The sequence below is a fragment of the Streptococcus sp. Marseille-Q3604 genome, from assembly GCF_916619785.1.
Classification (GTDB): domain Bacteria; phylum Bacillota; class Bacilli; order Lactobacillales; family Streptococcaceae; genus Streptococcus.
Genome location: NZ_CAKAKM010000003.1, coordinates 1 through 57,671 on the forward strand (window position 1 = coordinate 1; position 57,671 = coordinate 57,671).

52 protein-coding genes, 4 pseudogenes and 1 riboswitch (1 of these 57 running past the window's edge) are annotated in these 57,671 nt (G+C 41.5%); of the genes and pseudogenes, 48 read left to right on the top strand and 8 right to left on the bottom strand.

Annotated features, from left to right (window positions below):
* Nucleotides 1–213 precede the first annotated feature (213 nt).
* The 6 genes and pseudogenes from LG375_RS09420 to LG375_RS09445 all read left to right on the top strand — a co-directional run.
* Nucleotides 214–429: pseudogene (locus LG375_RS09420) on the top strand (CHAP domain-containing protein); the annotation flags it as partial.
* Between the two features lie 27 nt (nucleotides 430–456).
* Nucleotides 457–1,068: a type IV toxin-antitoxin system AbiEi family antitoxin domain-containing protein gene (locus tag LG375_RS09425; protein WP_037602032.1), complete on the top strand. Its 612-nt coding sequence runs from the start codon at nucleotides 457–459 to the stop codon at nucleotides 1,066–1,068.
* A 227-nt stretch (nucleotides 1,069–1,295) separates the two neighbouring features.
* Nucleotides 1,296–2,849, top strand: a complete 1,554-nt coding sequence (locus LG375_RS09430) for a BCCT family transporter (protein ID WP_225745705.1) — start codon at nucleotides 1,296–1,298, stop codon at nucleotides 2,847–2,849.
* A 9-nt stretch (nucleotides 2,850–2,858) separates the two neighbouring features.
* Nucleotides 2,859–3,014 (top strand): annotated as a pseudogene (locus LG375_RS09435) (LysR family transcriptional regulator); the annotation flags it as partial.
* A 197-nt stretch (nucleotides 3,015–3,211) separates the two neighbouring features.
* Entirely contained in the window at nucleotides 3,212–4,948 is a 1,737-nt protein-coding gene (locus LG375_RS09440) for an ABC transporter ATP-binding protein (protein ID WP_037599682.1), read from the top strand.
* Nucleotides 4,949–4,960: 12 nt separating this feature from the next.
* Nucleotides 4,961–6,748, top strand: a complete 1,788-nt coding sequence (locus tag LG375_RS09445; RefSeq protein ID WP_225745706.1) for an ABC transporter ATP-binding protein — start codon at nucleotides 4,961–4,963, stop codon at nucleotides 6,746–6,748.
* A gap of 97 nt (nucleotides 6,749–6,845) precedes the next feature.
* Here the strand turns inward: LG375_RS09445 and queA are convergent, their stop codons facing one another.
* Nucleotides 6,846–7,889 (bottom strand): tRNA preQ1(34) S-adenosylmethionine ribosyltransferase-isomerase QueA, encoded by a 1,044-nt coding sequence (gene queA, locus LG375_RS09450; RefSeq protein WP_060973333.1) that lies wholly within the window; start codon nucleotides 7,887–7,889, stop codon nucleotides 6,846–6,848.
* Nucleotides 7,890–8,040: 151 nt separating this feature from the next.
* On the opposite strand from queA, the gene LG375_RS09455 reads away from it, so the two are divergent.
* The 13 genes and pseudogenes from LG375_RS09455 to LG375_RS09515 all read left to right on the top strand — a co-directional run bounded on the left by LG375_RS09455 (nucleotide 8,041) and on the right by LG375_RS09515 (nucleotide 19,461).
* Nucleotides 8,041–8,742, top strand: a complete 702-nt coding sequence (locus LG375_RS09455; RefSeq protein WP_060973334.1) for a glucosamine-6-phosphate deaminase — start codon at nucleotides 8,041–8,043, stop codon at nucleotides 8,740–8,742.
* Between the two features lie 8 nt (nucleotides 8,743–8,750).
* Nucleotides 8,751–9,098: pseudogene (locus LG375_RS09460) on the top strand (DUF2200 domain-containing protein).
* Between the two features lie 169 nt (nucleotides 9,099–9,267).
* Nucleotides 9,268–10,251 carry a rhodanese-related sulfurtransferase gene (locus LG375_RS09465; protein ID WP_064524867.1) on the top strand — a complete coding sequence of 328 codons (984 nt, stop codon included), beginning with the start codon at nucleotides 9,268–9,270 and terminating at the stop codon, nucleotides 10,249–10,251.
* Nucleotides 10,252–10,428: 177 nt separating this feature from the next.
* Nucleotides 10,429–10,626 carry a helix-turn-helix transcriptional regulator gene (locus LG375_RS09470; protein WP_045772022.1) on the top strand — a complete coding sequence of 66 codons (198 nt, stop codon included), beginning with the start codon at nucleotides 10,429–10,431 and terminating at the stop codon, nucleotides 10,624–10,626.
* Nucleotides 10,627–10,639: 13 nt separating this feature from the next.
* Nucleotides 10,640–11,134: a DUF6773 family protein gene (locus tag LG375_RS09475; RefSeq protein ID WP_064524869.1), complete on the top strand. Its 495-nt coding sequence runs from the start codon at nucleotides 10,640–10,642 to the stop codon at nucleotides 11,132–11,134.
* 77 nt (nucleotides 11,135–11,211) lie between these two features.
* Nucleotides 11,212–11,982, top strand: coding sequence for a nucleoside phosphorylase (locus tag LG375_RS09480; RefSeq protein WP_002885931.1), 771 nt, complete (start codon nucleotides 11,212–11,214; stop codon nucleotides 11,980–11,982).
* Between the two features lie 90 nt (nucleotides 11,983–12,072).
* Complete coding sequence (locus LG375_RS09485; RefSeq protein ID WP_002890291.1) at nucleotides 12,073–12,756, top strand: VIT family protein; 684 nt, start codon at nucleotides 12,073–12,075, stop codon at nucleotides 12,754–12,756.
* A gap of 129 nt (nucleotides 12,757–12,885) precedes the next feature.
* On the top strand, nucleotides 12,886–13,605 hold the full coding sequence (locus tag LG375_RS09490) for a 16S rRNA pseudouridine(516) synthase (RefSeq protein WP_064524871.1): 720 nt from the start codon (nucleotides 12,886–12,888) through the stop codon (nucleotides 13,603–13,605).
* A gap of 246 nt (nucleotides 13,606–13,851) precedes the next feature.
* A complete protein-coding gene (locus LG375_RS09495) occupies nucleotides 13,852–14,991 on the top strand; it encodes an amidohydrolase (RefSeq protein WP_064524873.1) in 1,140 nt (379 codons plus the stop codon).
* 466 nt (nucleotides 14,992–15,457) lie between these two features.
* Nucleotides 15,458–16,570: an alanine dehydrogenase gene (gene ald / locus LG375_RS09500; protein ID WP_064521258.1), complete on the top strand. Its 1,113-nt coding sequence runs from the start codon at nucleotides 15,458–15,460 to the stop codon at nucleotides 16,568–16,570.
* Nucleotides 16,571–16,804: 234 nt separating this feature from the next.
* The gene (locus LG375_RS09505; RefSeq protein WP_064524875.1) at nucleotides 16,805–17,167 is read left to right on the top strand and encodes a hypothetical protein; all 363 of its coding nucleotides are present in this window, start codon (nucleotides 16,805–16,807) and stop codon (nucleotides 17,165–17,167) included.
* Between the two features lie 35 nt (nucleotides 17,168–17,202).
* Nucleotides 17,203–18,015 (top strand): alpha/beta fold hydrolase, encoded by an 813-nt coding sequence (locus LG375_RS09510; protein WP_064524876.1) that lies wholly within the window; start codon nucleotides 17,203–17,205, stop codon nucleotides 18,013–18,015.
* 129 nt (nucleotides 18,016–18,144) lie between these two features.
* Entirely contained in the window at nucleotides 18,145–19,461 is a 1,317-nt protein-coding gene (locus LG375_RS09515) for an FAD-containing oxidoreductase (protein ID WP_013990967.1), read from the top strand.
* Nucleotides 19,462–19,680: 219 nt separating this feature from the next.
* Here LG375_RS09515 and LG375_RS09520 read toward each other — a convergent pair whose 3' ends face one another.
* Nucleotides 19,681–20,244, bottom strand: coding sequence for a nucleotidyltransferase family protein (locus tag LG375_RS09520; protein WP_013990966.1), 564 nt, complete (start codon nucleotides 20,242–20,244; stop codon nucleotides 19,681–19,683).
* 262 nt (nucleotides 20,245–20,506) lie between these two features.
* On the opposite strand from LG375_RS09520, the gene mvk reads away from it, so the two are divergent.
* The 16 genes from mvk (at nucleotide 20,507) to LG375_RS09600 (ending at nucleotide 41,951) form a co-directional block, all read left to right on the top strand.
* Nucleotides 20,507–21,385: a mevalonate kinase gene (mvk, locus tag LG375_RS09525; protein WP_225745707.1), complete on the top strand. Its 879-nt coding sequence runs from the start codon at nucleotides 20,507–20,509 to the stop codon at nucleotides 21,383–21,385.
* A complete protein-coding gene (mvaD, locus tag LG375_RS09530) occupies nucleotides 21,367–22,311 on the top strand; it encodes a diphosphomevalonate decarboxylase (protein WP_225745708.1) in 945 nt (314 codons plus the stop codon). Before mvk ends, mvaD begins: the two co-directional genes overlap by 19 nt.
* Nucleotides 22,304–23,299: a phosphomevalonate kinase gene (locus LG375_RS09535; RefSeq protein ID WP_013990963.1), complete on the top strand. Its 996-nt coding sequence runs from the start codon at nucleotides 22,304–22,306 to the stop codon at nucleotides 23,297–23,299. The genes mvaD and LG375_RS09535 overlap by 8 nt, the downstream gene beginning before the upstream one ends.
* A gap of 48 nt (nucleotides 23,300–23,347) precedes the next feature.
* Complete coding sequence (fni, locus tag LG375_RS09540) at nucleotides 23,348–24,352, top strand: type 2 isopentenyl-diphosphate Delta-isomerase (protein ID WP_225745709.1); 1,005 nt, start codon at nucleotides 23,348–23,350, stop codon at nucleotides 24,350–24,352.
* 454 nt (nucleotides 24,353–24,806) lie between these two features.
* A riboswitch (M-box (ykoK) riboswitch) is annotated at nucleotides 24,807–24,962 on the top strand.
* Nucleotides 24,963–25,186: 224 nt separating this feature from the next.
* The gene (mgtA, locus tag LG375_RS09545) at nucleotides 25,187–27,847 is read left to right on the top strand and encodes a magnesium-translocating P-type ATPase (protein WP_225745710.1); all 2,661 of its coding nucleotides are present in this window, start codon (nucleotides 25,187–25,189) and stop codon (nucleotides 27,845–27,847) included.
* 283 nt (nucleotides 27,848–28,130) lie between these two features.
* Nucleotides 28,131–29,513: a bifunctional UDP-N-acetylglucosamine diphosphorylase/glucosamine-1-phosphate N-acetyltransferase GlmU gene (gene glmU, locus LG375_RS09550; RefSeq protein ID WP_064524882.1), complete on the top strand. Its 1,383-nt coding sequence runs from the start codon at nucleotides 28,131–28,133 to the stop codon at nucleotides 29,511–29,513.
* A gap of 75 nt (nucleotides 29,514–29,588) precedes the next feature.
* Nucleotides 29,589–30,137: an NUDIX domain-containing protein gene (locus tag LG375_RS09555; RefSeq protein WP_064524884.1), complete on the top strand. Its 549-nt coding sequence runs from the start codon at nucleotides 29,589–29,591 to the stop codon at nucleotides 30,135–30,137.
* A 3-nt stretch (nucleotides 30,138–30,140) separates the two neighbouring features.
* Nucleotides 30,141–30,401 carry a cell wall synthase accessory phosphoprotein MacP gene (macP, locus tag LG375_RS09560; protein WP_037601533.1) on the top strand — a complete coding sequence of 87 codons (261 nt, stop codon included), beginning with the start codon at nucleotides 30,141–30,143 and terminating at the stop codon, nucleotides 30,399–30,401.
* A 66-nt stretch (nucleotides 30,402–30,467) separates the two neighbouring features.
* Nucleotides 30,468–31,160, top strand: a complete 693-nt coding sequence (locus tag LG375_RS09565; RefSeq protein ID WP_064524886.1) for a 5'-methylthioadenosine/adenosylhomocysteine nucleosidase — start codon at nucleotides 30,468–30,470, stop codon at nucleotides 31,158–31,160.
* Nucleotides 31,161–31,552: 392 nt separating this feature from the next.
* Nucleotides 31,553–34,579 carry a Spy0128 family protein gene (locus tag LG375_RS09570; protein WP_225745711.1) on the top strand — a complete coding sequence of 1,009 codons (3,027 nt, stop codon included), beginning with the start codon at nucleotides 31,553–31,555 and terminating at the stop codon, nucleotides 34,577–34,579.
* Between the two features lie 130 nt (nucleotides 34,580–34,709).
* The gene (locus tag LG375_RS09575) at nucleotides 34,710–35,708 is read left to right on the top strand and encodes a glycosyltransferase family 4 protein (RefSeq protein WP_225745712.1); all 999 of its coding nucleotides are present in this window, start codon (nucleotides 34,710–34,712) and stop codon (nucleotides 35,706–35,708) included.
* On the top strand, nucleotides 35,709–37,031 hold the full coding sequence (locus LG375_RS09580) for a glycosyltransferase family 4 protein (RefSeq protein WP_225745713.1): 1,323 nt from the start codon (nucleotides 35,709–35,711) through the stop codon (nucleotides 37,029–37,031).
* A gap of 458 nt (nucleotides 37,032–37,489) precedes the next feature.
* Nucleotides 37,490–37,885, top strand: a complete 396-nt coding sequence (locus LG375_RS09585) for a hypothetical protein (protein WP_060971315.1) — start codon at nucleotides 37,490–37,492, stop codon at nucleotides 37,883–37,885.
* Nucleotides 37,886–37,929: 44 nt separating this feature from the next.
* Nucleotides 37,930–39,876 (top strand): threonine--tRNA ligase, encoded by a 1,947-nt coding sequence (gene thrS, locus LG375_RS09590; protein WP_225745714.1) that lies wholly within the window; start codon nucleotides 37,930–37,932, stop codon nucleotides 39,874–39,876.
* A 48-nt stretch (nucleotides 39,877–39,924) separates the two neighbouring features.
* A complete protein-coding gene (locus LG375_RS09595; protein WP_225745715.1) occupies nucleotides 39,925–40,863 on the top strand; it encodes an alpha/beta fold hydrolase in 939 nt (312 codons plus the stop codon).
* Nucleotides 40,864–40,892: 29 nt separating this feature from the next.
* A complete protein-coding gene (locus LG375_RS09600) occupies nucleotides 40,893–41,951 on the top strand; it encodes a DUF3114 domain-containing protein (protein ID WP_225745716.1) in 1,059 nt (352 codons plus the stop codon).
* A 73-nt stretch (nucleotides 41,952–42,024) separates the two neighbouring features.
* Here LG375_RS09600 and LG375_RS09605 read toward each other — a convergent pair whose 3' ends face one another.
* From LG375_RS09605 to LG375_RS09625, 5 genes are all read right to left on the bottom strand, one after another.
* Nucleotides 42,025–42,216, bottom strand: a complete 192-nt coding sequence (locus tag LG375_RS09605; protein WP_080611489.1) for a PspC domain-containing protein — start codon at nucleotides 42,214–42,216, stop codon at nucleotides 42,025–42,027.
* 54 nt (nucleotides 42,217–42,270) lie between these two features.
* On the bottom strand, nucleotides 42,271–42,948 hold the full coding sequence (trhA, locus tag LG375_RS09610) for a PAQR family membrane homeostasis protein TrhA (RefSeq protein WP_060972438.1): 678 nt from the start codon (nucleotides 42,946–42,948) through the stop codon (nucleotides 42,271–42,273).
* Nucleotides 42,941–43,390 carry a DUF1836 domain-containing protein gene (locus tag LG375_RS09615; RefSeq protein WP_002885964.1) on the bottom strand — a complete coding sequence of 150 codons (450 nt, stop codon included), beginning with the start codon at nucleotides 43,388–43,390 and terminating at the stop codon, nucleotides 42,941–42,943. The genes trhA and LG375_RS09615 overlap by 8 nt, the downstream gene beginning before the upstream one ends.
* A 172-nt stretch (nucleotides 43,391–43,562) precedes the next feature.
* A complete protein-coding gene (locus tag LG375_RS09620) occupies nucleotides 43,563–44,834 on the bottom strand; it encodes a hydroxymethylglutaryl-CoA reductase, degradative (RefSeq protein ID WP_225745717.1) in 1,272 nt (423 codons plus the stop codon).
* Nucleotide 44,835: 1 nt separating this feature from the next.
* Complete coding sequence (locus tag LG375_RS09625) at nucleotides 44,836–46,002, bottom strand: hydroxymethylglutaryl-CoA synthase (protein WP_225745718.1); 1,167 nt, start codon at nucleotides 46,000–46,002, stop codon at nucleotides 44,836–44,838.
* A gap of 472 nt (nucleotides 46,003–46,474) precedes the next feature.
* On the opposite strand from LG375_RS09625, the gene LG375_RS09630 reads away from it, so the two are divergent.
* The 9 genes and pseudogenes from LG375_RS09630 (at nucleotide 46,475) to LG375_RS09670 (ending at nucleotide 53,261) form a co-directional block, all read left to right on the top strand.
* Entirely contained in the window at nucleotides 46,475–47,335 is an 861-nt protein-coding gene (locus LG375_RS09630) for a thymidylate synthase (RefSeq protein WP_195435945.1), read from the top strand.
* A gap of 108 nt (nucleotides 47,336–47,443) precedes the next feature.
* A complete protein-coding gene (locus tag LG375_RS09635) occupies nucleotides 47,444–47,947 on the top strand; it encodes a dihydrofolate reductase (RefSeq protein WP_225745719.1) in 504 nt (167 codons plus the stop codon).
* Between the two features lie 4 nt (nucleotides 47,948–47,951).
* Nucleotides 47,952–48,122, top strand: coding sequence for a hypothetical protein (locus LG375_RS09640; protein WP_002886174.1), 171 nt, complete (start codon nucleotides 47,952–47,954; stop codon nucleotides 48,120–48,122).
* A gap of 17 nt (nucleotides 48,123–48,139) precedes the next feature.
* Nucleotides 48,140–49,366, top strand: a complete 1,227-nt coding sequence (gene clpX / locus LG375_RS09645; protein ID WP_002890340.1) for an ATP-dependent Clp protease ATP-binding subunit ClpX — start codon at nucleotides 48,140–48,142, stop codon at nucleotides 49,364–49,366.
* A 9-nt stretch (nucleotides 49,367–49,375) separates the two neighbouring features.
* Nucleotides 49,376–49,975 (top strand): ribosome biogenesis GTP-binding protein YihA/YsxC, encoded by a 600-nt coding sequence (gene yihA / locus LG375_RS09650; protein ID WP_002885996.1) that lies wholly within the window; start codon nucleotides 49,376–49,378, stop codon nucleotides 49,973–49,975.
* 129 nt (nucleotides 49,976–50,104) lie between these two features.
* Nucleotides 50,105–51,480: pseudogene (locus LG375_RS09655) on the top strand (amino acid permease).
* Between the two features lie 11 nt (nucleotides 51,481–51,491).
* Nucleotides 51,492–52,442 carry a homocysteine S-methyltransferase gene (mmuM, locus tag LG375_RS09660; protein WP_225745720.1) on the top strand — a complete coding sequence of 317 codons (951 nt, stop codon included), beginning with the start codon at nucleotides 51,492–51,494 and terminating at the stop codon, nucleotides 52,440–52,442.
* Nucleotides 52,443–52,554: 112 nt separating this feature from the next.
* Complete coding sequence (locus LG375_RS09665; protein ID WP_002886199.1) at nucleotides 52,555–52,809, top strand: DUF1912 family protein; 255 nt, start codon at nucleotides 52,555–52,557, stop codon at nucleotides 52,807–52,809.
* Nucleotides 52,810–52,883: 74 nt separating this feature from the next.
* Nucleotides 52,884–53,261, top strand: a complete 378-nt coding sequence (locus LG375_RS09670; RefSeq protein WP_060972433.1) for a helix-hairpin-helix domain-containing protein — start codon at nucleotides 52,884–52,886, stop codon at nucleotides 53,259–53,261.
* Between the two features lie 116 nt (nucleotides 53,262–53,377).
* On the opposite strand, the gene plsY is transcribed toward LG375_RS09670, so the two are convergent.
* Nucleotides 53,378–54,019: a glycerol-3-phosphate 1-O-acyltransferase PlsY gene (gene plsY / locus LG375_RS09675; protein ID WP_145516351.1), complete on the bottom strand. Its 642-nt coding sequence runs from the start codon at nucleotides 54,017–54,019 to the stop codon at nucleotides 53,378–53,380.
* A 137-nt stretch (nucleotides 54,020–54,156) separates the two neighbouring features.
* On the opposite strand from plsY, the gene parE reads away from it, so the two are divergent.
* The 4 genes from parE to parC all read left to right on the top strand — a co-directional run.
* Nucleotides 54,157–56,106 (top strand): DNA topoisomerase IV subunit B, encoded by a 1,950-nt coding sequence (gene parE, locus LG375_RS09680; protein ID WP_060971329.1) that lies wholly within the window; start codon nucleotides 54,157–54,159, stop codon nucleotides 56,104–56,106.
* A 154-nt stretch (nucleotides 56,107–56,260) separates the two neighbouring features.
* The gene (locus LG375_RS09685) at nucleotides 56,261–56,809 is read left to right on the top strand and encodes a hypothetical protein (RefSeq protein ID WP_107372754.1); all 549 of its coding nucleotides are present in this window, start codon (nucleotides 56,261–56,263) and stop codon (nucleotides 56,807–56,809) included.
* Nucleotides 56,810–56,813: 4 nt separating this feature from the next.
* Complete coding sequence (locus tag LG375_RS09690) at nucleotides 56,814–57,341, top strand: hypothetical protein (protein ID WP_107372761.1); 528 nt, start codon at nucleotides 56,814–56,816, stop codon at nucleotides 57,339–57,341.
* A gap of 91 nt (nucleotides 57,342–57,432) precedes the next feature.
* Nucleotides 57,433–57,671, top strand: the start of a protein-coding gene (parC, locus tag LG375_RS09695) for a DNA topoisomerase IV subunit A (RefSeq protein ID WP_225745721.1). Its footprint extends 2,218 nt past the window's final position; only the first 239 of its 2,457 coding nucleotides appear in the window; it begins with the start codon at nucleotides 57,433–57,435; its stop codon lies beyond the right edge, outside the window.

Sequence of the window (57,671 nt, forward strand, 5' to 3'; positions counted from 1 at the left end):
GTGGTTGTAAATAACTATAAAAATCTTAAAGGCATGGTAAATGCTAAAAAGAAAAGGAGAAATTTATGGCTTATATTTGGTCTTATCTCAGACGTTATCCTAAGTGGCTAGCAATGAATTTTACGGCGGCCATTTTATTTGTTATTGCTAACTTGGGTTTGCCGACGGTTCTTGCCAGAATGATTGATGAGGGTTTCCAGTGTCTTTTTGATTTTGGCGACAAGTCCACAAGCAGGAGCTATTATTTCCTTTGCGGGAGGAGGACATGGCACACCAGCAGAATACGGACATGTGGCTTTCGTCGAAAAACTCTACCCAAATGGCTCATTCCTTATCTCCGAAACCAATTACAATGGCAATCCAAACTATACCTTCTGTAAATTATCTGGAGTGGATAGTAACTTGAGTTTTGCGTATACGACGAAATAAAAAAGGATATGCTAACAATGACTTGATTTGTTAGCATATTGTTTTGGAGGTGGTGATACGGATTTGTTAGAGAAACCCGTTTATAATTATATTAAAAATAATCATGGAGTAATAACTTTTCGTGATATGGAAGAGCTTAACTTTTCTTATCAACAACTGAATCAATTAGTCTCAAAAGGGAAAGTGGAATCAATTGAAAGAGGTATCTATCATCTGCCAGATACCTATATCGATGACTATTTTAGTTTACAGTACCGTTTTCCATCCTTAGAAACAGCACTTTGGTTACATGGTCTGTCCCTTACCATTCCATTTGAGCCTGTGATGACTTTTCCTTTCGGGACAAATACGAGGCCAATGAAAGAAGCTGGTGTCAAGCCAATTGTCGCTAGAAAGTATCATGAAATCGGTATTATTAGACTGGAGCGACAGGCTGGACAGTTTATCTCAGTATATGATATGGAACGAACATTAGTGGAGTGTTTGAGAACAGCTTATCATGTCGATATTCAAGTTATTGCTCCAGCTTTTCAAGCTTACTTTAAAAAAGGAGCTGTTGATTATGCCAAGTTGTATCACTATGCACAACTATTTAAAGTAACCGAAAAACTACAATCATATGTGGAGGTCTTGTCGTGAAATTTTCAAATGCTAATAGTTTCAAAGCTAAAATCAAGAATATTGCAAAAGAAAAAGGGATCTCTTTCTCAAAAGATTAGTCAAATATTTGAAGAATACGGTGCGAATATGTTGGATGTATTCGGTTGTTATACGTATAAATTAAACAATTGTGTTACAATGAAACCATATAGAATTTTAAGTTTTCTCAAAAACTTTCTATAACTAAGAACACATAAGGAGGTAAAATGGTGAAGTATTCTAAAATAACAAAAGTTTTTCAGCTTTCACTCGTCATCATATTTATTTTAGTCTTGTTAGGGCTCTTTGTTCCCCAGCAGTTTCAAAATATTAGTTTTTACTTAAAAAATCTCTTAACAACTAGTGTTGGCTGGTTTTACTTGTTATTGGTTACGGGGATTTTAATTTTTTGTGTCTTTTTAATTGTAAGTCCGATAGGGCAGATTCGCTTGGGTAATCCCACGAGTCGGCCAGAGCATTCGACGACGTCATGGATTGCTATGATGTTTTCTGCTGGAATGGGGATTGGTCTGGTCTTTTATGGGGCAGCAGAGCCTTTGAGTCACTTTGCTATCTCGACGCCCAATGCAGAAATAGGCAGTGCGGATGCTCTCGCAGATGCTTTTCGTTTTACTTTTTTTCACTGGGGATTTCATGCTTGGGCGGTCTATGCCCTGGTGGGATTGTCTTTGGCTTATTTTGGCTTTCGTAAACGGGAGAAATATCAGCTCTCAGTCGTCTTTAAGCCTCTTTTTGGAAAATATGCGGACGGACCAATAGCAACCATTATCGATACCATCACCATTATTGCGACAGTGATTGGGGTAGCGACAACGCTCGGCTTTGGTGCCTCACAAATCAATGGTGGTCTCTCCTATGTCTTTGGTATTCCTAATAATAGTCTTGTGCAAGTCATCATTATCATCATTGCGACAATTCTTTTTCTTATTTCTGCCTTATCAGGTTTAGGAAAGGGTGTTAAAATCCTATCTAATACAAACTTGATTTTAGCTATTGTCTTGCTTGCTGGAGTCATAGTTTTGGGGCCAACGGTTAAGATATTTGACACCATGACAGACTCTATCGGCCTTTATTTTCAAAACTTCTTCCGTATGAGTTTTCGGGCGGCGGCTTTTGATGAGACCAAGCGGGCTTGGATTAACCAATGGACCATTTTTTACTGGGCATGGTGGATTTCCTGGTCACCTTTTGTGGGCGTCTTTATTGCCCGTATCTCAAAAGGTCGGACTATTCGCGAATTTTTGACAGTAGTGCTTTTGGCACCAACAGTCCTTAGTTTTATCTGGTTTTCTGCTTTTGGTACCTTATCTACTTCACTACAAGATTCGGGGGTTAATTTGATACGTTTTGCCACAGAAGAAATTCTTTTTGCCTCTTTTAATGAATATCCTCTGGGAAGTGTCCTTTCAGTCCTGGCGATTACTTTAGTTTTAACCTTCTTTGTGACCTCGGCGGATTCTGCCACCTATGTTTTGGCCATGTTGTCTGAAGATGGCAATCTAAATCCAAGTAATCGTAAAAAGGTGATTTGGGGTGTCATGCTGGCCTTGATTGCTATTGCACTCATGTTTTCTGGTGGATTGACAGCTTTACAAAACACGCTCATTATTGTGGCTTTTCCATTTTCCATAGTACTAGTGTTGATGATGTGGTCGCTTATGAAAGAGTTATATCACGAAAAAGAGCAAATGGGACTCGCCATTACACCAGACCGATATCCTGAGAAGAATCAACCGTTTAAATCTTATGAGGAAAATTAGGAGGATGGCATGGAGTTAAGAGTGCTTCGTTATTTTATTACTATTGCTGAGGAGGGGAGTATCTCCAAGGCAGCTGAGAAGCTGATGATTACTTAGCCGACACTCAGTCGTCAGTTAAAAGATTTGGAGCAGGAACTTGGTGAACCTCTTTTTATCCGTGAACATATCAAGTCGCTTAATAAAGAAAACCAGGGCATCAGCTCTGGTTTTTTCTATTGCTTTTAATATTTTCATTTGTTAGAATGTAGGTGATGTGCGTGCTTGTCACGCCCTTTTTCTGTGTCTTTTACGGCTTTAGTGGTTGTAAATAACTATAAAAATCTTAAAGGCATGGTAAATGCTAAAAAGAAAAGGAGAAATTTATGGCTTATATTTGGTCTTATCTCAGACGTTATCCTAAGTGGCTAGCAATGAATTTTACGGCAGCCATTTTATTTGTTATTGCTAACTTGGGTTTGCCGACGGTTCTTGCCAGAATGATTGATGAGGGAATAAACCGTGGTGATGTTGATAAGCTTTACGCTTATGCTTGGGTCATGTTTGGTGTAGTTTTGACTGGGATTGTTGGTCGTATACTTCTGTCCTATGCAGTTGGTAAGTTGACCACTACTATGGTGCAAGTCATGCGTAATGACATTTATGCTAAGCTTCAGGAGTATTCCCACCACGAGTATGAGCAGATTGGGGTATCCTCTTTGGTGACTCGTATCACATCAGATGCTTTTGTGCTTATGCAGTTTGCGGATCAGGTTCTTAAGCTAGGGGTTATCACTCCTTTGATGATGGTTTCCAGTGTCTTCTTGATTTTGACGACAAGTCCATCTTTGGCTTGGATTGTGGCAATCTCCTTACCTTTCCTAGCCGTAGTTGTCTGGTATGTGGCGGTAAAAACGCGTCCGCTTTCTGAAAAGCAACAGGCAACTCTCGACAAGATTAACCAGTATGCTCGTGAAAATCTGACTGGACTTCGTGTCATACGTGCTTTCGCTAGAGAAGATTTTCAAGAGAAGAAGTTCGCTTCTGAAAATGCTGTCTATGCGGATAATTCAAACAAACTTTTCAAATTGACTGGTTTGACCGAGCCACTTTTTGTGCAAATCATCATCGCTATGATTGTGGCTATTGTTTGGTTTGCCCTTGAGCCATTAGGCTCTGGAAGTTTGGCTATCGGTGACTTGGTTGCCTTTATTGAGTACAGCTTCCATGCACTATTGTCTTTCCTTTTCCTAGCCAATCTCTTTACCATGTATCCTCGTACAGCGGTGTCTAGTGAACGTCTGCAGGAAATTATGGACATGCCGATTTCTATCAATCCAAATGAAGATGGCGTGACAGAAACCGAGACTAAGGGATATTTGGAATTTGACAATGTGACCTTTGCCTATCCCGGTGAAACTGAAAGTCCTGTCCTACACAACATTTCTTTCAAGGCAAAACCTGGTGAAACCATTGCCTTTATTGGGTCTACGGGTTCAGGAAAATCATCACTTGTACAGTTAATTCCACGCTTTTATGATGTAACACTTGGACGCATTCTTGTTGATGGTGTAGATGTCCGTGACTACAATCTTAAGGCTCTTCGTCGTAAGATTGGCTTTATTCCACAAAAAGCCCTACTCTTTACAGGGACTATCGGTGAAAATATCCGTTATGGTAAGGAAAATGCCAGTCATGAAGAATTGAATCAAGCTACTGATGTGGCTCAAGCCAAGGAATTTATCGAAAGTAAGGAAGAACGCTATGATTCTCACTTGGCTGAGGGTGGTAGCAACCTTTCTGGTGGACAGAAGCAGCGTTTGTCAATTGCACGTGCGGTGGTTAAACGTCCTGATCTTTATATCTTTGATGATTCCTTCTCTGCCTTGGACTACAAGACTGATGCGACCTTGCGCCGTCGTCTAAAAGAAGTGACTCAAGATGCGACAGTCCTGATTGTAGCCCAACGTGTGGGAACTATCATGGATGCTGATCAAATCATTGTTTTGGATGAAGGTGAAATCGTTGGTCGTGGCCGTCATGAAGAGCTTATGGAAAGCAATGACATTTACCGTGAAATTGCTAATTCACAATTGAATCAAAAGAGTCTTACGGAGGACTAGAAGGAGGTCAAAATGAAGAATAATAAAAAGAAAACAAATCATTCCTCAAGTTTTGGCCGTCTTTGGTCATACTTGCAGGCTTATCGTTTCCCACTTTACCTAGCCATTTTCTTGAAAATTGTTAGTGTCATCATGAGTGTCATTGAACCCGTAGTCATTGGTTTAGCTATTACAGAGCTGACCAAAAATACGCTGGATATCATTAAGGAGGTAGAAGGCGCCCATATCAATGTATCCTATGTTGGTTTGGTTCTGGTTGTTTATCTCTTGCGTGGTCTTATTTATGAGTTGGCTGCCTACTATTCCAACTATTTCATGACTAATGCTGTGCAAGCAACGGTTCAAGATATGCGAAATGAGATGACTGATAAAATCAATCGTACCTCAGTGTCATACTTTGATAAGCACCAGTTTGGGGACCTCTTGGGCCGCTTTACTAGTGACGTTGAGACAGTATCTAATGCCTTGCAGCAGTCATTCTTGCAGATTGTTAATGCCGTCTTTACTCTAGTCTTAGTTATAGGAACAGTGCTTTACCTTAATCTTCAATTGGGAGCTGTGGTTGTTATCACTATTCCCATTACTTTCTTTGGTGCCCGTTTTATCATGAGTAAGTCTCAACCTTACTTTAAGCAGCAGGCTGATGCTCTAGGTACTCTTAATGGTTTTGTTCAGGAAAATCTGACTGGTTTCAATGTGCTTAAACTTTTTGGCCGTGAGGATAGATCTTTAGACGACTTTAAAGAGATTACGGAAGACCTTCAGAAGGTAGGTTTTAAGGCCAATTTCATTTCAGGCCTCATGATGCCTGTACTTAATGGTTTATCTGACTTGACCTATCTCATTGTCGCTGTTCTAGGTGGTTTGCAAGTTTTGGCTGGTCGCTTGACGATTGGTAATATGCAGGCCTTTGTTCAGTACGTTTGGCAGATTAATCAACCTATTCAGAACTTGACTCAGTTAGCTGGACAATTGCAGAGTGCTAAGTCTTCTTTGGACCGTATTTTCCAACTCATGGATGAACCAGACGAGGCTAATGATGCTACTGAAGTGCTTGAAGGAGATTTGACGGGTCAAGTTAGCTTTAAGCATGTGGACTTCCAGTATGTGGCCGATAAACCTTTGATTCGTGACTTTAATCTTGAAGTCAATCCTGGTGAAATGGTCGCTATTGTCGGCCCAACTGGTGCCGGAAAATCAACGATTATCAATCTTCTCATGCGTTTCTATGATGTGACGGCTGGTTCTATCTCGGTAGATGGTCATGATATTCGTAACTTATCACGTCAGGATTATCGTAAACAGTTTGGTATGGTGCTTCAGGATGCTTGGCTCTTTGAAGGAACTATCAAGGAAAATCTTCGCTTTGGTAATCTTGAGGCAACTGATGAAGAAATTGTTGAAGCCGCTAAGGCTGCCAATGTGGACCACTTTATCCGTACTCTACCAGGCGGTTACAACATGGAAATGAACCAGGAATCAAGTAACATTTCACTGGGACAAAAGCAACTTTTGACCATTGCGCGTGCGCTTTTGGCTGATCCGAAAATTTTGATTTTGGACGAGGCAACCTCATCAGTTGATACCCGTTTGGAACTCTTGATTCAAAAAGCCATGAAAACTCTTATGCAGGGTCGAACAAGCTTTGTCATCGCTCACCGTTTATCAACTATCCAAGAAGCAGACAAGATTTTGGTCCTTAAAGATGGTCAAATCATCGAACAAGGGAACCATGAATCCCTTCTTGCAGATAAAGGCTTCTATTACGATTTGTATAATAGCCAGTTTGCAGAGAAATAAACAAAATAATCCATCAGTTCATAACTGGTGGATTTTTGCTGATTTTAAAGAGCAATAAAAGAGACTTCCCCAGTGAGAGAAGTCTCAAAATTAATATTTATTTCTCAGCAGGTCGTGTGACGAACATGGCATCTCCGAAACTGAAGAAGCGGTAGCGTTCTTGGACGGCGTGTTTGTAGGCATCGAGGACAAATTCACGGCCAGCAAAGGCTGAAACCAACATGACCAAAGTTGATTTTGGAAGGTGGAAGTTGGTTGAAAAGGCGTCTACGACTGTGAATTGGTAGCCTGGTTTGATAAAGATATTAGTCCAGCCTGAGTCGGCTTGGAGTTGACCATCGTATTTATTGCCGATTGTCTCAAGTGTTCGTATTGAAGTAGTTCCTACTGCAATGATGCGGCCTCCAGCGGCTTTGACGCTATTAAGGGTATCGGCAGCGTCTTGACTGAGGGTGTAAAACTCTGAGTGCATCTCATGTTCGTCGACATTCTCAACAGAAACAGGTCGGAAGGTTCCCAGTCCAACGTGGAGGGTGAGGTAGACCAATTTTACGCCTTTGGCTTCAATCTTTTGAAGCAATTCAGGTGTGAAATGGAGACCAGCTGTTGGAGCAGCGGCGGAGCCATTTTCCTTGGCATAGACCGTTTGGTAACGGTCACGGTCTTCCAATTTTTCATGGATATAAGGTGGCAGTGGCATCTCGCCTAAGCTTTCCAAAACCTCGAGGAAGATACCGTCGTAGCTAAATTCTACGATTCGACCACCGTGATCTAGTTCCTCAGTGACAGTGGCAGTCAAGCGGCCATCGCCAAAACTGACTTTAGCACCTACTTTAAGGCGTTTGGCTGGTTTGGCCAATACTTCCCATTGATCCCCTTGGGTATTTTTCAAAAGGAGAAATTCCACATGGCCGTGTGTATCAGGTTTTTCACCGTAGAGGCGGGCAGGAAGCACGCGTGTATTGTTCATGACCAAGGCATCTCCAGGGTTAAGCTGGTCAATGATGTGGTCGAAGTGGGTATCAGTCATTTCCTTGGTTACAGGATCAATGACCAAGAGTTTAGAGGCATCACGTTGTTCCAATGGGGTTTGAGCAATCAGTTCCTCTGGCAGTTCAAAATCAAAATCGTTTGTATTCATTTCTTTCCTCGTTTAAAAATGTTCAGCCTTTTTATTATAGCACGATATAGGGCGACCGTCATTAAACTTATCGAGTGAAAGCGCTTGACAAAAAGGTTAAAAAAAGAGATAATAAATAAAAATGGTATATACCAATATCGAGGTGAATAGAATGAAAAAGATTTTAGTTGAAAATCAAGTTGAGGGAGGCAAAGTTGCCTTTGATCTTCTTAAAGAGAGCCTTGCAGCGGGTGCTCAGACATTGGGATTGGCGACAGGTAGTTCACCTATCGCCCTTTACCAAGAGATGGTTGAGAGTGACGTGGATTTTTCGGAACTTTACAGCGTCAATTTGGATGAATACGTCGGACTAGCACCAGACCATGAGCAGAGCTACCATGCCTTTATGAAAGCTCAACTCTTTGATGCCAAGCCATTTAAAGAGAGCTTCTTACCTGACGGCATGGCTGAAGATTTAGAACAGGCGGCCAAGGATTACGATGATATCCTATCCCAACATGTCATTGACTTGCAAATCTTAGGTATCGGAAGTAATGGGCATATTGGATTTAATGAGCCAGGTACGCCTTTTGATAGTCAAACCCATGTGGTCGACTTGACTGACAGCACTATTGAAGCCAATAGCCGTTTCTTTGCCAGTCGAGACCAAGTTCCTACAAAGGCTATTTCAATGGGGATTGCTTCCATTATGGCTGCCAAGAAGATTATTTTGTTTGCCTATGGTGACAAGAAGGCAGATGCCATTTTCAAGATGGTCAAGGGTCCAGTAACAGAGGAAGTACCGGCCAGTGTCTTGCAACATCATCCAGATGTGACTCTTATCTTAGATGAGGCTGCTGCAGCGAAATTGTAGGAGAAAATATGAGTCGTAAAATTTACAATATGAGCTTTTCAAAGGTCTATCCTATGCTAGTGGCCAAGGCAGAGCGGAAAGACAGGAGTCGAGCAGAGGTGGATTAGGTAACTACGTGGTTGACCGGCTATTCGTCAACGACTATTGAGGAGGCTCTATCATTTGAAGTTAGTTACGGAGATTTCTTTCGTCAAGCTCCTGCCCTCAATCCTAAGCGTCATCTGATTACGGGATCCATCTGTGGGGTTAAGTTGACCGAAATTAAAGAACCTCTTATGCAAGATATTCGCTATCTGGATAAGCTAGTAGATGAGCTGGCTAAGGGGAGACCTATGGAAAAGGTAATAAGAAGTTAAGTTATTTAAACTCAGGTTGAGGCATTTGGCGCTCAGCCTTTTTCTTTTGTGAAAAGTCACTTCCAAGCAAATCAATTGCTTAGCCCTCTTTGATAGCGCTATAATAGTTAAGTTGACTTTGACTATCAAACAACAGATATAGATATTTCATAAAGAAAGAGGACATACAATGGCAAAACCTATTCGAGTATTGCTTTATTATAAATACCTTCCCATCGAAAATGCTGAGCAATTTGCGGCTGACCACTTGGCTTTCTGTAAGTCAATCGGTCTGAAAGGACGTATCTTGGTCGCTGACGAGGGAATCAATGGAACGGTTTCTGGTGACTATGAAACCACTCAAAAATACATGGACTACGTTCACAGCCTTCCAGGGATGGAGGACCTCTGGTTCAAGATTGATGAGGAAGAGGAGCAAGCCTTCAAGAAGATGTTTGTTCGCTACAAGAAGGAAATCGTTCACCTTGGTTTAGAGGATGATAACTTTGACAGCGACATCAATCCACTTGAAACAACGGGTGCCTACTTGTCACCAAAAGAGTTTAAAGACGCTCTTTTAGATGAGGACACTATTGTCCTCGATACACGTAACGACTATGAGTATGACCTTGGCCACTTCCGTGGAGCCATTCGTCCAGACATTCGCAATTTCCGTGAATTGCCACAATGGGTTCGCGACCATAAAGAAGAGTTCATGGATAAGCGCGTGGTTGTTTACTGTACTGGTGGTGTCCGCTGTGAGAAATTCTCAGGTTGGATGGTCCGTGAAGGCTACAAAGATGTTGGTCAATTGCACGGTGGAATTGCCACTTACGGAAAAAATCCAGAGGTTCAAGGGGAGCTTTGGGATGGTAAGATGTATGTCTTTGACGAGCGTATTGCCGTTGATATCAACCATGTAGACCCTGTCGTTGTCGGTAAGGATTGGTTCGATGGGACGCCTTGCGAACGCTATGTCAACTGCGGTAACCCATTTTGTAACCGTCGTATCCTTGCCTCAGAGGAAAATGAAGATAAATACCTCCGTGGCTGCTCACATGAATGCCGTGTTCACCCACGTAATCGCTATGTCTCTGAAAATGGTTTGAGCCAAGAAGAGGTTGTCGCACGCCTTGCGGCTATTGGTGAGAGCTTGGATGTAACACCTGCCTAAGTTTAAAGAGTGAAAAAGCTGAGAGCAATCTCGGTTTTTTATTTTGCAATTTATTTCTAAAATAATGACATATATATATTGCAATTAGAAATATATAGTGTATAATTAAGATGAAAACAGATGGTGAATCTAATTGATGTCGACGATAATATCAGATATGATGTAAAGGAGGGGCATGTGGCAAAGAATTTACGTTTAAAAGCAGCTCGAGTAGAGCATGATATGACCCAGGGTGACTTGGCAGAAGCTGTAGGTGCAACAAGACAAACCATAGGTTTGATTGAAGCCGGAAAGTACAATCCCAGCCTAGCCTTATGCATTGCCATTTGCAAGACACTGGACAGGACCTTGGATCAACTGTTTTGGGAGAATTAGGAAGGAAGTAAAGATGATGAAATTCAAACTAATTAATAATGAGGTTACAGATGAACGCGAAGAAGCTCTAACTAATAAAGTTGCTGCCGAATGCTATTACATAATGATTGCAGGGACGCTTGTATGCTTACTTTATGGCTCCCTCTTTAACAATGGTGTCATCACTTCTAATTACTTAACTTTTCCAATATTAATTGCATGGGTTTGGTCTATTTATAGAGCTGAACGTCTTGCTGTAAGTGCTTTTGGAGGTTCGAGTATGACAGTCCTAGGTTGTTTACTGGTGACTGGGCTTATCATCCTTAAAATAATGATAGTTAACTATCAGTCATACCACAATGTCTATCATAATAATCCATTGGATCCTAGATATCTCATGGCTTGGGTAGTTACTTATATGTTGTATGCTCCCTTTGTCTTTTTTATGAATTGGGCTATTGCTGCATTGGGAAGATATGAGAGAAGACGTCTTGAAAAACAGCTAGACGATTTGGAAAATGAAGAATAGATAGTGAGAGAATCAGACCGTTCTTTTTGGTCTGTTTTTTTGTGTTATAATGGGTCCTAAAACTAAGGAGGTCACGTATGCTACTAACTGAATTTGATGATAATAGACAAGCGATTATCAATCCCGAGGACTTGAATGAGCCTCTTGAGGGGTTTCCTAAAATAGCTGTATCCTGTTTTTCTCGTTCGACCTTTCAACGAATGCTTGAGATGTTTCCTCATGAACTTATCTATGAAACGTCCATGGCGAATGTGGCTATTCCGATATATAAGCTTGTTATTGATGAGCAGGAGTTGGCTCTTTTTAATGCACCTGTAGGTGCCTCTGCCTGTGTGGCTATTTTAGAGGATATTTTTGCTTTGGGAACTGATAAACTGGTGCTCTTTGGGACTTGTGGGGTGCTTGATGAAGATATTAAAGAGACTTCTATTATTATCCCTAGTCATGCTCTTAGAGATGAAGGAACGAGTTTTCACTATGTGGAAGCTAGCAATGAGATTGCGGTAAATGTGGGTGTTTTAGATTGTTTTCGTTCCTATCTCAATGAGCGTCAGATTCCTCATAAGGAAGGCAAGGTCTGGACAACTGATGGTATTTACCGTGAGACGAGTGCTAAACTCAAAGCTCGAAAGGCAGCAGGGGCCATTTGTGTGGATATGGAGTGCTCTGCAGTTGCAGCTTTAGCAAAGTTTAGAGGTGTTGACATCTGCCATTTCTTCTATGCTGCGGACCACCTTTCTGAAGGTAATTGGGATGCCCGTAACTTGATGAATCATATGGACTTGGATGAAAAGGACAAGGTAGCTTTATTAGCTTTGGAGTTTGCGTGTGACTGGAGTAAACCTTAAAAATTCTACTTTTCAAACTTCTTATTTGTAATCATTCTAAATAACTGCTATAATACTTTTTAGAATCATTCTAAATAAGGAGTAAGAGAATTGGAAGATAAGAATTTTGCAGAACGTTTAAATATTTTAAGAGCTGGTGTTTTGGGGGCTAATGATGGTATCATTTCCATTGCGGGAGTGGTTATCGGTGTGGCCAGTGCGACATCAAACATCTGGTTCATCTTGATTTCTGCCTTGTCAGCGATTTTTGCCGGTGCCTTTTCGATGGCAGGTGGCGAATATGTCAGTGTGTCAACGCAAAAAGATACTGAAGAAGCTGCTATCGCTAAGGAACAAGCCCTCTTGGACCGCTCTCCTGAGGCAGCTAGAGAGAGTTTGTATCAAACCTTCCTCAGTCAGGGGGATTGCGAAACAGCAGCTGAAGTTAAGGTTAATCAAGCCTTCAATAAGAATCCGATTAAGGTCTTAGTTGAGGAAAAATATGGGGTGGATTTGGATGAAATTACTAATCCATGGCATGCTGCTGTATCTAGTTTCCTGGCTTTTTCAGTTGGTTCCTTGCCACCAGCACTAGCTATCATGCTGTTCCCGGAGCCTTACCGTATTCCTGTAACAGTGGTCGTGGTTGCCCTCACCTTGCTCTTGACTGGTTATATCAGTGCCAAGCTTGGAAAAGCACCTGTTAAACAAGCGATGTTGCGTAACTTGACAGTAGGACTCTTGACCATGCTTGTGACCTTCTTGGTCGGGCATATCTTCCACGTGAATGTGTAAGTCTTAATAATGTGATAAGTCTATCTTTTAAGGTAGACTTTTTGTTTTATCAAGCGTTCATTTGAGACCTTTCTTCTGTCCTCCTTTTTTAGTCTGCTAGACCAGGCTTATCCGTGGTACAATAAGGTTATGCGTTTAGACAAATTATTAGGACAGGCAGGCTTCGGTTCTCGAAATCAGGTTAAGAAGCTTATTCGTAGTCGTCAGGTATATGTGGATGGTGTCTTGGCGGATCGAGATAATCTTAATGTGGATGCTAGTCTTCAAACTATCACGGTTTCTGGTAAGGAACTGGAGCATACGCCAGAAGTTTACTATCTCATGAATAAGCCAGCAGGTGTAGTGTCAGCTCGAAAGGACAAGGAACACCAGACAGTCATTGATTTGATTAAGCCTGAAGATCAGCGAGACGGTCTTTATCCTGTGGGCCGATTGGATAGAGACACGGAGGGTTTGGTGCTGATTACCAACAATGGGCCTCTGGGCTTTGCCATGCTTCACCCCCGCTATCATGTAGCTAAGACTTATTATGTTGAGGTCAATGATATTCTTGGGCCTGATGCACCTTCATTTTTTGAGTCAGGTGTTGTCTTTGAGGATGGTACTGTTTGTCAATCAGCTCAGCTGGAAGTTTTACGTTCTGCAAGTGATAAAAGTTGCGCTAAAATCACGATTTCAGAAGGCAAGTTTCATCAAGTGAAAAAGATGTTTTTAGCTTATGGGGTCAAGGTGACCTATCTTAAGCGTATCTCTTTCGGAGAGTTTAAGCTTGATGAAGGGATGGCAGTAGGTTCCTACCGTACGTTGACTGAAGCGGAAAAAACAATCTTGCGTACTTATTTGGGTTAGTAGCCCTATGTGGCTTAAGGTGCGATAGGAACTTTCAATCACCTGATAAGCCTATCTTATCGCTAGTCTTTATACTACAATACCTATAATGACAGTGTTTTTTAGAGGTATAAGAAATACTTATGGAATACTATAAGTATTTTTGATTTCTCAAGTGTCGCTTCTGGTGGTATGATGGAATCAATTCGATTGAGAGTTTCAAAAAAGGATTGACAATCCGAGACTAATCAGAGAGGGAGGGTCATTATGACAGAAGCATTTTACGATCATTTAGCAAAGACACGTCATCAGATTCACCAACATCCAGAGGTTTCTGAGGAGGAGCATGAGACGACAGTCTTTTTGAAAGGTTATTTGAAAAATCTAGGTATTGAGCCTTTAAATTATCCCTTGAAGACGGGACTCATCGCTGAGATTGGGTCAGGTCATCCGATTATTGCTTTGCGTGCTGATATTGATGCCCTACCGATTAAGGAAAAGACAGGACTTCCTTATGCCAGCGATAATGGGGCTATGCATGCTTGTGGTCATGACTTTCACCAAACCTCTCTACTTGGAGCCGCTCAGCTTTTAAAAGAAAGAGAAGCAGAGCTTAAGGGGACCGTTCGATTGATTTTCCAACCAGCTGAGGAAAACTTCCAAGGGGCCTATCAGGTCATTGAAGCGGGCGGTATTGAGGGTGTGTCAGCTATCATCGGTTATCACAATAATCCTCACTTGAAACCTGGTCAGATTGGTCTTCGTTCGGGGGCCATCATGGCTGGTGTGGAGCAGTTTAGGGTTGATGTTAAGGGTGTTTCTTCCCATGCGGCTCGTCCTGATTTGGGTGTAGATACGGTCTTGGTTACTACGACTATCATCAACAATTTACAGCAGATTGTAGCTCGTACGGTATCGCCCTTTGAATCAGCAGTATTGTCGGTTACTCATATCGAAGTTGGAAATACTTGGAATGTTCTTCCAGCAGCAGGCTTTTTCGAAGGAACGATTCGTACCTTTGAGCCTAAGGTTCGTGAAGATGTCATTGCTCGTTTTGAAAAGGTCGTTCAGGCGACAGCAGACCAGTTCGGTGCTCAAGTTGACATTACTTGGGGTAATTCACCTTATGTGACCTACAATGACCAGACGCTCACACCTCTCATCTTTGAAAATTCTAAGGCCTTCGCAGAAGTGATTGAAACCTTGCCATCAACAGGGGGCGAAGACTTTGCGGCTTATCAAAAGGAAATACCAGGAGTCTTTGCCTTTGTTGGCTCAAATGGTGAAGAGAATGCACCAGACTGGCACCATGATGATTTCCTTGTGAAAGACGAGGCCTTGCCAATAGCTGTGAATTACTATGTGGAAAACGCCCTCTTTCTACTTGACTATTTTAAGGAGCAATAAAAATAACCATTCCCTTAATCGGTATTACCAGTAATGAAAACCCTGTTAGGGAGTTGAGAGTTTCACTGACGCTCCATTTATAGGTGTTCAGTGGCATCCTGAGTTTCTGTTGGGACATAAGCAATTAGCAGACCAAGGACTCTTTTATTATTTTGTTAAGAGTTTTAAATAAGGTTTTAGGACTTTAAATTGATACCACTTTTGAAATTGAAAAGGAGGAAGTGCCTAAGTAGAAATATTCTTTTGATCATTTAGTTTACACTTAAGAACCCAGCCGATTGGTTGGGTTCTTTTGTCGTATTTTCGAAGTAAGATTTCAGGACCTAAAAGGGGTGAGAATTTTTTACTTGCTATTTTTGAGCTTTTTAGATAAAATGAAAGCGTTATCATTTTAAAAAATAGATAGGAAGTGGTTAAGTCATCTTTATGATGTTTTACCTTATAACTTCCGAATAAGGAGAAACGTATGTTAATTGGTATTCCAAAAGAAATCAAAAATAACGAGAACCGTGTGGCTCTAACGCCTGCTGGGGTGCAAAGTCTTGTAGCTAAAGGTCATGAAGTCCTCATTGAAACCAATGCAGGTCTTGGATCTGGCTTTACTGATGCAGACTACGAAAAACAAGGTGCCAAAATTGTTGCAACTGCTGCTGAAGCATGGGCAGCTGAACTCGTGGTTAAGGTTAAAGAACCTCTTGCTGCAGAATATGGCTTCCTTCGTGAGGATCTCTTACTCTTTACCTACTTGCACATGGCAGCAGCTCCAGAATTGGCAGATGCTATGGTCAATGCCAAGACAACAGGTGTGGCCTACGAAACCGTACGTAGCCAAGAAGGTCACCTACCACTTTTGGTTCCAATGAGTGAAGTAGCAGGCCGTATGGCTGTTCAAATCGGTGCACATTTCTTGACTAAACAAGAGGGTGGTTCAGGTGTTCTCCTAGGTGGTGTGCCTGGTGTTCCTAAAGGTAAAGTAACTATTATCGGGGGTGGTGTCGTAGGGACACATGCAGCCCGTATCGCCCTTGGACTTGGAGCTCAAGTGACTATCCTTGATATCAGTGCCAAACGTTTGTCTGTCCTTGAAGAGGTCTTTGGTAGCCAAATTCAAACACTGATGTCAAATCCGCTCAACATTGAAGCGAGTGTTCGTGATGCTGACGTGGTTATCGGTGCAGTTCTTATCCCAGGGGCAAAAGCACCAAAACTTGTTACTGACCATATGGTTAAACAAATGCGTCCAGGTTCAGTTATTGTGGACGTTGCCGTTGACCAAGGTGGGGTTGTTGAAACTGCGGATCGCGTGACCACTCACGATGAGCCTGTTTATGAAACACATGGTGTTCTTCACTATGCCGTTGCCAATATCCCAGGAGCTGTGGCACGTACATCAACTATTGCCCTTACCAACGTCACTTTGCCTTATATCGAAGCCCTTGCAGGAAAAGGATTCAGAAAGGCAATTAACGACGACGAAGGTCTTCGTCAAGGGGTTACAACCTACCAAGGTCATATCACCAGCAAACCAGTTGCAAAGGGTCTAAACAGAGAATATACATCAATTGACGAATTGGCATAAATAGATTATTTAGCATAAACAAAGAGGAGTCGCACCATGATTTGGTTGGCTCTTTTTTTGTGGTCTGAGATAAGAAGTGAATCATTTTTTTGTTAGTTGATGGGCAAGTTCTCGCAAAGGATGAAAGTTTTCTAATTTTGGTCTTATTTTATGCTATAATGAGTAGAAATAATAAGGGCAGTAATGAGTATCTATAATATATTTTATTCATGCTTGCCATTAGGAGGTTTTATCATGGCCAACCATATTCGTGTGATCACAGCAATTATTTTCTCTCAACTTGTCGTTCTTTATTTTGGTTTTCGTATGGATGTCTCTTTGACTGAACTGCTAACTACAGTAGTTGTGGCATCCCTGGTTGAGATTATTTATCATGTGAAGCTTGTTCGTAAGATAGGAGCCAATATTTCTTTTGAGACTTTTTGGAAAAACTGTGACCAACTTTTTAGAAAAAATGCTGTGCTGTTGGCTATTTTAGTTTGTGACCTACTTATTTTTAAAGGTGGGGATTTCATGGCCTTCATTCTTTGGCAAGTTACCTTTGTTGTCTTGGTAAGTATTATCATCATAGCATCAAATAATGCCCCGGACGCATGATAATACTTAAATCTTACAATGAAAGTGTGTAGATAATGTTTAGCATTCAAAGAAATCATTTGTCGGACCCAGGTGTAGATTATGTCACTTTTGGTAAGGGAGACAAAACTCTTATTATCATTACGGGATTAAGTTTGCAACGATTAGGTGATATGTCCAACCTTGCCATTTACTCGCTATTTTATCGATACGCTAAGGAGTATAAGGTCTATATTTTTGATAGAAAGGACCATATCGAAGAAGGTATTTCAATTGAAAATATGGCTGATGACCTCTACCATTCTTTACAAGAATTTCATATTGCTAATGCCTCTATCATAGGCATATCACAAGGTGGTATGATTGCTCAGCTGTTTGCTATCAAGTATCCTCAAAAGGTGACTAGTCTGGTGTTAGCTCTGACATTCTCTCGAAATAATGCTATTAGTAGAGAAACCATCAGAGGATGGATTGAGATGGCTAAAAATGGTGAGATGGCTAAGCTCAATAAGGATTCAATGTGTAAAACATTTTCGTCTCCTATTTTAAAGAAATTATATGTGATTAATAAACTATTCTTGAAGACTGTGAGTGTTGAAAAACAAGAACGATTTGTCCGTTTAGCCAACTCTATTCTTGAGTTTGATTGCCATAAGTCCCTTGATAAAATTACCTGCCCGACTCTTGTCTTGGGAGCTAAAAATGATTTGGTTCTGGGAGTGGATGGTGCAAGGGAACTTGCAAATAGCATTCCAAATGCTTCCTATTATGAATTTAGCAAACTGGGGCACGCGGCCTTTATTGAAAGTAAGCAATTTAATAAAATGATATTAGAATTTCTGCGAAAGAATGCTCAGGTAGTGGACTGATAGAAACCTATTAAAATAGAATGAGAAAAGGGTTACAGTGGAACTTGTAGCCTCTTTTTATTTCCGGTTCAATTGTGTGCAGTCTGAAAAATTAAATGATAGAATGGCGATAGATAGGAGGATACAGAAATGTTAAACTATGATTTGATTGTTATCGGTTTCGGTAAAGCCGGTAAAACTCTGGCTGCTAAGATGAATGCAGCTGGTAAGAAAGTTGCTGTCATCGAGCGCAGTAAAGCGATGTATGGTGGTACTTGCATTAATATTGCTTGTATCCCAACTAAGACTATGATTGTTGCGGCTGAGAAGGGCTGGTCATTTGACGATACCATGAAGGAACGTGGTGCAGTGACTGGTCGTCTTAATGCTAAGAATTATAAAATGTTGGCAGACAATGGCGTTGATGTCATTGATGCAGAGGCACATTTTGTGTCAAATAAGGTTATTGAAGTAGTGGCTGGTGATGATCGCCAAGAGCTAACAGCTGAGACTATTGTCATCAATACAGGTGCCGTGTCTAATGTCTTGCCTATTCCTGGCTTGACAACAACTAAGCATGTTTACGATTCAACTGGTATTCAAACCCTTGAAGCCTTGCCAAAACGTTTAGGTGTCTTAGGTGGTGGTAATATCGGTCTTGAATTTGCTGGCCTTTATAACCGTTTGGGAAGCCAAGTGACTGTTTTGGATGCAGCGACTAGCTTCTTGCCACGTGTAGAGCCATCTATTGCTAAGTTGGCCAAGGAATACATGGAAGAGGACGGCATTGTCTTTGAGCAAGGTGTTAAAACTTCTGAAGTGAAAAATGACGGTGATGAAGTTGTCGTTGTTACTGACAAAGGCGAGTTCCGTTTTGATGCACTCCTCTATGCGACAGGACGCAAGCCTAATATCGAACCTCTTCACTTGCAAAATACTGATATCGCCTTGACTGAGCGCGGTGGTATCCAGGTCAATAAACATTTGGAAACAAGTGTTCCTGGTGTCTTTGCAGTGGGTGATGTTAATGGTGGCCTTCAATTTACCTACATCTCACTAGACGATTTCCGTATTGTCTTTAATTACCTAACTGGTGATGGCAGCTATAACCTTGAAACACGTGGAGCTGTTCCAACTGCTATGTTCCTCAACCCACCTTTAGCTCAAGTTGGTCTTACTGAAGAGCAAGCCAGAGCAGCAGGTGGACCGGTTGCTGTCAAGGAACTTCCAGTTGCTGGCATGCCTCGTGGTCATGTTAATGGTGATTTGCGTGGTGCCTTCAAAGCTGTGGTAAATCCTGAAACTAAGGAAATCTTGGGTGTGACCCTCTTTGGTCAAGAATCTCATGAAATTATCAATCTAATTACCCTAGCTATGAATCATCACATTCCATACACAGATTTAGCTAAACAAATTTTCACTCACCCAACTATGGCTGAGAACCTAAACGATTTGTTTGCGATTTAAAATGAAAAGAGCCGAGAGGCTCTTTTTTTATGTAGAAGAAAAATTTTTCTAAGACTTTCCTTAGGTGAGTACGGTCGTCAGCGACCTTCTTCGAAGTTCCATGACTAATTTTTGAGCCTAAGGTCTCAAAAATTCCGAGTTCCTGAAACTTAATAGTTCCAGGAACTTTTCTCACAGCGGAAAGTCTTGAAGAAAGTAGATCTCAAATAATAGTTTAATCTATTTGATAAATTCTATAGAAATGTTGGGCCATATTGTATTCCAATTTTTCTTCTTTACTCTCTCGTTATAGACCGTTTGTCGTTCTTTATCTGAAAAGTAATGCGGTGTGGGTGATACTCTGAAGTTAATCAAATCGTCTGTTCCAAAAGGAATAAATACCTCTAGTTCCTGATTGTCATTTAGTCTAGCAGCTATAGCAGTACATTTTTCGGGAAATTTTGAAACAGCATCTGTAGAGCTGATATACTTTTCAGTATTAGGACTATGTATATTCATATAATACTGATTTTTTATTTCCCAATTGTATTCAGGATGTCTTCTCTTTATCTGATTCTCTATTTCAACAGTTCGTTCATATGATATATTTTTATCAAAGAAAATGACATCGATATCAGATAAATTGATATTTGAAGATGTATTTCCGGTACTTAAGTAGTCCCAAATATAATTGCGTATAGTTCCAGCACAAAGCCAACAGTCATTTAGTTGGAAAGAGTGGATAATCTTTAATAGTGCCATTAGTTCGGAGTTCTGTTTAATTAGTTTTTCGACATCAATCATTTTAAAACCTCATTGGTATTGTACTAGTTTAAGATAGAAATATCAAAATAAGATCATATCTCTAATGCAAAGCGACACTCTAGGTTAGATGTCGCTTTTTTTGCGCTTTGATGATAAGATAGAAGTGCTATAAGAAAATTCTTTAGATTGGTGCTCTTTGTCTCCTTTGAATCCATGATAGACCTTGAGTCACCACTAGAATCTGTATGAACAACATAGAAAGATACTCGTATGCCAACTGGTCTGTGAGTGTGTGTAATTTATGACTAAGAAAGTAGGAGTGGGCAAGGCTCACAGTAAGATTATTTTGATGGGGGAGCACTCGGTCGTTTATGGTCATCCTGCCCTTGCCCTCCCTCTTAAGGATATTGAGGTTGTCTGTCAGATTCAGGCGGCTGAGACTCCTTTGACGCTCAAGGCTCAAGATCCCTTGACGACAGCGATTTTTTCAGCGCTTAATTATCTGGAAATCAAGAATCAGCCTATCAGCTATGCTATTAAGTCTAGTGTCCCTGAAAAGCGTGGCATGGGGTCGTCTGCGGCTGTAGCCATTGCGGCAATTCGAGCGGTTTTTGATTATTTTGATCAGGAGCTTAGCCAGGAGACCCTGGAAATGCTGGTCCATCAGGCGGAGACCATTGCCCATAGTAAACCTAGTGGTTTAGATGCAAAGACCTGCTTGAGTGACAAAGCCATTAGCTTTACGCGGAATATCGGTTTCAAGGAAATCGAGGTCAATTTAGGTGCCTATCTGGTCATTGCTGATACGGGTATCCATGGAAATACCCGTGAGGCCGTGGAAAAGGTTGAGGCCATTGGTTTAGATGCCTTGTCAGATCTCAACCAACTGGGTGAATTAAGTCAGAAGGCAGAACTAGCTCTCAAAGCCAAGGATCAAAAGCTTCTTGGTCAGCTCATGTCTCAAGCCCATAATCACCTTAAATCTTTAGGGGTATCTTGTGACTTGTCGGATCTTCTAGTAGCAACTGCTCTGGAGCAAGGTGCACTGGGAGCCAAGATGTCAGGCGGAGGACTTGGTGGCTGTATTATTGCCCTGACAAGAACTAAAGACCAAGCCCGAACGATTGCTAAAAAACTTCAAGAAAAAGGAGCCGTAAACACGTGGATAGAAAGCCTGTAAGCGTCAAATCGTACGCAAATATTGCTATTGTCAAATACTGGGGTAAGGCAGATGCGGAGCGTATGATTCCTTCAACCAGTAGTATCTCACTGACTTTGGAAAATATGTATACGGAAACCAAGTTATCTTTTCTGCCTGAGGATGCGACTGGTGATGTCATGTATATCGATGATGAGCTCCAAGGGGAAAAAGAAACAACCAAGGCCAGCAAGGTTTTAGATCTCTTCCGTACTAATCCAAACCAACATGTCAAGATTGAAACTTGGAACAACATGCCAACAGCAGCGGGTCTATCCTCAAGTTCCTCAGGACTTTCTGCCCTAGTTAAAGCAGCTAACGAGCTCTTCCAAGTCGGAAAAACGCAGTCTGAATTAGCTCAAATTGCCAAGTTTGCTTCAGGTTCGTCATCACGGTCCTTCTTTGGACCATTGGCAGCCTGGGACAAGGATAGTGGTGAGGTTTACCCGGTTGAAACAGACCTTAAATTGGTCATGATTATGCTGGTTTTGACAGATCAAAAGAAACCCGTATCAAGCCGGGACGGTATGAAATTGTGCACCGAAACATCGACCTCTTTCCCAGAGTGGATTAAACAGTCTGAGCAGGATTACAAGGATATGTTAGACTACCTCAAGGCTAATGATTTCCAAGCAGTCGGTGAGCTCACTGAAGCTAATGCTCTTCGTATGCACCAAACAACAAGTACGGCTAACCCACCATTTTCATATCTAACGGAAGCCTCTTATCAGGCTATGGACAAGGTTAAGGTCCTCCGTGCCTCTGGTGAGCAGTGTTACTTTACTATGGATGCAGGACCAAATGTTAAGGTGCTCTGTCTGGAAGAAGACCTAGACCGCCTAGCAGACCACTTCCGTAAGGACTATCAGGTCATTGTTTCACGCACCAAGGAGTTGCCAGATGCCTAAGCAGTCGGTCAATCAGGTCACAGTAAAAACAGGTGGGAAACTCTACATTGCTGGAGAATACTCAGTCTTAACAGCTGGGCAGACAGCCCTAATCCAATTTATTCCCATTTTCATGTCAGCAGAGGTCAAGGAAGCACAAACTACCCAGTTGTCCTCAGACATGTTTGACTATAGTGTTAGTCGTGAGCCAGACGCAAATTACGCCCTCATTCAAGAGGCCTTGAATACTTTTGAGGCCTTTTGTGGTGAGAAGTTACCCGCTCTGGACCTTTCCATCACTGGAAAGTTGGAACGAGATGGGGTTAAATTTGGTATCGGTTCTTCGGGTTCTGTTGTGGTATTGACCCTCAAGGCCTTGGCAGCAGCCCTTCAGAAAGACTTATCTAAAGACATTCTCTTTAAGCTAGCTAGCTACACCCTTCTCAAGCAGGGAGATAATGGTTCTATGGGAGATTTAGCTTGTATCGTATACGAGGATCTGATTTCCTATCGTTCCTTTGACCGTGCAAAAATAGCAGAGCTTATAGATCAAATAACTCTAACAGAGCTTTTGGAAAAAGACTGGGGCTATCGTATCAGTCCTATAGTGCTAGTTCTCCAAGCTCACTTTTTGGTGGGGTGGACCAAGCAAGCTGCTATCTCAAAAGACATGGTTAAAATGGCCAAATCTCGTATATCAAGTACGTATCTAAGTGAAACAGAAGTTGCCGTCCAAGATGCCCTCAAGGCACTGGAAACAGGAAATAAGAATTTACTTAAGAGCAGCCTTCAAACTGTCAGTGACCAGTTGGAATCACTTAGTCCAGATATTTATGTGGCCAAGCTGAAAAAACTCAAAGAAGCTGAGCAAGGCCTAGATGCTATTGCTAAGTCTTCTGGAGCAGGTGGTGGCGACTGTGGTATTGCCTTTGCCTTTGACGAAGCTAGCCGAGATAGCCTAGTTGATCGCTGGCAGCAGGAAGGTATAGAGCTTTTGTATGAGGTTTAGGGGTCAGCTAAGTAGACATTATCACGCAAGAAAGTAAAGAAATAACCTATGACAAATCGTAAAGACGATCACATCCGTTATGCCCTCAAGTACCAGTCGCCCTACAATAGTTTTGACGATATGGAACTTATCCACAAGTCTCTACCGACTTATGATTTAGATCAGATTGACTTGTCCACACATTTTGCGGGACGAGATTGGGACTTTCCTTTTTATATTAATGCCATGACAGGTGGTTCTGCCAAGGGTGGGGCTGTTAATCGAAAACTAGCTGAGGTGGCCAGTCGAACAGGTATTCTCATGGTGACAGGTTCCTACAGTGCTGCTCTAAAGGGGGAAGCACCAGAATCCTTTGACTATCGCCAAGAGTTTCCAGACTTAGACCTAGCGACTAATATCGGTGTGGATAAGTCTGTGGACCTGGGCATTAAGACGGTGGAAGCTATAAAACCAGTCTTTTTACAGCTCCATGTTAATCTTATGCAGGAGCTTCTCATGCCTGAGGGAGAGCGTATTTTCCACACTTGGAAGGAAAATGTGGCGGCTTATGCACAGAAAATAGAGGTTCCTCTTGTACTCAAGGAGGTCGGCTTTGGTATGGATGTGGAAACCATTCGTTATGCCATGTCTCAAGGCATTAAGACTGTGGATATCTCAGGTCGTGGTGGAACTAGCTTTGCCTATATTGAAAATAGTAGAGGCGGTAACCGTGATTACCTCAATGACTGGGGACAAAGCACCGTTCAGACCCTCCTGCAAGCCCAAGACCTTCGTGATACTGTGGAAATCCTAGCCTCTGGCGGAGTGCGCAATCCACTCGATATGGTTAAATGTCTGGTCTTAGGAGCAAAAGGCGTTGGCCTCTCACGAACAGTCCTTGAATTGGTAGAACGCTACCCTGTGGATAAGGTTGTGGCTATTGTTAATGGCTGGAAAGATGACCTTCGTCTCATCATGTGTGCCCTTGATTGTCGAACTGTTGATGAGCTCAAATCTGTGGATTACATTCTACACGGTAAGCTACAAGGGACATATATCAAGCAAAGAAAGTAGGAAAGAGCCAAGTGCTCTTTTTTAATTTTTAAAGATGATAAAACAATTTCTCTAGGCGATGATATTATGGAGACATCATTTTAACACCGGTCAAGGATAAATAATAACATTCTTGATTTGATTTGTTTCTAGCGAGCACTTAACGAGACTTTCCGCTGTGAGAAAAGTTCTAGACATACTTGTATTTCTAGAACTCGGAATTTTTGAGAGTAAAACAGTTTGGGGAACTGTTTTAGCCTGAGACTAGAAATTAAAAAGTGAAGGGGCTCAAAAATTAGTCATGGAGCTTCGAAGAAGTTCGCTGACGTCCGCACTCACTTAAGGAAAGTCTAAAAAAATCCATTTTACAAAAGAATATCTTACAAAAAAGAGCGGAAGCTCTTTTTTTATTACCCACTCAAGCAAAAAGTAACTTTTCCCCTTGACAAGTTACCGCCTTAGGAGTATTATTTTCAGTGAAATACGGTAGGTGAGGCTACCACAAGGATACGGATGACTACCGCACAGCAGTGGAGACACTACTCGTTGGTCAACAGTCCTGATCGCCAAGGTCAAGACTAAGCTCATTTCATCGCCTTGCGGAGCTAAAGCTTGAACGGTCCATTTTTTGACAGAATCTATTAAAAAATCAACCTCGAGTTTATAGAGTCTTACCTGTATATGGGTAGGACTCTTTTCTTTTGTCTGAGGTCCACCCACTATGTAAAAAAATGAAAGGAGAAACCTATGAGACTAATCGACGATCACCCCGAACCGCACCTAACCAGTCAATCGCTGATTAGTGTCTTAGGGACTCCATAAGTGATTGGCTCCTGATTAAATAAGGAGATTCCAATGTCAACAAATAAAGAAAGACTTATTGCTGCTCTTCAAGAGCCACTTGAAACAACCCTTACTCGCTACAAGACTCATTTGGATGGCTTGAAGGAAGACCAAGTAGAAGAAAACCGTGACCTTTATGGGGAAAATGTCATAACCAAAGGACAAGAGGATTCTTTCATCAAAAAGATTTATGAATCTATCATCAATCCCTTTACTGTTATTCTCTTAGTCATTGCTCTGGTTTCCTTTATCACCAATGTCTGGCTTGCTAAACCGGGTGAAGAAGACCCAACGACTTCTATCATCATTGTCACTCTAGTTTTGATATCTGGTGGTATCCGTTTTATTCAAGAACTTCGTAGCGACAAGGCTGCCAGTAATTTGTCTCGCATGATTGTCAATACAGCAACAGTACTTCGAGATGGCAGTGAGCAAGAAATCCCAATTGATGAAATTGTGGTTGGAGATGTGGTCAAACTAAGTGCGGGAGATATGATTCCGGCTGATGTGGTCTTACTAGATTCTCGTGATTTCTTTGTTCAACAGTCTGGCTTGACAGGTGAAAGCGATGCTGTGGAAAAAGCTTGTCTGGCTAAAGCAGATGGTCAAAATCTAGAGAGCCTGCTTGAAAGTGAGAGCCTTGCTTTCATGGGAACTAATGTTATCTCTGGTCGTGCAACAGCCTTGGTTTTAGTTGTTGGTGATGAAACCATGATGGGAGCAATTGAGCAGACCATCAATACTTATGACGAACCAACTTCATTTGAACGTGAGATGAATTCCATTTCTTGGCTCTTGATTCGACTCATGTTGGTTATGGTTCCTGTTGTTTTTGTGATTAACGGTTTAACAGATGGGGACTGGCTTGAAGCCGGCGTCTTTGCCCTTAGTGTGGGAGTCGGTTTGACCCCAGAAATGTTGCCGATGATTATCACAGCCAGTCTTGCCAAGGGTTCTATCATTATGGCCAAGGAAAAGGTGGTCATCAAAAAGCTTAATGCTATTCAAGACCTAGGGGCTATCGACATCCTTTGTACGGATAAGACAGGAACCCTGACTCAGGATGAAATCGTTCTTGAGTACCCTCTTGATATCCATGGTGACCTTGACCTATCAGTACTTCGGAGAGCCTATCTTAATTCTTATTTCCAAACTGGCTTAAAAAATCTTATGGACCGTGCCATTATTAGCCGAACTGAAAGAGAAGCTAAGAAACATGACATCGTTCGTGACCTTGACCAGACCTTCCACAAGATTGATGAGCTACCTTTTGATTTTGAACGTCGTCGCATGAGTGTCATTGTTCAAGACACTGATGGATTTGTTAGCATGGTGACAAAAGGTGCCCTTGAAGAAATGCTCTCTGTTTCTAACTATGTGGAATACAAGGGAGACATTATCCCATTGACTGACGATGTTCGTGAGGAAGTCCTTGCGGAAGTTGCACAGTTGAATGAACAAGGTTTGCGTGTTCTCGGTGTTAGCTACAAATCACAACTTAATGAAAATGACGTCTTTAGTGTTGAAGATGAAAGTGATATGATTTTGACGGGATATCTTGCCTTCCTTGACCCACCAAAACCATCAGCAGCACCTGCTATCAAGGCTTTGGCGGAATATGGTGTGACCACAAAAATTTTGACTGGAGACAATGATAAGGTGACACAGGCTGTCTGTGAAAAAGTTGGTCTAGATGTGACGCACATTCTACTTGGAAGTGATCTTGATACCATGTCAGATCAAGATTTGGCTAAGGCTGTGGAAACGACAACAGTCTTTGCTAAGTTATCCCCAGACCAAAAGGCACGAATTATCCTAAGCCTTAAGGAAAATGGGCATAAGGTAGGCTATATGGGTGATGGTATCAACGATGCCCCATCCATGAAGGTGTCAGATGTGGGGATTTCTGTGGATACAGCTGTTGATATCGCCAAAGAAACTGCAGATGTTATCTTGCTTGATAAGGATTTAATGGTCTTGGAAAAAGGTTTGGTTGAAGGACGGAAGGTCTATGCTAATATGACCAAATATATCAAGATGACCGTTTCTTCAAATTTCGGGAATATCTTTTCTCTCCTCTTTGCCAGCATTTTCTTACCATTCCTACCAATGGCACCTGTGCATTTGATTGTCCTAAATCTTGTCTATGATATCTCTTGTATCGCCCTTCCATTTGACAATGTGGACAAGGAATTTCTTAAAGAGCCACATATCTGGGAAGCCAAATCAATCATGCGTTTCATGGCTTGGATAGGACCTATTTCGTCCGTATTTGATATTTTGACATATATCTTGCTCTATTTCATCATTGTGCCAATGATTTTGGGGCATGGCTATGTTCATGGTTCACCAGAAGCAGCAGCCTTTATCATTATTTTCCAAACAGGTTGGTTTATCGAATCTATGTGGTCTCAAACCATGGTTATCCACATGTTACGTTCACCAAAACTACCATTTATTCAAAGTCACCCAGCACTATCAGTTGTTGTGACAACCTTATTTGCTGCTTTCTTTGTGACTTCTCTTCCATACAGTCCATTGGCTAGTCTCTTAAAACTCAGCCATCTAAACGGTCTCTATTTCATTCTCTTGTTTATCATCATTACTTTGTATATGCTTAGTGTTACCTTTGTGAAGCATATCTATATTAAGAAATACAAAGAATGGTTATAGGATAACTATTCTTAGAAAAAGAGCGTCAGCTCTTTTTCATTACCTTTCATTCTGCCAAAACCTTTTCATTTATGGTATAATAGGGCGATTATAGATAATCAGAGGCCCTAAAAAACGTCAGTTATGAGGACATATTTTCTAAGAAATGAGAGACTATGTTTTCAAGGCCCCTTTCTTTCGTAGGCTATCCCAGTGGGAGGTGGAGGCCCTGAGATTTGGGGCTCAAGGCTAAGACCGTCACGAAAGAAATCATCACAAAAAAATATTAAGAAGGAAAAAGAAAATGAGTAATTACGCTATTATCCTTGCTGCGGGTAAAGGAACTCGCATGAAATCAGATCTTCCAAAAGTATTGCACAAGGTTTCGGGCATCACTATGCTTGAGCACGTCTTCCGTGCAGTTTCAGCTATCGAACCAGCTAAAAACGTTACTGTTATTGGTCACAAGGCTGAACTTGTTCGTGAGGTTTTGGATGGTCAATCTGCCTTCACTATGCAAACTGAGCAGTTGGGGACTGGTCACGCAGTAATGATGGCTGAAGAAGAGTTGGCTGGACTTGAAGGGCAAACGCTTGTTATCGCCGGTGACACGCCTTTGATTACTGGTGAAAGCCTTAAAAACCTTATTGATTTCCATGTTAATCACAAAAATGTTGCCACTATCTTGACTGCAACTGCAGACAATCCATTTGGTTATGGTCGTATTATCCGTAACGAAAATGGCGAAGTGACTAAGATTGTTGAGCAAAAAGATGCCAACGAATTCGAACAACAGGTCAAAGAAATCAATACAGGGACTTATGTCTTTGACAATAAACGTCTCTTCGAAGCACTTAAAAATATCAACACTAACAACGCTCAAGGGGAATACTATTTGACTGATGTTATTTCTATTTTCCGTGAGAATGGTGAAAAAGTAGGTGCCTTCACTCTTCGTGACTTTGAAGAAAGTCTCGGGGTTAACGACCGTGTTGCCTTGGCTACGGCAGAAGATGTTATGCGTCGTCGCATCAACCAAGCTCACATGGTTAATGGTGTTACTTTCCAAAATCCAAACGCTACTTATATCGATGTGGATGTGGAAATTGAGCCAGACGTTGTCATTGAAGCCAATGTTACGCTTAAAGGGCAAACTAAAGTCGGTGCAGAGTCAGTGCTTACTAATGGTACTTATATTGTTGATTCAACTATCGGTTCCAAAACGGTTATCACTAACTCTATGATTGAGCACTCAATGGTTGAAGAAGGTGTTACCGTTGGTCCATTTGCCCATGTTCGTCCAGATTCAACCCTCAAAAAAGATGTTCATATCGGTAACTTCGTTGAGGTTAAGGGGTCTACTATCGGTGAAAATACCAAGGCTGGTCACTTGACTTACATTGGTAATGCGGAAGTTGGTTCTGACGTTAACTTTGGTGCTGGAACAATTACCGTTAACTATGATGGTCAACATAAATTCAAAACTCAAATTGCTAACAACGTCTTTATCGGAAGCAATTCAACCTTGATTGCACCGCTTGAAATCGGGGACAATGCACTTACAGCAGCTGGTTCAACCATTACAGAGAATGTTCCAGCGGACAGCGTAGCCATTGGACGTGGCCGTCAGGTCAATAAAGAAGGCTACGCTACTAAAAAGCCTCATCACCCAAGCCAACATAAGTAGGCTTAAGCCTATCTAAGTCTTACTTCTATTTGAGAGATGATTTAGATTGGGGTCATAGATTAAAGGAGTCAATTCATGGAGTTTGAAGAAAAAACACTCAAACGTGAGTCAAAATTTAAGGGACATATTTTTGAAGTTGCAGTAGACGAGGTCCTCTTGCCAGACGGTAAGACGGCTGGTCGTGAGCTCATCTTCCACAAGGGAGCAGTAGCTGTTTTAGCGGTTACCCCAGAAGGAAAAATCATTATCGTCAAACAATACCGCAAGGCTATTGAGGCGGTTTCCTACGAGATTCCTGCGGGTAAACTGGAAGTTGGTGAGGTTGGTGAAGAGATGGCTGCAGCAGCGCGTGAACTTGAAGAGGAGACTCAGTATAAGGGTGAACTTAAATTGATTCATGAGTTTTACACAGCCATTGGTTTCTGTAATGAAAAAATCAAGCTCTATGTGGCTACAAACCTCAAGCCTGTTGAAAATCCACGCCCACTTGACGAAGATGAGTTTCTTGAAATCTATGAGTTGACTTATGAGGAGTGTATGGAACTCGTAGCTTCAGGGGCTATCCAGGACGCCAAAACTATCATCGCACTCCAATACTATGCACTTCATTTTGGAGGAAAATAAGTTATGAGTAAGCCACTTTTGACTGACGATGTCATTGAGCAGGCTAAGCGTGGGGAAATCGATTTAGAGGAACAACCTTATTATGAGGACTATGATCAAGAGTTCTACGATGAGGATTATGAGGCTGATTACCAGCCTTCGGCCTACAAGAGCCGTCGAATTGAGAATGCTAAACGCAATCAATTTCAACACAAGCTTAATCGCATCCTCTTTTGGGTTGTGGTCCTCTTGATTATTCTCTTCATTGCTGTCTTTTATTTCTAAGAACTCTATGAGTCAGATAGCCCTAGCTACTGATTCAGGAAAGATTACAAGCTGAAAAGGAACTATATGAAAATCGGAATTATCGCTGCCATGGAGCAGGAGTTAGTGCTTCTAGTGGAGCAATTGGAAAATAAGGTTGAAGAAACTGTTCTTGGCGATACCTACTACACAGGACGCTTAGGAAAACATGATGTTGTTTTGGTGCAATCAGGTGTTGGTAAGGTTATGTCAGCCATGTCTGTGGCTGTCTTGGCAGACCATTTTGGCGTTGATGCCCTCATTAACACTGGTTCTGCTGGAGCAGTAGCACCTGGACTTAAAATTGGAGATGTGGTTGTGGCGTCAAAATTAGCCTATCACGATGTTGATTTGACAGCCTTTGGCTATGATTATGGGCAAATGTCTATGCAGCCACTTTACTTTGAAAGTGACTCTACCTTCGTAGAGACTTTCGAAAAGGTCTTGGCTCAGGCTTCCATTGATTCTAAGATTGGGCTTATCGCTACGGGTGATAGCTTCATTGCGGGTCAAGACAAGATTGATGCTATTAAGGGGCATTTTCCAGAAGTCTTGGCTGTAGAGATGGAGGGAGCAGCTATTGCTCAAGCCGCACACAGTGTCAAAAAGCCTTTCATCGTTGTACGTGCCATGAGTGATACAGCTGCTCATGATGCTAACATTACCTTTGATGAATTCATTATTCAGGCGGGAAAACAATCAGCTGCTATCTTGGTTGAGTTTCTCAAAGAACTTGCCTAAAATACATTAAATGAGTGCTTATGCTCATTTTCTTAATTAATTTAAAGACAACTGCTATTCATTTAAGAATGGCAGTTTTTTTCTGCTTTTAGATAAGAAAACCTTCTCATTTTTTAAAGAAAAAATCTGAATTTTAGCATTTTTCAGACGGAAATTTAATTAAAATTATGTCAATAAAATGAGAAAGAAAAACAATATTAAAAGAGAGACTCCGATAGAAAGCTTATAATATAAGGGTTTGAAAATTTCACTATCTATTGATATCTTAGAAAGCTTTACAAAACCTCTAAAGGGGTAAATAATTATCTTGCAAAGTTCTGAAAATAGTGTATAATTCAGAATGAAAAGGGTTACAAAAATGTTAAGATTTGTAAAAATGGGAGGATAGAATCATGAATAACCGATTCGGTGATTCGAGGCAGCGTTTCTCCATCCGTAAGTTTACGGTGGGCGTTGCTTCGGTCTTACTTTCGTCTGCAGTTTTTGGTGTAAGTACCGCTAATGCAGAACAAGCTGAAGAGCCTACGGGACAGCCAGCTACGAGTGTACTTGAGGAAGCCAGTGAGTCTGATGGTGGGGGCCAAAGGACAAGCGCTAGCGTCTCAAGTCAAGAAGTGACAGCTGAACCTACTGTTCAGGCAGAAAGTACAAGTGCTATCTCAGTGACTGCTATTTCTAGTGAAGTTGCGCGTCAAGAGCAAACGGTTGCAAGTTCTGAACAAACTAGTTCATCGCAAGATAAGACTAGTGAAACTCTTAGTGAGAAACCTGTAACTGTTAGTGAAACACGAGAAGCTAGTGCTAGCGAACTTGCTGCAGCAAGTAATAGTAGTTCCACTTCATCTGATAATTTCGGACTTAAGGTTACCAATCTAAGTCGTCCAATTCCAGCGGATGTCAAGGTGACTAAGACAGGAACTGAAATTAATGTTCAAAATCCTGATGTGGAAATGGAATTTCCAAATGGAAATAGCAAGTACGCGACTAGCAAGGTAATCTACCACAATATTCCTTTCCCCGATGATATGACCATCAATGAAGGGGATCAGGTCATTTTTAATTTGCCTGAGCAGTTGCGTTTCCGTACTAGATACGATATTAATGTCTATAATCCAGACAATCAAATTGTAGGTCTGGCTCAAATTGATCCTGAGAAGAATCGTGTCACAACGACCTTTAATAACTATTTCCAAACACATCCCAACAATAAGCTCATGAGTTTGGAGTTGGATACCCTTTATTCTGAAGAAGTAGATGAAGGGGAACATCTTACTCTTGATTTTGAGGGACGTATCATTCATGTTTCAGTGGGTAAAGTGCAGTCACCTCCTCCAGGTCAAGAGGTTATTTCTAAGTGGGGTAGTCAAGACAAGAATGATCCGACGCTTTTGAATTGGCAGATGCGTCTTAACTACTCACGTCGTGTTCTTAACAACTTGAGATTGATTGACACTTGGTCTGACAATCAACGATTTGTGGACGGTTCTTTGCAACTCCGCTACATTGATTCAGCAAATCCTTGGATTGACAAGGGATCAGCTATGGACCTGATTAAGAGTTTCTCTTATGACGACACCCATTTTGAGCTTAAACTCAATCAGTTGGACCGCATGGTTTATGTTTGGTATCAAACCCGTTTGACAAAACCTGTTGAAGAATCAACCAACCCTGTCAACCGTATTAAGCTTCATGCGGATGTTGTTTCTGATTCTTACAAGTCAACCATTCGCTTAGTTGGCGGTCGTGGAGATGCCATCGGGGATAATCTCGCTCATTTCAATCTTGAACTTGAGAAGGACTTGGCAGGCAGAGACCTCAAGGACAAAGAATTCACCTTTAAACTGGTTGATGTGACGGATAGTGCCAATCCTGTTGACTTAGGGGAAACCACTAATGATGCCAAGGGTAAAATTGTCTTTTCAGCTCTCTCACTTAGCAAGCCAGGCGTCTATCATTATCGTGTGACTGAGGTTCCGGGCAATGACGAAGATGTGGTATACGACAAGCTCGAAGCCAATATCACTATTCAGGTTGTTCGTGAAACTGTAGATAACCAAGTTAAATTGGTTGCCAAGGTTGCCTATCCAGAAGACGTTATCTTTAACAATAAATTAGTAACACCAGCCAAGGCCAAAATTGCATTTGGTAAGGAATTGACCAAGGCAGGTGTTAAGCAAGATCTAAAAGCAGATCAATTCCAATTTGTCCTTAAAGACCGTTTTGGAAAAGTCCTTGAGACTGTTGGAAATACAGCTGACGGTCAGGTTGCCTTTAGTGAGTTGACCTTTAACAAGGTTGGTACCTACAACTACACTGTTGAAGAACTTGCAGGTAAGGATGATGCAATTGTCTATGATACGATGAAAGCTGCTGTTTCTATCACGGTAACACGTGATGGTGATGCTCTTGTTTCAACCGTAGTTAATCCAAAAGACACCATCTTTAACAACAAGTTTGTGACTCCAGCTAAAGCTGCTATTCAGTTCAGTAAGGAATTGACTAAAGCAGGTGTTAACCAAACTTTGACTGCTAATGAGTTCCAATTTGTCCTCAAAGATAGTGCAGGCCATATTGTCGAAACTGTTGGTAATACAGCTGATGGTCGTGTTGCCTTTAGTGAACTTCACTTTGATAAGGCAGGAACTTACACTTATACTGTTGAAGAAGTTAAGGGAACTAACGAAGATATCATCTATGATGGTATGAAAGCGACTGTCTGGATTACAGTGACCCGAGATGGTGATGCTTTGGTATCAACGGTCGCTAATCCAAAAGACACTGTCTTTAATAACTATGTTAAAGAAGTGCAACCAGCCAAGGCCAAATTCGAATTGACCAAGGTTCTTACGGGCCGTAACCTCAAGGATGGTGAATTTAGCTTCGTTCTTAAGGACGACAAGGGTAATGTTATCCAAACAGTGACCAATAATGCACAAGGAAACATTAGTTTTGAAAACATTGTCTATGACAAACCAGGTGTTTACTACTACACTGTTGAAGAAGTCAAGGGCAATGAAGCCGATGTGGTTTATGATAACATGGTAGCTAAATTCCAGGTGACTGTTACCAAGACTGTGGGTGAAAAGGAAAATCTGCTTGTAGCAGCAGTTCTCCTTCCTTTGGATACAGAATTTAACAATAGTTACATTCCTCCAAAACCTCCTACACCGCCAACACCACCGACACCACCAAGTGTCCCACCGACACCACCAGTGGTTCCGCCAACACCACCAACACCGCCTACTCCACCGGTGACGCCAAAACCAGCTAAGCCAGTTCAATCCTCTGAGAAATCAGGACCTCAACTTCCAGAGACTGGTCAAGCTAACGATACTGCCTTGCTTGCCCTCGGTGTGGCAGCAGAAATGGCAGCAGTCATGGGTGTAGCATATAGCCATCGTCGCCGTAAAGACGTTTAAGATGATGACCTAAAAGATCGAGAATGCTCGATCTTTTTTAGTGTTGGAATGCCTATCTCATTAAATGAGAAATCAAGATAAAGCCAACTGCAGGATGAAATTTCTACTAAATTAAGCTATAATGAAGAGTATGAAAGTTCTACTTTATCTTGAAGGAAAATCGGTTCTTGAAAAATCAGGAATCGGACGGGCTCTCCACCATCAGATGCATGCCTTGGACTTGGCGGGGATTCCCTATACAACGGACATCTTGGGTGATTACGATGTCGTTCATATTAATACTTATGGTCCACGTAGCTTGATGTTGTTGCATACTGCAAAACGCCGTGGCAAGAAGGTCATCATGCATGGTCATTCGACACGTGAAGACTTTGAGAATTCATTCATCGGTTCTAACCTTTTGGCCCCACTTTTTGGGAAATATTTGGCCCACATGTATCAAAAGGCCGATTACGTGATTACGCCATCTGAGTATTCCAAAAAATTGATTCAGTCTTACGGAGTTACTACACCAATCATTGCTGTTTCAAATGGGATTGATCTGAAAAAATACGGTAAGGATACACGTAAGGAAGAAGTTTTCCGAGACTACTTTGGTATCGAGGAAGGACAGCCAGTGGTTATTTGTGCGGGTCTTTATTTCCAACGCAAGGGAATTGAAGATTTCGTCAAGGTTGCCGAAAAGATGCCTCATGTTCGTTTCATTTGGTTAGGGAGTATCAGCAAATGGCTGATTCCTAAGAAGATTCGAGACATTGTCAATGGTAAGCATCCTGATAATGTCAGCTTCCCAGGTTACTTCAAGGGAGCCGTCTTCCAGGGAGCTATGAGTGGTGCTAACGCCTTCTTTTTTCCGTCCTACGAGGAAACTGAAGGAATCGTAGTGCTAGAGGCCTTTGCCAGTCACCAACATGTGGTTTTGCGTGATATTCCTGTTTATGAGGGCTGGGTTGATGACAACTCTGCCTCATTTGGGCATAACGTGGACGAATTTGTAGTAGCCTTGCAAGATATTATCGATGGTAAAGTGGACAAACGTGAAGAAGGTTACAAGGTTGCGGAAAGTCGCTCGATTGATGATGTCGCCCAAAAACTTGTTGAAGCCTACAAAGAAGTATTGGAGATTTAAATGCGTATCGGATTGTTTACAGATACCTATTTTCCACAGGTATCAGGTGTTGCGACCAGTATTCGCACACTGAAGACGCAGTTGGAAAAAATGGGGCATACAGTCTTTATCTTTACCACGACTGATAGAGATGTTGACCGCTATGAAGACTGGCAGATTGTCCGTATTCCGAGTGTGCCTTTCTTTGCTTTTAAGGACCGTCGTGTGGCTTATCGAGGTTTTTCCAAGGCACTAGAGATTGCAAAACAATACAAGCTTGATATTATTCATACGCAGACAGAGTTTTCATTAGGTCTGCTAGGAATTGCCATTGCGCGTGAACTCAGGATTCCTGTTGTGCATACCTATCATACTCAGTATGAAGACTATGTCCGCTATATTGCCAAAGGTATGGTCATCCGTCCAAGTATGGTTAAGTACATTGTTCGTGGCTTTATGAGCGATCTGGATGGGGTTATCTGTCCGAGCGAGATTGTTTATGACCTTTTACTCAAGTACAAGATTGCTGCTGAAAAACGGGTCATTCCAACGGGGATTGAACTTGAAAAATTCCAGCGTCCAGAGATTACCGAAGAAGATGTAGCGGACTTGAGAGCCAAGCTTGGTATTGCTTCGGATGAAACCATGTTGTTGAGCTTGTCTCGTGTCTCTTATGAGAAAAATATCCAAGCAGTTCTGGCGGCTCTACCTTCGGTTTTAGAGGAAGACGATAAGGTTCGGTTAGTTGTTGCTGGCGATGGCCCTTACCTACCAGACCTGAAGTCCCAAGCCAAGAAACTTGGTATTCTGGATAAGGTGGTTTTCACAGGTATGATTGCACCTGGCGAAACAGCTCTTTACTATAAGGCTGCTGATTTCTTCATCTCGGCATCAACCAGTGAGACTCAGGGCTTGACCTATCTGGAAGCCTTGGCTAGCGGTACTCCGATTATTGCTCATGGAAATCCTTATTTGGATAATGTGATTACGGACCAGATGTTTGGAACGCTTTATTATCATGATAATGATTTAGCTGGGGCCATTTTGGAAGCATCCATTGCAACGCCAGAAAAAGACGAGACTAAGTGGGCCGACAAGCTCTATGAAATTTCTGCCGAAAACTTTGGAAAACGTGTCTATGAGTATTACTTGGACCTCACGATTTCTAAGGATTTCCACAATGATTTGAATGGTGAAGATAGTACCATGAAACGCTTGACGCGTATGGTGACTTACTTGCCAACCAAGGCCATTACCTTGCCTGTTAACGGCTCGGTTCGTATCATCAAAGGCTCTGCTAAACAGGTCAAGAAAATCAAAAATATCACGAAACTTTTGGATTAGGAAAGCTATCAGATTTTCCTAGTCAGATAAAATCTTAGAATTGATTAATAAAAGAGATAATTAGCTTGAAAAATTACAGTTTCATGCTATAATAACGCATAGAGACATATCAGTCATGGGAAATCTTTCAGAGAGCGTGTGTCGCTGGGAATCACGCAGAGGACATGATTGGGACTACTCGATTAACTTTTTATGCAAACATAAAACGGTGGCCACGTTAGAGCCAATCAGAGGTGTAGGGCAAACTCATTTTTTGTCGTACACGAACTAAGGTGGAACCACGTTGCGACGTCCTTTTGAGGATGTCGCTTTTTATGTTGTTCGGGATACTTTGAAATTTTTAGAATGTCTAGTATAGATAGAAAAGCTTTACTTTGTGACTAAATATTCTCTCTATTGATTACAAAAAGGACTGTTTAGAATGAAGTGGCACTATCTTTTTAGTTGAAGGAGAATTTATGGGGTTCAAATATGAAGCTATCAAGGCCTACTTGATTGACCACGGTGTGGATGCTAGTCTTGCTGAGACTATGCACGCTATCTATGCTACCCAAAGACTTGGTGGAACAGCCAATGCCTATTTCCTAATTGTTTTTACAGAAACAGAGATTTTCATTATTTCTATTACACCTTTAGGAAAATTAGGGGAGATTATCGCTACACTGCCTGAAGAGATGATTAAGTCATATCAGTTTAAGAAACGTTTGTTTATTGGTTACAAACTTTGCTTCATCCTAACTGATGGTAGGGAGTTAGAATTTAATATCAACAAGATGATGATTGGTGCTGGTTGGCATAAGACAGAATTGCAAAGCATCCTAGAAACAAATTATTACAACAAAAACATTAAATAGAAAGGACGAAAGGGCTCTTCCTTTAGGGCTCTGACATCTTAATTATGATTAACATTACTTTCCCAGATGGCGCTGTTCGTGAATTCGAATCTGGCGTTACAACTTTTGAAATTGCACAATCTATCAGCAACTCTTTGGCTAAGAAAGCTCTTGCTGGTAAATTCAACGGTAAATTGATTGATACTATACGTGCTATCACTGAAGATGGAAGCATCGAAATCGTGACACCTGATCACGAAGATGCCCTTCCAATTTTGCGTCACTCAGCGGCTCACTTGTTTGCACAAGCAGCTCGTCGCCTCTTCCCAGACATCCACTTGGGTGTTGGTCCAGCTATCGAAGATGGTTTCTACTACGATACTGACAATGAAGCTGGTCAAATTTCTAACGAAGATCTTCCTCGTATCGAAGAAGAAATGAAAAAAATCGTTAAAGAAAACTTCCCATCAATCCGTGAAGAAGTGACTAAAGACGAGGCGCGTGAAATCTTCAAAAATGACCCATATAAATTGGAATTGATTGAAGAACACTCAGAAGACGAAGGTGGTTTGACAATCTATCGTCAAGGTGAATACGTTGACCTTTGCCGTGGCCCACACGTGCCATCAACTGGTCGTATCCAAGTTTTCCACCTTTTGAATGTTGCAGGTGCCTACTGGCGTGGAAATAGCGATAATGCTATGATGCAACGTATTTATGGTACAGCTTGGTTCGATAAAAAAGATCTCAAGGCTTACCTTAAACGCCTTGAAGAAGCTAAAGAACGTGACCACCGTAAACTTGGTAAAGAACTTGATTTGTTCATGATTTCTCAAGAGGTTGGTCAAGGTCTTCCATTCTGGTTGCCAAACGGTGCGACAATCCGTCGTGTCTTGGAACGCTACATCGTGGACAAGGAAGTAGCAGCAGGTTACCAACACGTCTACACTCCACCAATTGCTTCAGTTGAACTTTATAAAACTTCAGGTCACTGGGATCACTACCGTGAAGATATGTTCCCAACAATGGATATGGGAGATGGTGAAGCCTTTGTCCTTCGTCCAATGAACTGTCCTCACCACATCGAAGTTTACAAACACCATGTCCACTCTTACCGTGAATTGCCAATCCGTATCGCTGAAATTGGTATGATGCACCGTTATGAAAAATCTGGTGCCCTTACAGGACTTCAACGTGTACGTGAAATGTCACTTAATGATGGTCATACTTTCGTAACACCTGAACAAATCAAAGATGAGTTCCAACGTACGCTTCAATTGATTATCGATGTTTACGAAGATTTCAACTTGACTGACTATCGTTTCCGTTTGTCATACCGTGACCCTAAAGATACTCACAAATATTTTGACAATGACGAAATGTGGGAAAATGCTCAAAGCATGTTGAAATCAGCCATGGATGACATGGAACTTGACTACTTTGAAGCAGAAGGTGAAGCTGCCTTCTACGGTCCAAAACTTGATATCCAAGTGAAGACTGCCCTTGGTAATGAAGAAACACTTTCTACAATCCAATTGGACTTCTTGCTTCCAGAACGTTTTGACCTTAAATACATCGGAGCTGATGGAGAAGAACACCGTCCAGTTATGATTCACCGTGGGGTTATCTCAACAATGGAACGCTTTACAGCTATCCTTATTGAAAACTATAAAGGAGCCTTCCCAACTTGGTTGGCACCTCAACAAGTAACTGTTATCCCAGTTTCAAATGAAGCCCACACAGATTATGCTTGGGAAGTTGCTAAACAACTTCGTGACCGTGGTATCCGTGTTGAAGTGGATGAGCGTAACGAGAAAATGCAATACAAGATTCGTGCGTCTCAAACACAAAAAATCCCTTATCAATTGATTGTTGGTGATAAGGAAATGGAAGACGGAACTGTTAACGTTCGTCGTTATGGACAAAAACAAACACATACAGAAGCTATGTCAGAATTTGTAGAAAATATCCTTGCTGATATCGCTCGCAAATCACGCCCAGATGCCGAATAAAAAAAGGGTCGGTTAGCTAAGCTAACTGACTTTTTAGTAGGATAAACCATGCATGTTTTTATGAAAAGACTTTTATTTCTGATGGGAGCAGTTCTAGTCTTGTTACTGGCTAGCTTTATCTATCATAGATTAGCCTTGCAAAGAGAAAAGGCCTCTCTCAACCCTATGGGGCAAATGGTGTCTGTTAATGGCCATGACATGAGCGTCTTTGTGAAGGGAAATGGTCCACAAACCTTAGTTTTTCTATCTGGTGCTGGAACGGCCTCTCCCATTCTAGATTTTAAAGACTTGTATGATGGGCTCTCTAAGCAGTATAAGATAGTCGTTGTAGAGAGAGCTGGCTATGGTTATAGTGAGGACACATCTAAGTCCAGAGATGTGTCTGAGGTTCTTTCTGAGACACGTCAAGCCCTAGCCAAGGCACAAGTATCAGGTCCTTATATTATTCTTTCTCATTCGATGGCCTCCTTAGAAACGCTTTTGTGGCAAGAAAAATACCCAAGTGAAATAAAAGCTATCATTGGCTTAGATTGGGCTCTACCAGAGAGTTATTCACAATTGAGAATGCATTCCCAGATTTTACGTATGGCTCGTTTGGGAAGTCAATTAGGTCTTTTAAGGTATATACCGAGTCGCTTATATGTGCCTAATGAAAATCTAAGTAGTAGTGATCGACGCCTCTATCAACGAATAGCTTATCGTCAAATACTGTCACAAGCTATGTTAAATGAGAGCCTATCTGTTAAGGAAAATGCTAAAAAGATTGATGCTAAGATAGATTCACAAATCCCCACCTTACTTTTGGTTTCTAATGGAGAAGGCACGAGTTTTAGCAAGGAGGAGTGGCGAAATTATGCGGCCAGATTTGCAAAGGACCAGAAAAATATCGAACTGACTTTTTATGATGCCCCACATTATCTTTATCACTATCAGACCAAAGAGGTAGTTGCTAAGATAGAGGACTTCATAAAGGGGACCACTGATTAAACTAACTTATGTTATTGAGGAGAGATGAGATGCTCATAGGCTCAAAAGCCTTTTATAGCTTATGGAAGGAATGGCAAAAGGAATACCAGCCACTGCAGGTGCTGAAGTTATTGCTTGCTTATATAGAGATGCCAGAGGATCTATCTGGGGAGATAGAGGAAACTCAGCGTTTATTATCCTATTTTGACCCTGACTTGGCGCCTCATGATGCTTTCTGGAAGGATGTTGTCAGGTTAGTAGATTTGGCTTTTCCTGAGGACAGCTTATCTAAAAAATTCTCTATTGAGCGACAAATCCATCAGTTACGTTACCTGATTTCTAGTCAACAGGCCCAGTATGTGAGGACACATTATAAAAAAACAGGGATGACAGACAAAGAAGCTTTAGCTGTCTATCTCAGATGGAAACCTTTCACCATGTTTGATCAGGGGCGTCTGCACCAAAAGATTTCTTTCTGTGATGGCAAGGGGATTTATCCAGATGGGATTCCTAGTGTTAATCTCAAGATTCTCCTCTATAATCGTGTAGAGTTTATTCTGGATAGTCAGGGAAATTTCCTCAATGAGGTCGATGCGGAGCAGGTGACTGAGAGTGGGGTGGTTAATGGTGCTAGTTTCAACTATGGTAATTTCAAGCGCCACTGGCAACTGGATGTGGAGCCGGTCCAACCACATGACCCTGATTTTCGTAATCGGATGACCAGAGGCTTTCGTTCACCCAACAAATTGAAAAAACGTTGGGGACAGCAAGTACCTGAACAGTTTGATAAATCTTTCTACAATCCAAAAGGCATCTATGCCCAGTCTCATAGATCTTTGGCAAATGATGTCAAACGCCAAGCTAGACTTTTTCTTGCTCTGGTTTATGGCTTTAAACCGGTTCAGAAAAAGCAAACAAAGGAGGTTCATATGTCTAAACAACCACAAAACAATAAAGGAACAGCAGTTCTAGGCTCACTAGTCTTTATGGCCTTATACGCCCTAGGTATTTGGCACAATGCTGTCCGAGGAAATATTCCTTTTCTTATTCTTTGGAGTGTTTTACTCCTAGTTAACGTCAGCTATTTAATTCTCCGCTTGAGAAAATAAAAAAAGAAAGTGATATGGACCTAAATGGTAAGAAATTTAGGTCTGTATCACTTTTTGTATATTCAATTATAGCTTACCACTTGCTTTCTTCTGGGATAATAATCCAGCAAATGATGTAGAAAAGAAAACCTGTTCCAAATAAGAAGATCGCTGCAGCCCAAATAAGGCGAACAATGACAGGGTCAATGTCAAGATATTTAGCGATACCAGAACAAACACCGGCAATAATTTTGTTGTTTGGATCTCTTCTGAGTTCTTTTTTCATATGATTTACCTCCGTACTTCCTTATTATACCATAACACCTTGATGTCTTTGGCTTTAAGGAAGCATAAAGTAGACAATCCCCATATATTGAAGAGCCGAAGCCAACATGATGAAGAGGTGCCAAATCATGTGGAAGTATGGTTTTTTCTTAGCATAGAAAGCTGCACCAACCGTGTATGACAATCCTCCAGCAAGCATGAGTCCCCAAAAGGCAGGTCCTGTCTTAGTGACGATAGCTGGAATAATGAAGATAACCAACCATCCCATCATCAGATAGAGGAAGAGGGAGAATTTTTCATTGATTTTTTTAGCAAAGATTTTGTAGAGAATACCAAAAATTGTTGTTCCCCATTGGAGGACGATGATGCTGTAGCCTAGCCATCCGCCAACTAGTGAGAGGGCAACAGGGGTGTAGCTTCCAGCAATGGCGATATAAATCATGCTGTGATCAATAATTCTTAGAACCATCTTGTGGGGTGAGTTATAATCCATAGCATGATAGATGGCTGAACTCAAAAACATGAGGAAGAGACTGATGACAAAAACGGACATCCCGATGGCAGCAGTCATGCCGTAGCCGTTGTTGGCATGAACGGCAGTAATTGGCAATAAGACTAGCATGGCCATAGCTCCGACGGCGTGAGTCACGCTGTTAGCCACTTCCTCACCAAAGCTAAGTTTTTTACTGAGTTTGAGGTTGGGAGAAGTATTAAAAGTAGCAGTATTAGACATTGTTTCCTCCTTCAAGGTCGTTCAAAAGTTGATGGGTAGCTCGGTAGCATTGAAGCGTCTGACAGGCTGAAAGGATGACTTGTGGAGCCTCTTGGGGAAACTGACCATTCATACAGGCTACAAAGTCATTGTAGTAGCTCTTTTGACTTTCAGCATCTGTACGCAGGATTTCCAAGGTTTTAGCAATCTCAGAAATCTCAAAGACGGTCTTCAGACTTGTGATGACAATAAGTCTAGCTACCTGAGCAGCATTATATTTTTTCTTGATGGGTTTTGCGACATGGCCATGTTTGACATAATTATTGACCATAGAGGCGGTTAGCCCCTTGTCGTTTGGCCCCAAAGTACTTTGGGTGACCTGATTGACATAGAGCAAAACCTGATCCAAATAGAGTTCAATCTCTGGTAATTCTTCCCAGAGAGGGTATTGTTGTGTTGTCAAATTATAAAAACCTCTTTATCTAGTTTTCATAACCAGATTATAACATTATAGAAATTTAAGTCAAGTCAGAACTTACGGGAAATGAAAAAGATGTTGAGATAATATGTTCAACATCTTTATTTCTTATGTGATATGGCAGAGTTATTTTTTAAAACTGCGTCAGTATCTTTTTTTATGGGGTTCTAAGTTTCTCCAAAATTGCTTGTGCAGTTTCTTGATTCATATGTTTGGCCTTGAGAAGTTCAGCCAAAACGTGAGGCATTTCTTCAGGACTAGCACCGGCTAGTAGGGCTAGAGATTTGGCCTGAAGTTTCATATGTCCTGCTTGGATACCTGTTGAAGTCAGAGCTTTGAGAGCAGCCAGATTTTGTGCTAAACCAAGAGAAACGATGATACTAGCTAGGGTTTTGGCATTTGGATGGTTAAGTAAGTCGTGGGCGATAGAAACACTAGGGTTAAGTCCGATTGAACCGCCACGGGTTGCAATTGGCATGGGGAGGGTTAATTCTCCCACCAATTCTTTAGCCTCCTGGTCATAAGTCCATGTGGACAGGCCACGGTAGCTACCATCCTTGCTAGCATAGGCATGGCTACCAGCCTCAACTGCTCGCCAATCATTGCCAGTCGCAATAACTAGGGCATCGATACCATTGAAAATTCCCTTGTTATGGGTAGCTGCTCGGTAAGGGTCCACCTGCGCCAACTGGCTAGCCATCTCCATTTTCTTAGCTAAATCATGAGCGTCTTCCTTGTTACGACTGAGGAAGCGTGTGTTAAGACGACAAGTTGCTGTCACTAGACTCTCGGTGGCAAGATTTGAGAGAATGGCCATGAGACTTTGACCTTCTGAGAGATTTTCCAGTTCTGGCACCAGTGCTTCCATCATGGTGTTGACCATATTGGCTCCCATGGCTTCTTGGGTATCAACGGCTAGATAGACAATGAGGAAGTCTCCCTTAGCCTCAGTCCAGAGCCTGCGAGGGCCACCCCCACGCTTAACAATAGAAGGATGAGCCTCTTTGGCAATCTCTATGAGGTCCTGATTAGCTGCTTGAATTTTACTTGAAGCAGTGGCTTTATCAGGAACATCAAAAAGGGCAACTTGGCCAATCATTTGACGATTATGAATCGTAGTCGTGAAACCGCCAGAGCGCTTAATGAGCTTGCTAGCATAGGAAGCAGCGGCGACAACAGAAGGCTCCTCAGTAACCATAGGAACCTGGTAGGTTACACCGTCTACCAATACATCTGGGCAAACGGCAAAGGGAAGTGTAAATCGACCAATAACATTTTCAGCCATTTGATTGGCTGTTTCAAGGGTAAGTTGTTGGTCCTTATCCAGAAGATCTTGATTTTCCTGAGACAAAAGAGCATTCTTTTTCAAATGCTCTTTACGTTCTTGCGGTGTCTTCTTGGAAAAACCAGTCCAAGAGAGTTTAGTCATATTAATTTCCTTTATAGATACGTTGGTGTTCAGAGATTTCAGTTAAACGGAAAGCTCCGGTTTGGTAATCAGCGAATTGAGTAGAGCCAGTGTCATCCAACTGCGCCTCTTCATAGAAAAGTTTTTCATAATCAGCAACGCTCAAGGGTTGACGTTTGGCAAAGGTATCTAGACGGTCTGAACGAAGCAGGTCTTTGTAGCCCTCAACCAGACGTCCTGAGAAAATTTCAGAGACAGCTCCAGAACCGTAAGAGAAGAAGCCAATCTTATCTCCTGCTTTAAGGTCTTGCGACTGTTCAAGCAATGAAAGAAGTCCAAGATAAAGTGACCCTGTATAGATATTTCCAATTTGGCGACTATAGGTAATTGAAGCATCAAAGTTGTTTGTTAAACGCTCTTTATTCTCGGGATTCAAATTTTTTGGAATGATTTTATTAAGTCCCTTAAGAGCTAACTTAGGATAAGGAAGGTGGAGACAAAAAGCTGCAAAATCAGCAAAGTCAGCCTGATGACGCTCTTGGTAAGCTGCCCAAGTTGTCTTCAAGCTGTCAAGGTACTGCTTGGTTGAATAGATGCCTTGAACATAAGGCGTTGAACTGTAGTTTGGGCGCCAGAAGTCCATGACATCACGAGTTTGTGCTACATTGTCATCAGTAAGCTCCAAAATACGTGGATTCTGACTGACTAGCATAGCTACAGCACCAGCTCCCTGAGTTGACTCCCCAGAAGATCCGACACCATAGCGGGCAATATCACTGGCAATAACCAGAACTTTGCTCTCTGGGTGGGCTGCCACGTGCAATTTAGCATAGTTAAGTCCAGCAGTTGCAGCATAACAAGCTTCCTTCATTTCAAAAGAACGGGCAAAAGGTTGAATCCCCAAAAGACTGTGAACATAGACAGCAGCAGCCTTTGACTGGTCAATGGAAGACTCAGTAGCCACGATGACCATATCGATAGCTTTTTTGTCGTCGTCATTTAAAATATCAGTCGCCGCATCAGAGGCAAGCGTCACAATATCTTCTGTAATCGGCGTAATACTGGTTGCATCAAGCATCAGCCCCTTGCTGAATTTTTCAGGCTCTGCCCCACGGGCAAGAGCGAGATCAGCCATGTTTAGAACATATTGACTGGTCGCAAAACCAATCTTATCAATTCCAATAGACATATGATGTTTCCTTTTTTTCTTCATTGTAGAGTATCCAGAAGATACTAATCTATAGTGATTTTACCATAAAAGAGCGCTTTCGCCTTGAAAAAACTTTGATAGTTAGTTATATCTTCTGTTTCGATAGGAACTAGAGGATTTCACAAGACTTTCCTTTGGGGAATATGACCCTTTTGTTTCTCATTTCAAGCAGAATAGGGTAAAATTGAAATGGCACTCTACTAGTTTTTTAGCTATGTTAGAAAAGTAAAATTGTTGTTATATATTGAAATCATTGCGAGCGTTAAGTGAGACTTTCCGCTGTGAGATAAGTGTCTGTAAATAAAGTGTTTTGTTTACAGACACTCGGAATTTTTGAGACCATAGGCTCAAAAATTAGTCTTGGAACTTCGAAGAAGTTCCAAGACGTCCGTAATCACTTAAGGAAAGTCTCAAAAAATACTTTGTTTTCAATGGAATAAAGAGGAAAATCATGACAAAAGCAGACACTATATTTAAAGAAAATATCACTAAAATCATGGAAGAGGGTGTTTGGTCGGAGCAAGCACGTCCTAAATACAAGGATGGCACTACAGCCAATTCCAAATACATCACAGGAGCTTTTGCAGAATATGACTTGAGCAAGGGAGAGTTTCCAATTACCACTCTTCGTCCTATTGCTATCAAATCTGCTATCAAAGAAGTGCTTTGGATTTACCAAGACCAGTCAAATAGCCTAGATGTCCTTGAAGATAAGTATAATGTGCATTATTGGAATGACTGGGAAGTTGAAGGCGTACCTGCTAATAATGGGGACAAGCGTTCGATTGGTCAGCGTTATGGGGCGGTCGTTAAGAAGCACGATATTATTAACCGTTTGTTGGCTCAGTTGGAGGCTAATCCGTGGAATCGCCGTAATGTTATCTCTCTTTGGGATTACGAGGCCTTCGAGGAGACAGCAGGACTTCAGCCTTGTGCCTTCCAAACCATGTTTGACGTTCGTCATGTGGGTGAGGACATTTATTTGGATGCTACTTTGACGCAACGCTCTAACGATATGTTGGTGGCTCATCATATTAATGCCATGCAGTATGTGGCCCTTCAGATGATGATTGCTAAGCACTTTGGTTGGAAAGTTGGTAAATTCTTTTATTTTATCAACAACCTCCATATTTATGACAATCAATTTGAGCAAGCCGAAGAACTGCTCAAACGTCAGCCCTCTGATTGCCAACCACGCTTGGTCCTCAATGTTCCTGATGGGACTAATTTCTTCGATATCAAACCAGAAGATTTTGAATTGGTTGACTATGACCCTGTTAAACCTCAACTCAAATTTGACTTAGCAATTTAATAAATGCTTATGATTTAAGCCCATAAAGAGCTGGCAAAGTTTTTTCCAAGCTCTTTTTCTCTTTTTTTGTTAGAATGGATTGTAAACTTAAAAAGAAAAGGAAATACTGTGTCTAAACAACTCATTGCTATTTGGGCGGAAGCTCATAACCATGTTATTGGGAAGAATCACACCATGCCTTGGCACTTGCCTGCTGAACTGGCACATTTCAAGAAAACTACCATGGGCTCAGCAATTCTCATGGGACGTGTGACCTTTGATGGCATGAACCGTCGTTGCCTACCAGGACGTGAAACCTTGATTTTGACAAGAGACAAGGACTTCAACTGTGAGGGTGTGACGACTGTTACGAGTGTTGAGGAAGCTCTGGCTTGGTTCGAACAGCAAGATAAGGATCTTTATATTGCTGGTGGTGCGGGTGTCTACAAGGCTTTTGATGGACATTATGATGCGCTCATCAAGACAACTATTGAGGCTGATTTAGAGGGAGACACGTATTTTCCACAACTAGACATGACGGCATTTAAAGAGGTATCACGTGACCGCGTGGTCAAGGATGATAAAAATGCCTACGACTTTAGCATAAGTCGCTATGAAAAAGAAGGAGACTAGGTTCATGCAACGTAGTGTTTTTGGGTTATTTACTGCATTATTGGGAGTGCTTTGTGTCCTCTCTGCCATTCCTGCCTTTCGCAAGAAACGTTATGGGTTAGCAGTTTTTCTCTTTTTAAATGCTTTTACTAACCTTGTCAATACTATTCACGCCTTCTATGGCACCCTATTTTAGAAAAGAGTGAGGAATAAATGGCTGGAAATCGTAATGAAGAAATGGTTTATTGTTCATTTTGTGGCAAAAACCAAGAAGAAGTAAAGAAAATTATCGCTGGGAATGGCGTCTTTATCTGTAACGAATGTGTGGCCTTGTCACAAGAAATCATTCGTGAGGAAATGGCAGAAGAAGTTTTGGCTGACTTGGCTGAAACTCCGAAGCCAAAAGAACTTTTAGATATTTTGAACAACTATGTCGTGGGGCAGGACCGTGCCAAACGTGCCTTGGCGGTAGCTGTTTACAATCACTATAAACGTATCAATTTCACAGAAAGTCGTGAAGACAATGATGTGGATTTGCAAAAATCAAATATTCTCATGATTGGACCAACTGGTTCAGGGAAGACTTTCTTGGCTCAGACCTTGGCTCGTAGCTTGAATGTTCCATTTGCGATTGCAGATGCAACATCATTGACAGAGGCAGGTTATGTGGGTGAGGACGTGGAAAATATCCTCCTCAAACTGATCCAAGCGGCAGACTTCAATATCGAACGTGCGGAACGTGGTATCATCTATGTTGACGAGATTGATAAGATTGCTAAAAAGGGTGAAAATGTATCAATCACTCGTGACGTTTCTGGTGAAGGGGTTCAACAAGCTCTCTTGAAAATTATCGAAGGAACAGTAGCCAGCGTTCCCCCTCAAGGTGGTCGTAAACACCCTAACCAAGAGATGATTCAAATTGATACTAAGAATATTCTCTTTATCGTTGGTGGTGCTTTTGATGGTATCGAAGATATCGTTAAGCAACGTCTTGGTGAGAAAATCATTGGTTTTGGTCAAAATAATAAGGCAATTGATGATGACTCATCATACATGCAAGAAATTGTGGCTGAAGATATTCAAAAATTCGGTCTTATCCCTGAGTTTATCGGACGTTTGCCAGTCCTTGCGGCCCTTGAACAGTTAACGGTTGACGACTTGGTTCGTATCTTGACAGAGCCTAGAAATGCCTTGGTTAAACAGTATCAAACCCTCTTGTCTTATGATGGGGTTGAACTGGAGTTTGACCAGGATGCTCTTGAAGCTATTGCAAGTAAGGCAATTGAACGTAAGACCGGTGCGCGTGGCCTTCGCTCTATCATTGAGGAAGTCATGATGGATGTCATGTTTGAGATTCCGAGTCAGGAAGATGTGACTAAGGTTCGTATTACAAAAGAAGCCGTTGACGGCACAGCTGCTCCAGTTTTGGAAACAGCATAAGGAGGTTCTATGGCTGAAGAACAAGTCCTAAATACGCACAATGCTGAGATTTTGCTCAGTGCGGCGAATAAGAGCCACTATCCCCAAGATGACCTCCCTGAGGTTGCCCTAGCAGGACGCTCGAATGTTGGTAAATCAAGCTTTATCAATACACTTCTTGGTCGTAAAAACCTAGCACGTACTTCTGGGAAACCAGGGAAAACTCAGTTGCTTAATTTCTACAATATTGACGATAAGCTTCGTTTTGTGGATGTGCCAGGTTACGGTTATGCCCGTGTGTCTAAAAAAGAACGTGCCAAATGGGGCAAAATGATTGAGGAGTACCTCGTGACTCGAGATAATCTTCGTGTCGTTGTTAGCTTGGTTGACCTCCGACATGAACCAACTCAAGACGATATCCAAATGTATGAATTTCTCAAGTATTATGAAATTCCGGTCATCGTTGTAGCGACTAAGGCTGACAAGATTCCTCGCGGAAAATGGAACAAGCACGAATCAATTATTAAGAAAAAACTCAATTTCGATAAAAATGACCATTTCATCGTCTTTTCATCTGTCACTCGTGACGGTTATGATGAAGCATGGGATACGATTTTAGCAGAATTATAAAAAGAGCTCGGAGAAATCCGAGTTTTTTTCTTGCGATAGTTTTTGTCTATCTCTTTGATAGTTTCCACCTATTATCCAAGGGGATGATATTGTGATAAGCTTGTTTTATCACATCTATTGGAGGAATCTATGGAAAACCATAATTATGAAAATGAAGGTCAGTTTCAACGGAAGATGACCTCACGTCACCTCTTTATGCTCTCGCTAGGTGGTGTCATTGGTACCGGTCTCTTTCTTAGCTCAGGCTATACGATTGCTCAAGCAGGCCCTCTTGGTGCGATACTATCTTATCTTGTGGGGGCTATCGTTGTTTACTTAGTCATGCTTTCATTAGGTGAGCTAGCTGTTGCTATGCCAGAACGGGATCCTTTCACACCTATGCCACTAAATTTATCAGTCCGGGAACCGGATTTACGGTAGCTTGGCTTTATTGGATTTGTTGGACGGTAGCCTTGGGAACAGAATTTCTGGGTGCGGCCATGCTGATGCAACGTTGGTTTCCATCAGTTCCGGCTTGGATGTTTGCGGCATTCTTTGCCTTGGTGATTTTTGGAATTAATGCTCTGAGCGTAAGGTCTTTTGCGGAAGCGGAATCTTTCTTTTCTTCTATAAAGGTTATTGCTATCTTGGTTTTTATCATCCTAGGTCTAGGGGCTATGTTTGGTTTGGTCAGCTTTGATGGTCATCGTGAAGCTATTATGTTCAAGCATTTGACGGCTAATGGTCTCTTTCCAAATGGTGGTCTTGCCATTGTGTCAGTCATGTTGGCGGTTAACTACGCCTTTTCGGGAACAGAGTTAATCGGTATCGCAGCTGGTGAGACAGATAATCCTAAAGAGGCTGTTCCACGTGCTATTAAAACGACCATTGGACGCTTGGTTATCTTCTTTGTCTTGACCATTGTGGTATTGGCTTCGCTTCTTCCCATGAAAGAAGCAGGGGTATCTTCAGCACCTTTCGTTGATGTTTTTGACAAGATGGGGATTCCATTTGCGGCAGACATCATGAACTTTGTTATCCTGACAGCTATTCTTTCTGCTGGGAATTCGGGACTCTACGCTTCAAGCCGTATGCTTTGGTCTTTGGCCAATGAGGGAATGCTCAATAAAAAGCTAGTGAAAATTAATAAACATGGAGTTCCAATGACAGCCCTTTTGATTTCCATGGCAGGAGCAGTTTTATCGCTCTTTTCAAGTATCTATGCTGCAGCTACGGTTTATCTAGCTTTGGTATCAATCGCTGGTTTTGCAGTTGTTGTTGTCTGGCTCTCCATTCCTTTGGCACAAATCAACTTCCGTAAACAGTGGAATTTAGAACATTCTGATGATGAGTTGGATTACAAGACACCGTTTAACCCAATCCTACCTTATATTACAATCGTTCTCTTGGCCATTTCTGTGCTTGGGATTGCTTGGGATAGTTCACAACGTGCGGGACTTTACTTCGGTATTCCTTTCATGATTTTCTGCTACCTCTATCACTACCTTCGCTTTAAAAAATGGTAAGGAGGCCTTGTATGGCAATATTTAAAGACTATTTAGAGAATAAATCTCCCCTTATCCTTCATGGGGCACTAGGAACAGAGATGGAGAGCTTGGGTTATGATATTTCTGGCAAACTCTGGTCAGCCAAGTACCTTCTTGAAAAGCCAGAAGTTATTCAAAAAATCCATGAAACCTATGTAGCCGCTGGGGCTGACTTGATTACCACATCGTCTTATCAGGCGACCTTGCCAGGCTTGATGGAGGCTGGACTTACTGAGAAAGAAGCGGAGCAGATTATTGTCTTGACAGTTCAGTTGGCAAAGGCTGCACGTGATAAGGTTTGGACAGCATTAGATGAGACTGAGAAAGCAAAACGACCATATCCTTTGATTTCTGGAGATGTCGGTCCTTACGCAGCTTATTTGGCTAATGGTTCTGAGTATAGTGGTGATTATGGTCAAATTACTATCGAGGAGCTTAAGGAGTTTCATCGGCCTAGGATTCAAATTCTCCTAGATCAAGGTGTGGACTTGCTAGCTTTGGAAACTATTCCAAATCGTATAGAAGCACAAGCCTTGATTGAACTCCTGGCTGAAGAATTTCCAGAATCAGAAGCTTATCTCAGTTTTACAGTCCAAGAATCAGCCACTATCAGTGATGGGACTTCTTTAGATGAGATTGCCAAGCTTGTTTCCCAGTCAGACCAAATCTTGGCCCTAGGAATCAACTGTAGTTCGCCTCTTCTTTATAATCAGGCTCTTGCTATTCTTAAAAATGCTGGAAAAGCCCTCATTACTTACCCTAACTCAGGTGAGATTTATGATGGCAGTACGCAGACTTGGAAACCTAAGGATAAGGATGCTCTAACCTTAGTTGAACATAGTAAAGATTGGCATGCTCAGTTTGGAGTTAAGATTTTAGGTGGCTGCTGCCGCACACGTCCAAATGACATTAAAGCCTTATATAAAGAGTTTAGAACCTAGTCAAATTTCTAATTATTTGTTATAATAGGAGACTGTAAGGCTATGAGCTCTACACATTATTAGTAGAAAATGAAGCCAGCGTTAAGCTGGTTTTTAAAATGAAGAGGAAAATATGACCTACGAACAAGAATTTCTAAAAGACTTCGAAGCCTGGGTTGTTACCCAAGTTAAAGTAAACGAAACGGCCTTGGCCGCTAGCAAGAAAATCTGGGAAGAAGACGGCGATGAACGTGCACGTGATGCAAGTTACCGCTATGAAGCTAAATTGGATGCTTACAATTTCCTAATTGGTAAGTTTGCCAACTATCGTGCTGGCAAAGGTTTCCATGATATGCCAGATGGCTTGTTCGGGGAACGTCACTATTAATAAAGGATGAAAAAGAAAATGGTGATACTACTTTATAGAAAGGTATCGTCTATCAAAATAGGAGAAAACTAAACATGGCTAAAGTAAAAAATAAAAAGAAAGCTTTTAAACACCGTTTGAAAAAACAAGGACTTTTCAATAATGTTAAAGCCCCTGTTCCACCCGTTGCGCCTGTTCCACCAGTGCCACCAGTAGCACCACAACCTGTTGCTGAAACTAAGACAGTTGCCAAGGAAGAAGTAGCAGCCAAAGACCTTAGTCTTGACGCTTTCGCAGAACTTCCAGAAGTTGAAGGCCTTCGTTCAAACCTTGTAGAAACTCTTTATAATGAAGGTTTGACTTCAGTAGAGGCTTTTGCTACTGTGACTGAAGAAGAAGTTCTTGCCCTCAAGGGTGTCGGACCTGCGACAGTTAAAAAATTGAAAGAAAATGGTGTTAGCTTCAAAGCTTAAGCCTAAAAAAGATCCGAGGTGTAGCCTTCGGATTTTTTATTGTTTTAGAAAGCATTGCTTGATTAGAAAAACAAGAAAACCACTAGTAAATCTAGTGGTTAGTAGGTCTGGATTGTTTATTTCTTTGGATTTTGTTTGGTTAAATTAAGTCCAAAAGGTACCAAGTTTTCTTGATGCCTGCGGATGCGCCCCATATTTTCAGTGTGGCGGAAGATGATAAGCAAAGCCATGATGGTGAGAACCCCAGTAAAAATAAGGTCATAGCCATCTAGTAAGAAATGGATGGCTGGAAACACAGCTAAGGTAATAAGTCCAACAATTGCTGCAGTGACACTTGAAAATGAAATCATGCTGGTTAGATAGAGTGTTAGGACAAAGACCAAGAGTAGGAATACACAGTAGAGTGGGGCAAAGCCAAGAAGTACCCCTGCACTTGTCGCAACAGCCTTCCCGCCTTTAAATCCAGCAAAGATTGGAAAAACATGTCCGATAATAGCAAAGAAACCAATGACTAGAGGTGAAACTTCTGTGACACCAAGCCAGATAGGTAGCAGAACAGCCAAGGTCCCCTTGAACATATCAACCAAGAAGGTGATGGTACCAGCAGTCTTACCTAGAACACGAAAGGTATTGGTTGTTCCAGTATTTCCAGAGCCGTGCTCACGAAGATTGGTATGGAAGAATAGTTTCCCAATCCAGAGGCCGGTCTGAATGGAACCTAACAAGTAGGCGATTAGGATTAACAATAAGATTTTCATGAGATAATTATAGCATACAGCCTAGTAATTGACAAAGTCAGTCAGCCTTAAGATATCTTTTGGACTTTCTTGATTTCTTTTGCAAATTCTTCTGAAAACTTATAAAATAATAAGGATGAAAATTTTGGAGGTCACTCTTGGCTAAAAAAGAAATAAATGTAAATAATTATAATGATGATGCCATTCAGGTACTAGAAGGGTTGGATGCGGTTCGCAAGCGCCCAGGAATGTACATTGGCTCAACGGATGGAACAGGACTTCACCACCTAGTTTGGGAGATTGTCGACAATGCGGTCGATGAAGCTCTTTCTGGTTTTGGTGATGTCATCGCTGTCACCCTAAATAAGGATGGTTCCGTTTCTGTTTCTGACTCTGGACGTGGGATGCCGACAGGTATGCATGCCATGGGTAAACCAACAGTTGAAGTTATTTTCACTGTTCTCCACGCGGGTGGAAAATTTGGACAGGGTGGTTATAAGACTTCTGGTGGTCTTCACGGTGTGGGTTCTTCAGTTGTTAATGCGCTATCTAGCTGGCTTGAGGTAGAAATTACCCGTGACGGTAGTGTTTATCGTCAGCGTTTTGAAAATGGGGGTCACCCTGTAACAGGACTTGAAAAAATCGGCAAGGCACCTAAATCTAAGACAGGTACAAAAGTTACCTTTATGCCTGATGCTAGTATCTTTTCAACGACTGATTTCAAATTTAACACCATTTCAGAACGTCTCAAAGAATCAGCCTTCCTTCTTAAGAATGTCACTATGACATTGACAGACTTGCGTGGCGAAGAAGAAGTTCGGGAAGAATTTCACTATGAAAATGGGGTTCAAGACTTTGTATCATACTTGAATGAGGACAAGGAAACACTGACACCAGTCATCTATATTGATGGAGATCAACAAGAATTTCACTTGGAATTAGCCCTTCAGTATAATGACGGTTACTCTGACAATATCCTTTCCTTTGTCAATAATGTCCGTACTAAGGACGGAGGAACTCACGAAACAGGCTTTAAGTCTGCTATTACCAAGGCCTTTAACGATTATGCCCGTAAGACTGGGCTCCTTAAAGAAAAGGATAAGAACCTTGAAGGGTCAGATTACCGTGAAGGCTTATCAGCAGTTATCTCGCTCTTGGTTCCTGAGGAACACCTTCAGTTTGAGGGCCAAACCAAGGACAAACTTGGATCTCCTTTAGCTCGTCCCATTGTCGATAGTATTGTTTCAGAACACTTGACTTATTTCCTTATGGAAAATGGAGATCTGGCTTCTAACTTGGTGCGTAAGGCTATCAAGGCCCGTGATGCCCGTGAAGCTGCTAGAAAAGCACGTGATGCCAGCCGAAATGGCAAGAAAAATAAAAAAGACAAGGGACTATTGTCAGGGAAACTGACACCAGCCCAGTCTAAAAATGCTAAGAAAAATGAACTCTATCTGGTCGAAGGGGATTCTGCCGGTGGATCAGCCAAACAAGGTCGTGATCGTAAATTCCAGGCTATCCTGCCTCTTCGAGGGAAGGTCCTAAACACTGAGAAAGCTAAAATGGCTGACATTCTCAAAAATGAAGAAATCAATACCATGATTTACACTATTGGTGCAGGTGTTGGAGCTGATTTTAACCTTGACGATATCAACTACGACAAGATTATCATCATGACCGATGCCGATACCGATGGGGCTCACATCCAGACCTTGTTGCTCACTTTCTTCTATCGTTATATGCGTCCACTGGTTGAAGCAGGACATGTTTATATCGCTTTGCCTCCTCTTTACAAGATGTCTAAAGGGAAAGGCAAGAAAGAAGTTGTCGAATACGCTTGGACAGATGGGGAACTTGAGGAACTTCGTCAAAAATTTGGTCGTGGAGCTATTCTCCAACGTTACAAGGGGCTTGGTGAGATGAATGCTGACCAGCTTTGGGAAACAACTATGGATCCAGAGACCAGAACGCTTATCCGAGTAACTATTGACGACCTAGCGCGTGCCGAACGTCGTGTCTCAGTTCTTATGGGAGATAAGGCTGCACCACGCCGTCAATGGATTGAAGATAACGTTAAATTTACGCTTGAGGAAAGTGGCGCATTTTAGGTTGCAGACCAGAAGGGAAAGTAATAAGATAGAGTCAGGGAGAGCGCTTACTATCAATAGCTACTAGGGTTTATAAAAATTAAGTTAATTATTTTTTACATAGTTTATTAACTATTTGCAGAGTCATTGACTAGAAATCAATGGAGGTAGATAAATGGATTTTAATGTTATCGATTACCTAGCTTACCATGCAGATGTAGCTGTTCCGGCTATTATTCTTATGGTTATTGTTTCTACCATATACTTAATTTTTTATGGCATACGACCTATAAAAACACGCTTTTTGATCCTTTTTCTCCTATCTATAGTTTCCCTCATAATCTTCTTGGTGGATAATCCTCTCTATTCTTATTTTGGTAGTCCATACTCAGGTTTATTATTTGTTTTTTACTATATGTTGGTCTTTTCAGTGTTTTATGTACCATTCTCGCTAATAGCTTTTATAAAAAGTCTTCTACATTTAATACGCTTTCAAACCAAATATTCAATTTTACTAGTTATTAATAGTTTCTTTGCTACATTACTGGCTTTCCTCAACCTGCTCTTTTTACAAGGGTCTTTGGGATTTCTCCCTGCTTCATCTATGTACCTTATTTTTCTTCTCCTAGCGATAATTGGTATTGTTCAAACTATAATAGGAGGAAAGGAAAATGAAAAAAATAAAGACTATATTGCTAAGTCAGGAAAAGACAGTATGAGGTAAACCTATGTTATCTAAGGTATTAAGTTTTTTACTTTACTATCCTCAAGTAGTCCTTCCTGTTTGTGGGGGAGCAATAGCTTATTTAAGCGTTTATAAAAAGAGGCCACTAAAAACACGCTTTTTAACCCTGCCTATACTAGTAGTGATAACCTTCCTTCTATCTTTGATAGATAATCCCTTCTCAGATAGAACATACTCAGGTTTGTTATTTGTTTTCTATAATGTGTATGTTTTTACTCCTTTAAGTGTTGCTTGTAGTATCACATCTCTTTTAAAAAGTATCTATCATTATAAGCTATTCCGTATGCCATTAGCTCTAGTTCTCGTGATCAATGGCTCCATAATGACCGGTCTAACAATTTTAAACCTTATTTTATTCTTTGGGGAACTTTCTACTTCATTGACACTATCTTGTGTATCTTTCATTTTAATTGCGATAAGCACAGTGGTTCAATTTGTGATTGGTGAAATAGAAACTAGGAAGGTGAAAACCATTCTTCTACAGTTACAAAGTCAAGGAAAGACATTGTAATCAGAGGTGTTGCAGTGAGGTGGGGGAGCTACTATTTGTCTTTTATATTATTTCAAATCATTACTTAAACTAAAAAATAAAGAGAAATCTTATGTCTAATATTCAAAATATGTCCCTTGAGGACATCATGGGGGAGCGTTTTGGACGCTACTCCAAATACATTATTCAGGAGCGTGCGCTTCCTGACATTCGTGACGGTTTGAAACCCGTTCAACGTCGTATTCTTTATTCCATGAATAAGGATGGCAATACCCATGACAAGGGCTATCGTAAATCTGCCAAATCGGTGGGTAACATTATGGGTAATTTTCACCCACATGGCGATAGTTC

What these genes read in the sequence shown, in the direction of transcription:
- glmU (WP_064524882.1), top strand. Translation starts at nt 28,131, where the DNA reads ATGAGTAATTACGCTATTATCCTTGCTGCGGGTAAAGGAACTCGCATG.
- LG375_RS09585 (WP_060971315.1), top strand. Translation starts at nt 37,490, where the DNA reads ATGGGGTTCAAATATGAAGCTATCAAGGCCTACTTGATTGACCACGGT.
- LG375_RS09510 (WP_064524876.1), top strand. Translation starts at nt 17,203, where the DNA reads ATGTTTAGCATTCAAAGAAATCATTTGTCGGACCCAGGTGTAGATTAT.
- LG375_RS09515 (WP_013990967.1), top strand. Translation starts at nt 18,145, where the DNA reads ATGTTAAACTATGATTTGATTGTTATCGGTTTCGGTAAAGCCGGTAAA.
- LG375_RS09685 (WP_107372754.1), top strand. Translation starts at nt 56,261, where the DNA reads ATGGATTTTAATGTTATCGATTACCTAGCTTACCATGCAGATGTAGCT.
- LG375_RS09595 (WP_225745715.1), top strand. Translation starts at nt 39,925, where the DNA reads ATGCATGTTTTTATGAAAAGACTTTTATTTCTGATGGGAGCAGTTCTA.
- LG375_RS09565 (WP_064524886.1), top strand. Translation starts at nt 30,468, where the DNA reads ATGAAAATCGGAATTATCGCTGCCATGGAGCAGGAGTTAGTGCTTCTA.
- macP (WP_037601533.1), top strand. Translation starts at nt 30,141, where the DNA reads ATGAGTAAGCCACTTTTGACTGACGATGTCATTGAGCAGGCTAAGCGT.
- LG375_RS09665 (WP_002886199.1), top strand. Translation starts at nt 52,555, where the DNA reads ATGACCTACGAACAAGAATTTCTAAAAGACTTCGAAGCCTGGGTTGTT.
- LG375_RS09475 (WP_064524869.1), top strand. Translation starts at nt 10,640, where the DNA reads ATGATGAAATTCAAACTAATTAATAATGAGGTTACAGATGAACGCGAA.
- mgtA (WP_225745710.1), top strand. Translation starts at nt 25,187, where the DNA reads ATGTCAACAAATAAAGAAAGACTTATTGCTGCTCTTCAAGAGCCACTT.
- LG375_RS09670 (WP_060972433.1), top strand. Translation starts at nt 52,884, where the DNA reads ATGGCTAAAGTAAAAAATAAAAAGAAAGCTTTTAAACACCGTTTGAAA.
- LG375_RS09620 (WP_225745717.1), bottom strand. Translation starts at nt 44,834, where the DNA reads ATGACTAAACTCTCTTGGACTGGTTTTTCCAAGAAGACACCGCAAGAA.
- queA (WP_060973333.1), bottom strand. Translation starts at nt 7,889, where the DNA reads ATGAATACAAACGATTTTGATTTTGAACTGCCAGAGGAACTGATTGCT.
- LG375_RS09570 (WP_225745711.1), top strand. Translation starts at nt 31,553, where the DNA reads ATGAATAACCGATTCGGTGATTCGAGGCAGCGTTTCTCCATCCGTAAG.
- LG375_RS09430 (WP_225745705.1), top strand. Translation starts at nt 1,296, where the DNA reads ATGGTGAAGTATTCTAAAATAACAAAAGTTTTTCAGCTTTCACTCGTC.
- fni (WP_225745709.1), top strand. Translation starts at nt 23,348, where the DNA reads ATGACAAATCGTAAAGACGATCACATCCGTTATGCCCTCAAGTACCAG.
- LG375_RS09480 (WP_002885931.1), top strand. Translation starts at nt 11,212, where the DNA reads ATGCTACTAACTGAATTTGATGATAATAGACAAGCGATTATCAATCCC.
- mmuM (WP_225745720.1), top strand. Translation starts at nt 51,492, where the DNA reads ATGGCAATATTTAAAGACTATTTAGAGAATAAATCTCCCCTTATCCTT.
- plsY (WP_145516351.1), bottom strand. Translation starts at nt 54,019, where the DNA reads ATGAAAATCTTATTGTTAATCCTAATCGCCTACTTGTTAGGTTCCATT.
- LG375_RS09440 (WP_037599682.1), top strand. Translation starts at nt 3,212, where the DNA reads ATGGCTTATATTTGGTCTTATCTCAGACGTTATCCTAAGTGGCTAGCA.
- ald (WP_064521258.1), top strand. Translation starts at nt 15,458, where the DNA reads ATGTTAATTGGTATTCCAAAAGAAATCAAAAATAACGAGAACCGTGTG.
- LG375_RS09690 (WP_107372761.1), top strand. Translation starts at nt 56,814, where the DNA reads ATGTTATCTAAGGTATTAAGTTTTTTACTTTACTATCCTCAAGTAGTC.
- LG375_RS09445 (WP_225745706.1), top strand. Translation starts at nt 4,961, where the DNA reads ATGAAGAATAATAAAAAGAAAACAAATCATTCCTCAAGTTTTGGCCGT.
- trhA (WP_060972438.1), bottom strand. Translation starts at nt 42,948, where the DNA reads ATGTCTAATACTGCTACTTTTAATACTTCTCCCAACCTCAAACTCAGT.
- yihA (WP_002885996.1), top strand. Translation starts at nt 49,376, where the DNA reads ATGGCTGAAGAACAAGTCCTAAATACGCACAATGCTGAGATTTTGCTC.
- LG375_RS09505 (WP_064524875.1), top strand. Translation starts at nt 16,805, where the DNA reads ATGGCCAACCATATTCGTGTGATCACAGCAATTATTTTCTCTCAACTT.
- thrS (WP_225745714.1), top strand. Translation starts at nt 37,930, where the DNA reads ATGATTAACATTACTTTCCCAGATGGCGCTGTTCGTGAATTCGAATCT.
- LG375_RS09495 (WP_064524873.1), top strand. Translation starts at nt 13,852, where the DNA reads ATGACAGAAGCATTTTACGATCATTTAGCAAAGACACGTCATCAGATT.
- LG375_RS09630 (WP_195435945.1), top strand. Translation starts at nt 46,475, where the DNA reads ATGACAAAAGCAGACACTATATTTAAAGAAAATATCACTAAAATCATG.
- LG375_RS09605 (WP_080611489.1), bottom strand. Translation starts at nt 42,216, where the DNA reads ATGAAAAAAGAACTCAGAAGAGATCCAAACAACAAAATTATTGCCGGT.
- mvk (WP_225745707.1), top strand. Translation starts at nt 20,507, where the DNA reads ATGACTAAGAAAGTAGGAGTGGGCAAGGCTCACAGTAAGATTATTTTG.
- LG375_RS09455 (WP_060973334.1), top strand. Translation starts at nt 8,041, where the DNA reads ATGAAAAAGATTTTAGTTGAAAATCAAGTTGAGGGAGGCAAAGTTGCC.
- LG375_RS09580 (WP_225745713.1), top strand. Translation starts at nt 35,709, where the DNA reads ATGCGTATCGGATTGTTTACAGATACCTATTTTCCACAGGTATCAGGT.
- LG375_RS09575 (WP_225745712.1), top strand. Translation starts at nt 34,710, where the DNA reads ATGAAAGTTCTACTTTATCTTGAAGGAAAATCGGTTCTTGAAAAATCA.
- LG375_RS09625 (WP_225745718.1), bottom strand. Translation starts at nt 46,002, where the DNA reads ATGTCTATTGGAATTGATAAGATTGGTTTTGCGACCAGTCAATATGTT.
- LG375_RS09640 (WP_002886174.1), top strand. Translation starts at nt 47,952, where the DNA reads ATGCAACGTAGTGTTTTTGGGTTATTTACTGCATTATTGGGAGTGCTT.
- LG375_RS09465 (WP_064524867.1), top strand. Translation starts at nt 9,268, where the DNA reads ATGGCAAAACCTATTCGAGTATTGCTTTATTATAAATACCTTCCCATC.
- clpX (WP_002890340.1), top strand. Translation starts at nt 48,140, where the DNA reads ATGGCTGGAAATCGTAATGAAGAAATGGTTTATTGTTCATTTTGTGGC.
- LG375_RS09600 (WP_225745716.1), top strand. Translation starts at nt 40,893, where the DNA reads ATGCTCATAGGCTCAAAAGCCTTTTATAGCTTATGGAAGGAATGGCAA.
- LG375_RS09520 (WP_013990966.1), bottom strand. Translation starts at nt 20,244, where the DNA reads ATGATTGATGTCGAAAAACTAATTAAACAGAACTCCGAACTAATGGCA.
- LG375_RS09535 (WP_013990963.1), top strand. Translation starts at nt 22,304, where the DNA reads ATGCCTAAGCAGTCGGTCAATCAGGTCACAGTAAAAACAGGTGGGAAA.
- LG375_RS09555 (WP_064524884.1), top strand. Translation starts at nt 29,589, where the DNA reads ATGGAGTTTGAAGAAAAAACACTCAAACGTGAGTCAAAATTTAAGGGA.
- LG375_RS09490 (WP_064524871.1), top strand. Translation starts at nt 12,886, where the DNA reads ATGCGTTTAGACAAATTATTAGGACAGGCAGGCTTCGGTTCTCGAAAT.